The following is a 57,671-nucleotide window of genomic DNA, read 5'->3' on the forward strand; positions in this document are numbered from 1 at the left end:
CGTCGTTCTGGATGGTGCCCGTGGCCGTGGCCGTGGTGATGGTGGTTCCGGACGAGGGCGAGGCCAGCGTGAGGGTGAAGGTCTCGTCGGTCTCGGCCAGGGCGTCGCCGGCGACGCTGACCGTGATGGTCTTGCTCGCCTCGCCGGCGGCGAAGGACACGGTGCCGCTGGGCAGGGTGCCGCCGAAGTCCGCGGCATTGGCGGCGTTGCTGCCGCTGCCGGTGACGGACCACTGGGCGGTGCTGGTGCCGCTGAGGTCGCCCGTGCGGGTGACCGTGTAGGCAAAGGCGGTGCTGCCGCTGTTTCCTTCCGCCTGGGTCAGCGGGCCGGAGAGCGCCAGGCGGCTGGCGGTGAGCTCGGCCGGCGTGAAGGTCGTGCCGGCAAAGGTGAAGAACTCGACGTCGATGAGCGTGTCCGTGCCTTCGGACGAGGTGACGACGATCGACCCGTCGGCGCCGCGGGAGACCGTGACGTCCTCGCGTGCGGCGGAGAAGACGGCGGTGTCGGTCCCGCCCTCGCCGGAGATCCAGTCGTCGCCGGCGCCGCCGATGATCCTGTCGTCGCCCGCGCCGGCCCAGACGGTGTCGTCCCCCTCCGCGCCATTGACGGTATCGTTGCCGGCGAGCGCGTAGATGGTGTTGTCCTGGTCGGTGGCGCTGATGGTGTCGTTGCCGGTGCTCGGCGCGACCGGGATGGCGCCGCCGAAGATGATATCGATCGGGCGGGTGTTGGTGTAGTTGCCGTAGACGTGGAGCGCCATGCCGCCGAGTGCGCTGAGCCCGTCGTAGGATACGCTGAAGGTCAGGACGTCGCCGCCCGCGAGCGGGCCGTAGCTCCGGTCGACGAGGCCCGTTCCGCTGAGGCTGGCGCTGCCGTTGCCGGTGAGGTCGGCATCTACCAGGCCCGAGATGGTGGCGGCGCCCTCGGCGCCGAGGTTGCCGATGGCGAAGGTGGCCTGGGAGGCCGTGCCGGTGACGAAGTCGATGTAGTAGGTCTGGACCCCGTTCACCATGCCGATCAGCTTCAGCTCCTGGCCGGACACGCTGACGGCGCCGAGGATGGCGCCCTGGCCGATCGTCGCCCCGGGGCCGTAGGTCGCGCTGCTCTCCGCGGCCGCCTTCCAGGCATCGATGGTCTTGTAGCTCGTGCCCTTGTAGAGCCAGGCCGAGCTGGCGTTCCCGGCCGCGGCGTAATACTCGTTGCCGGCGATGCTCGTCGTGCTCGAGCCCGGGCTGACGGCGAGGAAGGAGTCGGGGGTGCCGGTGAAGGCCACCGTGTTGCCGATGATCGTGGCGTTGCTGGCGTTGTAGGCGCTGTCGGACAGGTCGCCGATATTGATGATGTCGGGGTTGTAGCCGCCGTCCTGGTAGCTTGTGTTGTAGAGGAACTGAACGCCGGTTCCGCCCTTCTGATAGAGGCTCTTGCCGGAGGTGTGCGTATCGGTGTTGTCGAAGACGAGGGTCTCGCCCGACATGCCCTTCAGGACATAGGCGAGATCCGTGTAGTCCATGCTGTTGTCGTAGACCTGGGCGCCGTTCTGCCAGCCGACGAGAATGCCGTGCAGCTTCGACCCTTCCGAACCGGTATCGCCGATGCCGGTATTCCCGTAGATCTGGTAGTTGTTGACGTGGTTCCGCGCGATGGCGCCCGGGTCTGAGTCGGCGCCGACGAGGATGAGCTTGCTCGCGTCTCCGTCGATGAAGTTGCGGAGCGTGTTGTACCGGATCACCCCGTTCGAGGCGTCGTAGGGGGTGTCCGGATCGACGGTGACGAGGATCGTCGTGCCGATCTGGTCGCTCGTGGTGCCGGTCTGCGTGATGTCGTTGTGCTCGATCAGCGGATGCGCCACGTCGGTCAGGCGGATGCCGTAGTAGATCCCGCTGGCCCCCGCCGCGTTCAGGTTGGCCGTCACGCCCGAGATCACGACCGGGACGTCGTTGCCGTCGGCGTTGATGGTGGCGATGCCGCCGAAGCCGGAGCGCGCGACGCCCGGAAGGTTCACCGTTCCGCCGGTGATGGAGACAGAGCCCTCTATCAGGGCCTGCACGTTGATCATCGAGAGGGCGGTGGAGCCGGAGAACTGCACGTTCTCCAGGTCGAGGTGCGCGTGAGTGCCGGTGCTGACCCCCTGGATGCCGTAGCTGACGGGATTGACCAGCTTCGTGCCGTCCAGGTGGAGGGTATAGGCTGTTGCCTGGTCGTTGACCGTGATGAGGGCGGCGTTCGCGTTGATCCCGTCGATGATGATCTTGCCGAAGGTGACCGTGCCGCCGTTGTCCTCGGAGATCCCGATCACCCGGGACTGGCCCGACACGCCGCGGATGGTGGCGCCGTAGTCGGTGACGGGAAGCCAGGTGACGGAGTTCGAGATGACCAGCGTCTTGGCCGGGGAGTAGACGCCGTCGTTCAGGAGGACGGTGTCTCCGTTCGCCGCGACGGCGTTTGCCTTGTCGATCGTTGCCCAGGGACGCTCCCGCGAGCCATCGCCGGTCGTGTCGTTGCCTGCGGGAATGCCGTTCGCCGCGGTGGCTGAAACGTAGATGGTGCTCATTTCCGTATCCCTGGCGCCCGGTGTGGCTGCGGCGAGAAGCATCGCTCCGCGGCTTCCGCCTTCGGGGCGGAAGACGCTTGCGAAAGGGCCCGCAGGCTGTGTTCAGCCCGACCCGGCATCAGCCGTGGGTGCTCCCGACCAGCATCTTCGCCTCTCGCCAGCTCCCCTGATGATGAACAGGCATTCGCGCGACGGCCGGGATGTTCCAGCTGCTGGGCATGCCCGCTGCACGGCCGTTGCGATCGATCATTCCCGCATCGTCGCAGTTTGGGAGCCGGCCGGACATCGCAATCCGCTCCAGAAACGCCGCTCAAAAGGGATGAGATCGGGCGGTGCCTGTCGCGCCTCCGCCGCTTCCGGTCCGGGCTGGATCGGAAGCGGCGGGAGGCGGCGCCGGGTGCTAGAGCCCACCGATGGTGGCGGCGGAGGTCGACAGGGAGAGGACGCTGATGAAGGGGGCGACGACCTTCTGCGCCTCCCAGATGGGTGCGTTCGTGACGTAGAGGATATCGTTCGGTTGCACGGCGAAGCTATGCGCCAGCAGCATGGATTCGCCGCGTGACATATCGAGGTGGAACACGGCAGGCTGCGCCGCCGTCCCGCCGGTGGGGCGGAAGACGAAGACGCCGGCCGGATCCGCCGTGCGATCGTTCAACCCGCCGGCCGATCCCAGCGCGTCCAGCATGCTCATGCGGGAGAAGGTCATCGTCTGCAGCCCTGGCCGCAGCACGGAGCCCATGACCAGCAGGCGCTTCTCGTTGGGTTCCAGGATCACCTGATCGCCGGCCGAGAGGCGAAGGGAGGGCTGCGACAGGAGTTCGAGGTAGGGCAGGCGGCGGGGCGGTGCCTGCTGGTTGTAGATGACGGCATCCAGCGCCTGGGCGGGCTGCGTGGGGCCGCCGGCACGCGCCACCGCGTCGAGAACCGTGAGCGGGCCGTCCAGCAGCGTCACGCGCCCGGGTGTCCGCACCTCGCCCGACACCAGCACGGAGTGATGGGTGCTGCTGGCGAGCTGGACATGCACGCGCGGGTCGACGGCCGTGCCCGTCAGGGCTCCGGTGATGCGTGCCGCGGCCTGGGCGAGGGATAATCGGGCGACCTGGACGCGCCCGGCATAGGGAAGCGTGACCGCCCCGCCCTCGTCCACCCGGACCCCGGGGAAGTTGCTGCCGCCGGTGGAGGCGGGCGCGAAGAGGCCGCCGTCGCTGCGCTCGAAGATCACGATGTTGAGGACGTCCCCGGGCGCGATGCCGAACTGGTCCGGCCGCGTGCTCGCACCGGTGACGTCGATGCGGGAGCGTGCGGCGAGGGCGTAGGGGCGGATCGTGGATGCCGAGATCTCGATGACGTCGTAGATCCGCTCATTGGGCGGGGCTGAAAGAATGGCCGAATAGCTCGGTCCGTTCCGCGCGGTGAGTCCGCAGGCTGCCAGTGGCATGATGAGCACGAAGCAGAACAACAGCCTGACGAATCTTCTACCGCGCATAGCTTTCCACCGTTCCTTCCAGCATCCGATCGACCGAGAAATGGTCCGTGACGAAACGCTTCGCCGCCCGCGACATCGGGCCGGCGCGGCCGCCCGCCTCCATCACCTGGAGCACCCGTTCGGCGATCTCCTCGGACCGCACCGTCTCGGCGCTCTCCAGGAGGAAGCCTGTCTTGCCGTGAAGGATCGCTTCCGGCGTGCCGCCCGCTGGTGTTGCGACGGCGGGGACGCCGGCGAGCTGGGCCTCGAGCACGACGTTGGGCATTCCCTCGAAGCGCGAGAGGAGCACGAGGCAATCCATCTGGGAGAGCCAGTAGCCGACCTCGGTGGATCGCCCGGTGAACAGGACGCGGCCGCCGAGGCGCGCTGCCTTCTCCTCGGCCTGGCCGCGCAGCGGGCCGTCGCCGATGAGGATGAATCTTGCGTCGGGGCGCCTGGCGAGGAGGGTGGCCGCGAAATCGATGAATTCCAGGGGCCGCTTGTTCTCGTCGAAGCGCATGACGGCCCCGACGGTCAGGCCGGGACCGCAGGCCGCGTCGAAGGCGGCCATCAGCGCCCGTGCCGCGGAGCTTCCCTTCGGGGAGAGCGGCGCGATGCCGTTCGGCACCACCCGGATGCTGTCAGGGTCCATGCCGATGTACCCCGCGTAGCGGGCCGCCGCGAAGCGCGAGTTGGAGGTCCAGGTCACGCCGGGAATGGATGCGAGCAGCGGGTAGAGCGATGCGTATTCGGGGCTGTCCCGCCCCGGCCGGTCCGGTGGCGGCGCGGTTCGCACGGACAGCACGATGCGCGGGACGCCGGCGAGGAGGGCGGCCAGCGAGCAGGCAAGGATGGTTCCGTCCTGCCAGAGGTGGACAACGGACGGCGCCATCGCCTGGAGCCCGCGCGTCAGCCGTGCCGTTGCCTCGGCCACGCGGGGGGAGAGGAAGCGGAGAAGTTCCGTCAGCTCCCCGGAGAGATGGTGCTCGGGCATGACGGCGTAGGACCACAGCCCGACGCCGTGCCGCTCCAGGACGGGCAGGAAGAAGGCGCCGCCCGGCCGGGCTTCGGTGGAACGGCAGATCACGCGGACCTGGCCCAGGTTGTGCCCGCCGATCCGTCTCCGCTCCAGGTGTGCCCCGTGCAGGCCGACGGCGGAGGTGACCATCTGGCGTTCCGCGCCGCCCGCGCCGAGGGACGCGCCGACCATCACCACGTCGCCCACCGAGTCCTGGAAGGGAGGAGGTGCCGTCCGGCCCTGCGCGGCGCGCTGGATGAGGGAGGCGAGGACGGCGCTGCCGGCGTGGCCGTTCCCCTCGTGCCGCACGACGCCGTCCAGCACGGCCAGGTCGGATGCGATGCGCGCCGAGGCGGCCAGGAGGCGCGGCCTTGGTCCGAGCCGTTGCGCGCCCTGGTCGATGACGTCGCGGGCGGCCCAGGGGTGCCCGCGTCGTTCCTCGACCTGCGCCCGTATCAGCCAGCCCATCTCGTATGCCGGGTGCGAGCGGACGAGGCGGTCGAAGGCGGCATCCGCGAGGCGGGCTTCCCCGATTTCCTCCAGGGCGCGAGCGAGGAGGAGGGTGTCCGCGGGCAGCGTGGGCGGTTCCGGGAAGTGCCGTGCGAGTTCGACGGCGGCGGGCCCGGGGCCGTCGTTCCTCAGGATCCAGCGCAGCGTCACCAGCATCGCGTCGTGATTGCGCGGGAAGCGTTGCAGCAGCGCCCGCCATGAGCCGATCGTGTCCTGCCGCTCCCGCAGCCGCTCCAGCAGGCGGAGCGCCAGGACCTGCAGCCGCTCCGTCGTCGGGTAGCGCGCTATCAGCCGGAGGACGTCGTCCAGCACCGCCGATGCGTCGGGCCGGGACACCCAGGATTCCGCCATGCTGACGGTGCTCGATGGAGCAGGCTGCGTTCCGATGCCGCGGGCGACCGCGGCGCTCACCGGATCGGCCTCATCGGCCCCCGCATAGTCGAGATCAAGCAGGGAGCTATCGTTGCCGTCCATGGCGCGTCAGACGCCGTAATGGTCGCGGTACCAGTCGACGAAGGCGGCCACTCCCTTCCGGACGGGCGTGTTGGGGACGAAGCCCGTCAGTTCCGCCAGGGCCGAGGTGTCGGCCCATGTCCGGGGAACATCGCCTGCCTGCATCGGCAGGTAGTTCCGCACCGTGTCGCATCCGGTGGCTTCCTCGACCGCCTCGATGAGGTCGATCAGCTCCACGGGCTGGTTGTTGCCGATGTTGACGATGCGGAAGGGCGCGGACTTGCTCTGGCAGGCCGGCGTATCCGTCTCCACCCGTGGAGGCAGTTCGGTGAGGCGGACAACGGCTTCGACAAGGTCGTCCACATAGGTGAAGTCGCGCTGCATGCGGCCGTAGTTGAAGACGTCCAGCGGCTTTCCCGCGATCGCGGCGTCGGTGAATTTGAACAGGGCCATGTCGGGGCGTCCCCAGGGGCCATAGACCGTGAAGAAGCGGAAGACCGTCGTCGGGATGCCCCAGAGGTGCGAGTAGGAATGGGCCATTCCCTCCGTCGCCTCCTTCGTCGCGGCGTAGAGCGTCAGGGGATGGGCCGTGCGGTGGTGCTCGGCGAAGGGCAGCTCCGTGTTCGCGCCGTAGACGGAGGAGGTGGAGGCCATCAGCAGGTGGCCGACGCCGCGCTGCCTTGCCCCCTCCAGCACGTTGAAGGTGCCGACGAGGTTCGCGTTGATGTAGGCGCGCGGGTTCTCGAGGCTGTAGCGCACGCCGGCCTGGGCGGCGAGGTGGATCATGACGTCCGGGTTCGCGGCGTCGAGCATCTCGTTCAGGGCGGCCTCGTCCTCCAGCATCGCCTCGCAGGAGGTGAAGCGCGGGAACTCGTGCAGCAGCGCGTGGCGGCGCTGCTTGAGCGACACGTCGTAGTAGTCGGTCATGCCGTCGAAGCCGGCCACGAAGTGTCCGTCCTGCAGGAGACGCCGGGCGAGGTGGAACCCGATGAACCCCGCCGTTCCCGTCACGAAGAAGCGCACTGGGTTGAGGTGCATGGCTTTCACGTCCGATCGAGGATTGCGTGGTAGAGCAGGGTGGCCATCGCCCAGGCGATCAGGGCGCTGCCGGCCACCAGGAGGATCGAGAGGGTGGCGTTGGGGTAGCTCGCCTCGCTTGCGAGCACCGGCCGGACATAGGTCACGACGTAGCTCCGCTGGCGTGCCGCCTCCATCCGGGCGGCCTGGGCCAGCCCCAGGGCCTGGGTGAAGTACTGCTCGGCGATCCGGAGCGCCGCGGTGAGCGCCTCGTTCTGCGAGAGGATCTCGGCCCAGGAGCTGCTGCTCCGGTCGCCGGCGCTTCGGCTGGACTGGCTGCCCGCATCGGCCAGTTGCGCGCGCAGGGCGCGGGCGCGCGCCGCCGCGGCGGCGTACATCGGGCTGCCCGGGCCGGACCCCGCGCGGAGGGCTTCGGCCTGCGCGTCCGCCACCGCGAGATCCTGGCGCAGTTGCAGCTCGATCGCCGTGCCGGAGGCCGAGGCCTTGCTCGGGTCGAGCACGCCGGAGGTCGTGCGGAAGCTCTGCATCTCGGACAGCGCCGCGTTGAAGCGCCCGCGCGCGGTTTCGACCTGCTGCTCGGCAAGGCGCATCGAGTCCGCGATGACGCGTTGCGACATGTCGTTGGCGAGCCGCTCGCTGCTCGCCAGCACGGCCTCCGCGAGGGCGAGGGATTCCGTGGCCGTGAAGGCGCGCGTGCTGATGGTGAGGACGCCGCGCGACAGCTCGAACTGCGCCTTGACGTGTGACCGCCAGGCATCGAACAGGGCCTCGGTCGAGGAGTCGGGGCGGAGGCGGACGATCGGGTCTGCCTTGGTGCTCGTCAGGATGGAGCGGACATCGAGACCGGCCTTCTGGACGTCCTCCATGGCCGGGACGGAGTGGATGTAGTCCACGATCCCGTATGACTGCGTCACCGGCGCGGCCGAGGTCGAGGGGCCGAGGGCGGCGACCAGCGACGAGGGCCCGCCCCCATCGCCTCGCTGGGAGTCGCCGATGCGGAGCGCCACCACCGCCTTCGTGACGTATTGCGGCGTGACGATCCAATTGAAGTAGACGGAGGCCAGCAGCGTCGGCAGCACGACGACCAGCAGGAAGGACCAGAGCACGCCGTGGCTTCTTCGCTGCTCGACGGGGAAGTGCGGGAGGGTGAGGCCGGCCAGGACCGGCCTGTCCGGACGACCGGGTGGGGCGGCTGGCAGGCCCGGCTGCTTCGCTTCGGGCTCGCGGATATGGAGATCAGGCATCGGTCACCGCAATCCGGTTCTGGTAGGCGTCGGCGGCTTCATCGGCCGAATGGAAGGCGTGAAGCTGCCCGCAATCGAGGATCACGACGGTGTCGCAGAAGCGGCGCACGTTGGCGGCGCTCTGCGAGGCCATGATCAGTCCGGCGTGCCGCCGCCTTTCGGCCAGGGCGGCAAGGCATTTGCGCTTGAATCCGACGTCGCCCACGGAGCTGACCTCGTCGATGAGGTAGACGTCGAACTCGATGGCGATGGACATCGCGAAGGTCACGCGGGCGCGCATCGTGTTCGAGTAGGTCAGCAGGGGCCGGTCGAAATGGGAGCCAATCTCGGCGAAGTCCCGCACGAAGCGGGTGATCTCGACCGGATCCGCGCCGTAGAGCCGGGCGATGAACTGCACGTTCTCCCGTGCGGAGAGGGTCGGGTGGAAGCCGCCGCTGTATCCGAGCGGGAAGGATACCCGGCACGACCTTATGATCTGTCCCCGGTCGGGCAGTTCCATGCCGCCGATCATCCGGAGCAGGCTCGACTTCCCGCTGCCGTTCGCGCCGAGGATCCCGACGGCGGCGCTGCCGTCGAAGACGGCGGAGAGGGCGTCGCACACGACATGGCGGTTCGACCCGTGGCCGTAGGCCTTCGAGACGTTGCGGAGTTCTATCATGTGTAGGCCAGCCGCGGACGGGCCGCGCGGAGCATGCTGAGGCCCAGCAGCAGGGAAGCCAGCACCCAGCTGATGAGATAGGTCCGGTCGAGGACGGGGGTGCTGTAGTCGGAACGGAAGCCGGTGCGGAACCACTGCACCGCGTGGAGCACGGGGTTCCAGGACAGCCAGTACTGGAGGTTGCTCGGGATGCGGTCGACCGAGAAGAAGATCCCGGAGAAGATGTAGAGCGGGCGGGTCAGCACGCCGTAGATGTGAACCCAGGAACTCCAGAGCGACATGGCCGTGGCGTTGACGAGCCCGACGCCCAGCCCCAGCGCGAAGGTCAGGAGCGCGGCAAGCACCGCCGTTTCCGGCGAGACCGGGGGTTCCATCACCTCCATTGCCAGCAGGAGGACGACGAGGATGGAGATGACCACGACCCAGGTCAGCCCCGCCAGCACGGCGCGCGCCACGATCATGTCGAGTGGCGAGACGAAGGGCATGCGCAGGACCTTCTGGCTTCCGCGCACCGCGCCGCCGACCTGCAGCGCGACCTTGTGGAAGAGGAAGAAGGGCAGGACGCCCGTGATGAAGAAGAGCACGACGCTCGGGCCGACGGGCGCCCGGCGGTTGATGGCCCAGTACACGACGCACATGACGGCGACGTGCGACAGCGGCTCGATAAGGGCCCACAGGTAGCCGATGCGGCTTCGGCCGGACTGTGTCTTCGCCTCCCGCAGCAGGAGCGCGCCCGACATCTGTGCGCGGCGGGCAAGTGCCTCCATGAAGCCCGGTTGCCGTTGCCGCTGGGGGACGGAGACCGAACCGCCGTGTCGATCGCTGCTCTTCATGGGGCGAGGTTATGGCTCGTCCCCCCTGCAATCACGCAGTGTTTGATCCAGATTGGGATCGAACTTGGTCCCTAGCGCGCGGCGCAGATGCCGGGCCAGGGCGATGCCGCGCCTTGCGGGCCGGCGAAGCGCAGCAGGCACGCGGCGAGTTGGGTTGGGTCCTGGGTGGGATCGACGACGGGGATCGGGGTTCCCTCCGCCGCCAATTCGGCGAGAGCAAGGGCGGGGGCGTGCTGGACGACGCGCAGGCGCCCCACCAGGCTGGTGGCGGTCGCGGCGACGGCGCCATCGGCCTCCGTCGAGGCGTCCCCTGCCCTTCTCATCGCGGAGACGGGGCCGAGGCCGAGGCGGGCTTGGGCGGTTGGGTTGACGAGGATGTCGCCCTCGCTGGCGATCAGGCCTCCGCTCGCGGCCGCGGCGCCGTAGGCAGCGCCGCTGCGTCCGTCCGAGTATGTGGTGGGGGCGAGGACCGTGAGGTTGTTCACAGAGTGCACGAAGGCTCCGGCATCGGCCTTCGGGTGGCGCTGGCCGGTGAGGAGGAACACGTTGGCGACGAGGCTCACGCGGATCATGGGCCGCATTCTGCCGGCCAGGTGGTCGAGCGGCTGGGCGCACTCGGGTATCCATTGCCTGGCGGTGCATGTCAGCACGCCGAACAGCATGACCTTGTTGTGCGATTCGATGCGGTTGAAGGCGATGGAGACCCTGCCGGGGTCGGTGGTCACCTCGCTTCTCACGACGTCGATGCATCCGTCGCCGCAGCGGGAGAAGTGGTTGTTGAGCAGGGCGACCCGGTCGAAGCGGCCGCGCAGGCCTATGGCATCCGCGATCCTCGTATCGGGCTCCGAGTAGTCGGACTTGGTGAAGCGGATCCCGGCGACGAGGACGTTCTGGACGTTCTGCACGAGGAGGCTTGTCTGGTAGGCGGGGGCGTGCAGGACGACGCCCTCGCACCCGCCGTCGACGGTGGTGTTCGAGGGGAGGCGGATGCCCCGGCTGAGGTTTATCGTTCTCCCGGCGAGTTCCGGCGCGAAGGCGATCCAGCCGCCGCCTTCCTGGCGGGCCTTCTCGACCGCCCAGCGGATGGTGCCGGCCGTCGATGCGTCGCCCTCCGCGGTGTCGCGCACGAGGAGGAGGCGGTGGCCGAGCCCGCCCGTGGTGCCGCGGGCCTCGCCCGGGACCCGCGATGGAAGCGGGTTCTCGCGGACGATCCCGGCGGCGTCGGCCACCGGCTGCCGGCATGTGGCCGGGGCCGGCAGCGTGGCCGCGCGCGCCTCGGCGCGATCGAGGAAGTCCCGCGCTCCGGCCGGCTGCGCCCCCGCCTGCGGTGACAGGAGGAGGAGCAGCGCCAGCGCGGAGCGCGGGCGGATCATGGCAGGGCCAGCAGCGATTCCTGCGGCAGGCTGGGCGCGGTCACCTCGGAGGGGCAGCCGAGCCCGGTGTAGAGGAAGCCGCGCGCGCCGGCTTCTCCGGGCGTGTAGATGTTCCGAAGGTCCACGAGGATGGGCGACCTCATGCTCACCCGCAGCCGGTCGAGGTCGAGGGCCCGGAACATGTCCCACTCCGTTACCATCACGACGGCATCGGCGCCCTGGGCTGCCTCATAGGGGCCTTCGGCATACTCGACGTCCTGGAGGACGGCCTCCGCCTGCTCGCGTCCGGCGGGATCGTAGGCCTTTATCCGGGCGCCGGCATCCTGCAGGGCGGTGACGATGGCGATGGAGGGCGCGTCGCGCATGTCGTCCGTGTTCGGCTTGAAGGTCAGGCCGAGCAGGGCGATGGTCTTGCCGCGCACGCTGCCGCCGCAGGCCTGCACGATCTTGCGGCCCATCGCGCGCTTGCGCTGGTCGTTCACGCTGGCCACCGCCTCGGCGATGCGGCAGTTCGAGCCGTAGTCCTGGGCGGTCTTGATCAGCGCGCTCAGGTCCTTGGGGAAGCAGGAGCCGCCGAAGCCGGGGCCGGCGTGCAGGAACTTGTTGCCGATGCGGCGGTCGAGGCCGATGCCGCGCGCCACGTCCTGCACGTTGCCGCCGACGCGCTCGCAGAGGTCGGCGATCTCGTTGATGAAGGTGATCTTGGTCGCGAGGAAGGCGTTCGCGGCGTATTTGGTGAGTTCCGAGGTGCGCCGGCCCGTGAACAGGATCGGGGCCTGGTTGAGGCAGAGGGGGCGGTAGACCTCCATCATGACCTCGCGCGCGAACTCGTCCTCGGTGCCGATGACGATGCGGTCGGGGCGCTTGAAGTCCTCGATCGCGGCGCCTTCACGCAGGAATTCAGGGTTCGACACCACCGCGAAGGGCATGCCGGTGCGCTGGTCCTGGATGATGCGCTCCACCTGGTCGCCGGTGCCCACGGGAACCGTCGACTTCAGGACGATCACGGCGTAGCCGGTGAGCTCCGAGGCGACGTCCTGCGCGGCGCGGTAGACGTAGCTCAGGTCCGCGTGGCCGTCGCCCCGGCGGGACGGCGTGCCGACGGCGATGAACACCACCTCCGCGCCGGCGATGGCCCATGCCATGCTGGTGTCGAAGGCGAGGCGGCCTTCGGCCATGTTCCTGGCCACCAGCTCCTCCAGGCCCGGTTCGAAGATCGGGATGCGCGAGGCCTGTAAGGCCGCGATCTTGGCGGGGTCCATATCGACGCATCGGACGTTGTGCCCGAAATCCGCCAGGCATGCTCCCGTGACGAGGCCGACATAGCCGGCGCCCACGATTGCGATCTTCATGGTTTGAACCCCTGTGGTTGTTGGCTTACGCCATAGGCATCGAGGGTGTCGGACAACATTCTGGCGATGCCGAAACGCTGCTCGATGAAGGCTGGGGCGCCGACGCGCGCGCGGGCGCGCATCGGTTCGTCCCGCAGGACCCGCGCGACGGCGTCCGCGAGGGGCCCGGCATCGTCCGTGGGGACGAGCACGCCGGTGATCCCGTCCAGCACCGCCTCGGCGGAGCCGCCCGCATTCGTCGTCACGACGGGGACGCCGAGGGCCTGCGCCTCGAGAAGAACGTTGGGCAGGCCTTCGACCTCGCTCGCGAGGAGCATTACGTCCATCGCGCCGATCCAGGGCTCCACCGGGCTGCGCCGCCCGGCGAGTGTCATGCGGCCGCTCAGGCCACGCTCCGCGATGAGGGCCTCCAGCTCGGCCCGCAGCGCGCCGTCGCCCACGATGACGAAGTGGCTGCGCGGCACGCGGGCCGCGACGAGTTCCGCGACGGCGAGCCAGAGATGCGGGCGCTTGGCGGGCGCGAGGCGGAAGGTGCCGCCCATGAGGAGATCGTCGGGCCCGAGGCCGAGTTCCGCGCGGACGGCCTGCCGTGCCGCGGCCGGTGCGCGGGCGCGCACCGCCGGGAGTTCGAGGCCGTTGCGGATCACCTGGATCCGTCCCGGCGCCATGCCCAGCCAGCGCTCGTAGTCCTGGGCACCGGCGCCGGAGTTCGCCGTGAAATGCGCCCCGGGGCAGCGGGCCAGGGAGAGGTACATCGTGGAAAGGTAGCGCCGGTAGCGGCGCCGGTCGGTTTCGGTGGCGACGACGTTGCGCGTGGAGGCGACGATGCGCGGCACGCCGGCCAGGACCGCCGCCACCGATCCGGAGGTGATGACGCCGTCCTGCCAGAGATGGACGAGTTCCGGGCGGAAGCGGCGGAAGCAGTCGTAGAGCTTGATGACGTCGCGCGAGATGCCGGCGGGCAGCGCGGCGATGAGTTCCAGGGCCGCCCGCGCCGCGGGCTCGGCGGCGGCAATGTCGCGGAACAGCGCTGGCGCCGACACCTTCGCGAGGTCCTCGATCGTCAGCTCCGGAACCTCGGCGACCGGGCGCATCGTGGAGCGGCCCCTCTCGGGGTTCAGGTCCAGCCCGACGAGGACCCCGCGCCCGAGCCCGCGTGCGGCGAGGTGCCGCGCGACGCCTGCGGCGGAGAGCGCCACCTGCCTTTCCGCGCCGCCGGCGCTGAGGGACGAGGTCACCAGCATGTAGGTCGGGGTGGGGGAGATGAGGGGCCGCTCGGGCGGATGGAGCAGCGCGCGCTCGAACAGCGTGTCCGGGAACTCCGCGACGCCGGCACCGGGGGCCGGGAGGCGGAGAGCCGCGGCGCAGCGCACCGCCATGCGCAGGGTTTCGGGCGCGGCATTGCCCTCCTCCACGGCGGCGGAGAGGTAGCCCCAGGCGCGCTGGTAGTGGCCGCCCTTGAGGAGCGCGGCGGCGGCGGTCTCGCGCGCCCGGCCGCGCGTCTGCGGATGGGCCATCACCCCCGCGGCGAGGGCGGCGGCGCGGTCGTGCCAGCCGCAGGTCGATTCGAGCACGGCGAGGTCGACCAGCCCCTCGACCCCCCTGCCCCGGAAATAGACGCGCGCTTCCTCGAGGAGCTTTTCGAGCGCCGCGTTCCGCTCGAGGTTGGCGAGGGCCACCATCAGGCCGCGCCAGTGCTCGACCACCGTGCGGTCGAGCGTCAGGGCGTGGCGCCACGCCTCAGCGGCGCCCGCCCAGTCCTTGAAGCCGGCCATCAGGCGCGCCTGGCCGACGCGCGGCCCCGCCTTGTCCGGCTCCAGCGCGACGATCCTGGCGGCGATGCCGAGCAGCGCCGCCTTGTCCTCGCCGGCCGATTGCGCGACGCGGAGCCGCGTGCGCCAGAGTGCCGCGACGCCCGGGTGGACCGCGATGGCGCGTTCCAGCATGGCGATGGCGGCGGCCGGCTGGCCGAGGGCGTCGCGGGCTTCGGCGATCCGCACCGCGGCGGCGATGGAGCTGCTCCACATCGCCTCGGCACGGTCGAGGGTGGCGCGCGCGGCGGCCGTGTTGCCGGCGCGCTGGGCCTCGGTGGCGACGAGGGTCAGGGAGAAGGCGGTTTCCGGCCAGTCGGCGGCGTGTTGCTCGAGCACCGCGCGGCGCGAGACCGGGCCTTCCGCGAGGCTGAGGCGCGCTTCCAGCAGCAGCTCGGCGGCGGCGAGATCGCCCGGCGAGACCGCGAGATAGGCGGAGAGCATGCGCTCCGCTTCCGCGTGGTCTCCGCGCTCCGCGGCGTAGCGGCCGAGGCGCCAGAGGTGGCGTCCATCCCCGCCGGAGCCGGCCTGGCGGCCGATCTCGAGCCAGAGCATGCGCGCGCGGTGCTTGTTGCCGCTGGCTTCCAGGGCGGTGGCGAGCAGCGCCTTCGCTTCCGGTGCCTCGGGCGCGGCGTCCACGACGCCCTGCAGCAGGGCCACCGCCGCTTCGCTGTGGCCGGAGCGCAGGCAGGCGCGCCCGTCGCGCAGCCGGGTGGCCAGGTCGGGCGCGGTGGTGCTCATGCGGCCTCGCGCACGGCGGCGGGGGCGATCTCGTCCTGGGCGGGCTTGGCGGCCGCCTTCCAGGCGTTGCCGTCGAGGAAGGCCTGGCACCAGAGTTCCACGCCGAGCATGGCCCACAGGACCGCCGGGTCGAGGTCCGGGCGGGCCTTGTGGCGGCGGAGCAGCGCGGGCACCCGGCCCTGGCTGAAGAGGTGGCGGTTGCGGGATGCGGAGCCGAGCAGGGTCTCCTCGGTGAACTCGCGCAGGGCGGGTGCCATCGGGTTCCAGGCGGAGAGGTCCGCTTCGACGGGGCTCCGCCCCTGGACCAGCCAGCGCCGCGCTGCATCGGGCAGGCCGAGCAGGAGGCCGGAGAGGCGGCTGTCCAGGAAGGGGCAGACGAGGGTGGCGCCGGTCAGGCTGGCCGCGATGTCGAGGGCCGGAAGCTCGCGCGAGGGCACCCTCATGGTGAGGTCGAGGCGCGCGGCCTCGGCCATCAGGAAGGCCGGGTTGGCCTCGCAGAGGGACGTTCCGTAGAGGTCCGGGGCGGCGAGGACGAGCGTGTGCAGGAGTGCCGGGCCGAGCAGGCCCATCCGGTCGCCCTCGGGCATCCCGCCGCTGGCGGCGTGCCAGAGGTCCCGGGCGGAGAGCGGGGCTTCGTGGAAGCCCCCGTCGGCGGGCTTCGTGCCCGAACCCTCCCGCAGCTTCGCCAGGTCGCGGTGGAAGAGGCGGTAGCGGCGATGGGCGAGCAGCAGCTCGGCCGCGCCCGTGGGGGCGAGCAGCAGTCCGCCCTCCGCCCCCGCGGCGAGCGCCGGGAGGATGACGTCCGGCGCGATGGGTTCGCCCTGGTGCAGGACGAGGCGCTGGATGAGTTCCGGGTCCGGCGGAGGGAGTTCCGCGGTGCTCTCCCGCACGCCGGGCAGGCAGGCGAGCAGCAGGGGGGTTCCTTCGCCGCTGCGCGGCGTGACGGCGTCCTCGTCCAGGCCCTGCTCCTTCAGGGCGGCCATGATGAGGGGCGTGAGGCTTCGCGCCGGGCGCGCCGGCTCGGAACCGGTGGCGGGCATGCTCCACCAGCGCCGCTCCCGCACCGAGCCGTCCGCGCCGACCACCATCAGGTGACCTGGCGGGAGGCGGCGCACGCGCATCAGCGGGCTGCATCCCAGCGGCGAGTACCCGAAGGCGATGATGGCCGAGAGGGCCGCGAGGTTCGGCTCGGGCCGGAGCCCGGGCCAGGCGAGCAGGGCCTGCAATTCGGAGGCGAAGGCGACCGCGCCGTCCGCGCCGCCGATGGTGGCCACGAGGAGGGGGGACTGGCCGAAGCGGTCCCGCGCGAGGGTCAGGGTGCCGGTGCCGGCATCGAGAACCGCGAGGGCGAAGGCGCCTTCGAGGCGGGGCAGCAGCCCCTCGTCCCAGGTCTCCCAGCCCGCGAGGACCGCGTCCGCGTCGCGCGTGCCCTCCGGCTCGACGCCGGCTGCGCGCAGGTCGGCGAGAAGTTCCTCCCTGTTCGTCAGCCGGCCCTCGAAGGCGAGGCTGTGGCGCGCGCCGGTTCGCGTGTCTCCGGCCAGAAGAAGGGAATGGCCGCGCGCCCGCTCCTCGAGCAACCACTGGGCCTTGCCGGCATTGCGGTGCGCCAGCCGCCGCCTGACCTCGTTCGCGGCCGTCATGGGCGCGGCCGCGGGCGGTGCCGCGCCGGCGTAACCAGCGAGGAATCCCATCCCCCTTCCCCGCGTCAGGCGGCCAGCGCCTGGCGGTTGAGCATGTCGCTCAGCCGCTCAAGCCCCTTGGCGTTCGCCGGCTCCAGCTCGACCGCCTTGAGCGCCGCGGTCACGCCGAGGTCGTAGCGGCGTGCCTGGCGGCAGACGCTGGCGAGCTTGTGCCAGTTGCGGGGCTCGTCCGGTTCGAGCTGGGTGAGGCGTTCCAGCAGCTCGATCGCCTCGCGCGAGCGTTTGGCCGCGGCGTGCAGGCGCGACAGGGCACGGAGCGCGTCCGTGCGGTTCGGATCGATGTCGAGGATGCGGCGGGAGAAGCGTTCCTGCTCCGCGATGTCCCCCTCCGCCAGCGCGACCTTGTACAGCTTGCGGTAGCCGGACACCGCGCGCGCGAGCAGCCGGGTGGCCGGCAGGTTGCGGCCGTCGATGCTGAGGACGAGCTTCGCCTTGAGGACCGCGTTGTCCAGGTCGCCCGCCGTGAAGTCCTGGCGCATGGCGGAGACGAGCTTGCGGTTGAGCGAGGCGATCGTGCTCGCGACCTTGTGCCGCTCCGCTTCCGGGAGGCCGCCATAGAGCCGCAGCGCGTCGAGGATGGCGCCTGCCTTGATGGCGGCCCGCGCGGCACGGAGGATCAGCTCGGGCCGCCCGTCCTCGCTGTCGGCCAGCGCTTCCCACGCCGCCATGGCCTCGGCCCAGTCGCCCTGCCGCTCGCGCAGCTTGGCGTGTTCCCGGATGAGGCGGACCTCCGCGGGGTCGATCGCCAGGCCGTCCATGCAGGCGGCGATGGCGCCGGGGAAATCGCCGGCCAGGGTGCGCTCGCGCACGAGGCTGCGGATGGGCGCGACCAGCTTGCGCAGGCCCGAGACCGCCTTGCGGTTCTCGGGGTCGATGAGCCGGATGGCGTTCCAGGCGGCAGCGGCGCCCGATGTCTCGCCGCGCTCGGTGGCGGCCCGCGCGCGCTGGGTCAGGGACCGGATGAGGCCAGCCTGCATGATGGGATCGGAGGCGTTGCTGTGGCCCTGCCGGCGAACCGCGGCGATCACGGCGGCCGCGTGCTCGTGATGCGCGGTGGCCGTCAGCGCGGGAACCAGCGCCATCGCGGCCGAGGGATCGAACGGCACGAGCTGCTGCGCCACGGCGGCGAGGGCATCCATCCGCTTCAGGCGCTGGAGTGCCTCGGCCTTCAGGGTGAGCGCCAGCACGTCGGTGGGATCGCGCCCGAGGGCGGCATCGGCGGCCTTGACCGCCTCCTCCAGGTTGCGGCCCTTCAGTTCGCAGCGCGCGATCTCCGCCAGCGGGCCCGAGAGCTCCGGCCGGAGCATGGAGATCCGGCGCCAGACGGAGGCCGCGTCGTGGAAGCGCTTGGCCTTGAGGAGCGCCTTCGCGGCGACGGTGAGCGCCTTGTGGTCCCCCGGCACCAGCTCCACGAGTTCGAGGGCGTGGACGCAAGCTTCCTCCAGCCGGTTCAGCCGCTGGGCGATCTTCACGAGAAGCAGGCGGGGCTCGACGCAGCGATGGTCGAGGTGCAGGGCGCGCTGGAGGTCGGCGAGCGCGGCCGTGTTGTCGCCGCGATGGTAGGCGACGGCACCGAGGAGGCCGAAGAGCTCCGCCGCGCCCGGGTGATCCATCACGGCGCCGCGCAGCAGCACCTCCGCCTCGTCCATGTCGCCGCGGGCGATGCGGGCCTTCGCCTCGCGCGCCACCGAGCGCACCTCGTTGGTGGGCAGGGCGGGCGCCGGCGTGGTGGCCTCGCGCGGGGGCGGCACGGGAGACGCCGCAGGGGACGGGCCGGCGGACGGGCCGGCGGGTGGGGCGGCCGGGCGCGGCGCGGGCCGCTCCAGGCGGATGGAGTCCGCGTAGGCTACCTCGGGCTTCGCGGCGGGGGGCGCCACGGGTGCCGGTTCATTGCCGCCGGTACGCATCAGCGGCTGCATGGCGGCTTCGTAGAGCATCTTGCCGATCAGCGGCTTGAACTCGGTGGTGTAGTGGTTGATGTCGCGGCCCTCATTCGCCAGGGCGCGGGAACGGCCATAGGCGACCACCTGCGGCGCGGGGTCGAAGAGCGCGAGGCCGTGCTCGGCGGCGATCTCCCGGACCCAGTTGCAGAGGCGCGACCGGCTCTCGATCATGCGCCCGCCCCCATCGGCGACGTCGATGTGGCAGACGAACATGGTCGGTGCCGGCAGCCGCGCCGCGATGGTGAGGAGATCGGCCTCCAGCTCCTCACGCTTCGTGATGTGGACATGGCCTTCGAGCAGGAAGCTGCGCTCCACCGGATCGGCCAGGTGGAAGTCGGGGAGGAGGTTGAGCGCTTCGGCCCGGGCGGGGCGCTCCGCCTCGTATTTGTGCCGGAAGAAGGCTTCGAGCAGCTCGCGCCGGTCGTTGAAGACGCGGTCCAGGCAGTTGATCTGCAGCAGATGGCCCTGGAAGTGGATCTCCTTCGCCGAGGAGATCTCGACGATGTAGAGATCGGCGGGATCGCGGGCGACCGGCGTCTCGTAGGTGCCCGAGGCGAGGAAGCGGACCAGTTCCTGCGGGATCTCGCGGCCTTCCAGCACGTCGAGCTGCTGAAGGATCTCCTTCGAGGTGTGCACGAAGCCATAGACGTTGGTGGTGTCGCGCCGGATCGGCAGATGCGGCTCGGACGCCGCGATGGGATCCGCGATGCGGCAGGTTCCGATGGTCGTCACGCTCGTGCGCGTGGTGATGCCCTGGCGGTCCGAACTCTCCTTCATCGCTGGCCTGGACAGGTGGTCAATCAGCATCTCGCGCTCCCACATCCGAGCCGGCGGTATCGTCCGGCCGACCTCATGGGCGGAAGCTAACGAGGCGGTTCCATCGACCGCCATTGAAAGCGCAACCATTTTGCGGCGCATTCTGGAAACCAGCAGGCCACCCGCGGGTACGGGAGAAAACGAAACAACGGATTGGAGGGGGCGGCCGGGAGGGGCCGCTGATCGATGCCATTCAATATGGAATTCATTTTGACTTGCAGTGCCGCGGACGAAGACCGTTCCGGCCGTCGCCTTATGTGTGGCGACCCTGTCGCCGGGCGGGATTGATAAGGACGGCGAATCCGAAATAACAGAAAGGTGATTCCTGTGTTTCGCTTAATTTCGGAGCGAAACACCGACCCCGAGACGACAGGATGGAATCCCTTATCATTTGTTATCGTATTTTGTGGCAGCACGAGAGACGAGTGGGCAGCCAGCCACGAAAAATAGACCGAGATCAAAAGGGTTCCATCAAGAGCCATCTTGATCCGCGTCTGAAACATCGTGGCGTTCGGGATCAACACCTGGCGGCGCCTGTGAAGTGGTGCTCGCTGTTTCACCTGCTTGTTGAGGAGAACACATGGACGGATCAGCGGTGCAGGCGCGGCCGGACGAGGCGCTCTTTGGCAAGTTGCAGGAGTCGATCACGCATCTTGTGTCACTCTTGCAGGATATTTCACCGGCAAGCGCGAGCGAGGCCACTCCGGAGGCGGGAGTACTTCCGGGTTTCTGTGCCACACCGGGCGCGAACGACCTGAAGCGGCTTATCCAGCTCCGTGCCCGGCGGCGGCGGGATCCCACCGGCTCGTTCCTCGAATGGCCGGCCTGGGACATGCTGCTCGACCTTGCGGTCGTGAAGGCGGAAGGAGGGCACGTGTCCGTTTCCGCCATCTGCGTCTGCTCGGGCGCGCCGCAGAGCACCGCCCTACGGAAGCTGGCACAGCTGGAACGCGCGGGCCTGGTGCGGCGCTACCTGCACGAGAAGGACAGGCGGCGGGTCTGCCTTGCCCTGACCGACCGGGCGATGGAGCTGGTGCAGACCATGCTCGACGAGGATCTGCGGTTCTACGGCGCCCTTGCGGCGGTTGCCGCAAGGCAGGCGGTCCCGCCCGTGATGCCGGCCCAGTTCGGGGCCAGGAGCGGCGCGCGGGAGGCCTCCCCGGCGCCCAGCGCAACGTAAGCCAGCGCGACATGAGCACGGCCTGCCCCATCCTTTGCGGTGCATCGGATGGGGCAGTGCCGGCGTCGTTACAGCACGATGTCGGCGTGGGTGAGCAGGTGCGGCCCCGCCACGTTGACCTGGAAGTCCGCGGCGCCATCCCCATTCAGGTCGGCTGAAAGGATGGAGTTCCCGCCCTGCTCCGTCAGGAGCAGCTCGCCGGCGTGGCGGGAGAAGGAGCTCCCGCTCACCCAGGTGAAGGCCTCGTTGCCGGCCTTCAGCGAGTTCGCGTCGATCGCGGAGAGATCGATGTGGTCGCCGGCGGCGAAGTCCAGGATCACGTCGTGCGCGCCGAGAGTGCTGTCAGAGGCGGCGAGATAGACGAAGACGTCCTTGCCCTCTCCGCCCGTCAGGGAATCGGCTCCGGCGCCACCGGTGAGGCGGTCGTTCCCCACGCTGCCGAGGAGCGTGTCCGCGCCGTCTCCGCCGAAGAGCAGGTCGTCGGCGTCGCCGCCGGTCAGGCGGTCCGCGCCGGCATCGCCGTTCAGCGTGTCCTTGCCGCTGCCCCCTTCGAGGCTATCGTTGCCGATGCCGCCGGACAGGGTGTCGTTGCCCGCGTCACCGGAGAGGCGGTCATCGCCCACGCCGCCGACCAGGGTATCGCTGTTCGTTCCGCCCGCGAGGATGTCGTTGCCGTCCCCGCCGTCGAGGCGGTCCGCGCCGCCGCGTCCGTCGACCCGGTCGTCGCCCGTGGTGCCGACGAGCAGGTCGTCGCCGCCGGTAGCGGTGCCGGTGGGCGTACCGGTGGGCGTGCCGCCGTTATCCGGGGCCGGGACCAGAACGGGGTCGGTGGGGGCAGGCTTCACGGGCGCGGGCTGCGACGGCTGGGGTGCCGGCTGGGGATCGGTGACGACGAGCGCATGGCCGGTGCCGGCATGGGAGAGCACGTAGCCCTGGACCTTATCCGCCCCGACCGTGTTGTACGCGTAGGGCACGTCGTAATGGGCCGTGTCCGCGTCGTTGTTGGTTCCGTTGGCCTCGCCGGCGCCCGGCTTGGACCAGGTGACATTGTCGAAGAGGTTGCCGCGCAGATCCCAGAAGCCGGCCTCCGCGCTGTCGCGGCTGACGATCGGATCGTCGGAATTGGCGAAAACGTTGTTCTCGATCAGCCCGACCGCGCCCATGCGGAGATTGATACCGGAGGTTTCAACGTTGTTATAAAAGTTCTCGTAGATATGGACATAACCGTCGCGGACACTCGGAAGACGCGAGCCCACATTCTCGAACCGGTTGTGATCATACGTAACGAAACGGCCGCCCTCGTCGGCGTCTGAGTACCCGACCAGGGAAACCTTGTGATGGTCGTGGAAGTAGTTGTTCGAAACGGTGATATATTCGGCGCCGCGCTTGATATCCAGCAGCCCGTCGTAAAAGTCCTTCGAGACGTTCATCGAGCTGTAAAGCTCGTTGGAGTCGATCCAGATGTTCTTGGACGGCCCCTCGATGCTGATGGCGTCCTTTCCGCCGGTCACGACATCATGGATCTTGAGGTTCTGGACGATCAGGTTGGACGAGCCGCCCTTGATGTGCAGGCCGATGCCGTTCAGCTCGCCGGAATCCCCGACGATCGAGAGGTTGCTGCGGCCATCGACGGTGATCTCCTCGCCGCGGCTGTTCTGCGGGGTGATGGTGCCGGCGACGACGATCGTGACCGGCGCGGAGCCGGGCTTCACCGCGTCGATCGCGTCCTGCAGCTGCGAGCCGGTGCTCACCCGGACGGTGGTGCCGCCGCTGCCGCCCGAAGTTCCGCCGTTCATCGACGCGAAGCCGTGCGCTGTCTGGAATGCCATCCGTTCAAACCCTTTCTGCTGACCGAGAAGCCTCTCGCGGTGAGGGACCTTTTTCTCCCCGACTTCCTTCGCAGTATCGAAGCAGCCGAGTCTAGATAGATTGAACACGGAATCGTGATCGGATGATTTGCCAAAATATCCGTGGCCGCGCGGGTTACAAAAGCGCCTTCTCCGCGCGGATTTTTCCCTCTTGACTTGCCGGATCGGCGGACGAACGCCCGCAATACCAGGGGCTTCGCAGACTGTTCTATTGGGCTCGGGGCGGCGATTTGATCCGCAGGCCGTTATACTTTGGCACGGCCGGAACCGGACTTTGCCAGTTACGGAACCGCAAATTCCGGTGATCTCACGAAAACGTGATAGCTGATTTCGGGGTGTATGGGAAGTCGGCCCCGGGATGGGGTGCCGCCGCACCAGGCTGGGAAACGGGTCCGGCGTGACGTGGAACTCGATGCCAAACTGGACCGGCTTGGCTTCGCCCTCGGCTCCGCGCCGGTGCAACCTGTGCGCCGCAAAACAGGAGCCGCTCCCGATGCAGGCAGGGCATTCCGGGAGGATACCATCCCCCGAGGGGCGTGGCACCGCCGCCCCCGTGGTGTCCTGAACCTTGTCAGGGCGAGCCCTCGCGGTCATCGGCCTCGGCTATGTCGGCCTGCCGGTCGCTGTTGCCTTTGCCCGCGCGGGGATGCGCGTCATCGGCTTCGATACCGACCCGCGGCGCATCGGCGAGCTGTTGGAAGGATACGACCGCACCCAGGAGGTGCCGCCCGAGGAGCTTCGGGCGGCCCGCCTGGAATGCACCGGCGATCCGGCGGCCCTGGGCGGCGCCGATATCTTCATCGTCACGGTTCCGACGCCGATCACCGCCACGCGGCAGCCGGATCTGCGCGCCCTGCTCCGCGCCTCGGAGACGGTGGGGCGCGCGCTTCGTCCGGGCGCACTGGTTGTCTATGAGTCCACCGTCTATCCCGGCGCGACCGAGGAGGAGTGCCTTCCCGTGCTGGAGCGCTGCTCCGGCCTGCGCGGCGGCACCGACTTCGCCATCGCCTATAGTCCGGAGCGGATCAATCCGGGCGATCCCGAGCACCGGCTGGCGACCATGATGAAGGTGGTTTCGGCCCAGACGCCTTCCGCGCTCGACGAGGTTGCGGCGCTCTACGGAAGGATCACGCGGGCGGGCATCCACCGGGCGCCCTCGATCCGGGTGGCGGAGGCGGCCAAGGTGATCGAGAACGCCCAGCGCGACCTCAACATCGCCTTCGTCAACGAGGTCGCCTGCATCTTCGACCGGATCGGCATCGATACGCGGGACGTGCTGGCCGCCGCCTCGACGAAGTGGAACTTCCTCAACTTCGAGCCGGGGCTCGTCGGGGGGCACTGCATCGGGGTGGATCCCTACTACCTCGCGCATTGCGCGGAGCGGGCGGGGCATCATCCGGAGATCATCGTCACGGGGCGCCGCGTGAACGACGGCATGGCCGGTCTGGTGGCCAAGCGATGCGTGCGGATGCTCATGCGGCGCGAGACCGAGTCCCGCCGCGTGACCGTGCTTGGCCTGACCTTCAAGGAGAACGTGCCCGACCTGCGCAACTCGCGCGCGCTCGATCTCGCGCGCGAGGTGCAGGGCCACGGGCTTGAGCTGCAGCTCGTCGATCCGCTGGCGGACCCGGACGATGTCCTTGCGGCGACGGGAATCCAGCCGACCGACATGCGCGACATCCGCCCGGGGGGCGCGGTCGTGCTTGCCGTCGCGCACCGGGCCTTCGTCAACTCGGGCTGGGATCTCGTGCGCCGCTGCCTGGTGAACGAGGGCGGCGCGGTGCTGGACGTGAAGGGCTGCCTCGATCGTTCGCTCGTGCCGGCGGGCGTCGATCTCTGGCGCCTCTGAAGCGGCCGGTGCGAGCGTCGTCGCGCGGGCCCGAACCAATCTGCGCCCTACTCCGGATGCATCTCCGCCGCGGGAGACGGATCTCATCGCCTATACAGGCGGGGCGCGGCGGCGCGGGGACATGCCCGATGTCGCGGCGGGGTTGGAGTGAGGCTTCGCGATGCTCACCCAGGAAAGGCTCCTGCCCGCACGCGCGGGACGGGTTTGCGGTATCGGCGATGGCCTGCGCGGTGGCGCATGGTTCTTCCACTCTTCGCCCCTCCCGTTGATGAGGCGTTGCGCGGCCTTACCTCCCGAAGGGGATGGTGGGCGGCGGTTACGGCTCCCCTGCCCGAGGGCCAGCCGGTTGGCGGCTGACCACCCGTCGGCTTGAGACCGGGGCTCGAAGACTGGCTGGAGCCGTTCCTCGCCAGGTTGATCCATCCCGCGCGCCGCGAGATGTGCCGGCTCTACGTGACGGGGCTTATCGAGCGGGAGGGCGGCAAGAACGTGCATCGGATGGCCGCGCGGCTCGGCCAGCCGAGCCACGACGCCATGCACCACTTCATCTCCTCCGGAAGCTGGGACACCGGGGCCCTGGAAGCGGCCCTTGCGGCCGAGGCGGGGCGGCAGGCCGGTGGCCCGAACTCGCTGCTGGTGATCGGCGAGGTGGTGCTTCCGAAGAAGGGGACCCGGTCCGTCGGGGTTGCGCCGCAACCGGTCGGGGCTGCGGGAAGGATCCTCAACTGTCAGGTCCTCGTCTCCCTGACGCTCGTGCGGGGGGTGGTGCCCATGCCCGTCGGACTTCGGCTTTTCCTGCCGGAGAGCTGGACGGGCGACAGCGAGCGCATGGAGAGAGCCCGCGTGCCGGAAAACCTCCGTGTGCCTCGCAGCAAGGCGGAGATCGCGCTGGCGGAACTCGACCGCGTGTCCTCGGCCGGTGCGCGCTTCGGCTGTGTCCTCGTGGATGCGGATTACGGCGCGAGCGCGGAGTTCCGCGAGGGGATGAGGGCGCGCCGGCTCCGCTGGGCGGTGGCGGTACCGGGGGGGATCACGGCCCTTCCGGTCTCGGCCGCGCCCCGGTCGCGGCCGGTGATGGCGGGCGGCAGGGGGGAGGAGGGTCCGCGCCCGATCGAGAGCATGCTGGCGGAGGCCCCGTGGTGGCAGCTGACCTGGCAGCGCCGCGCCGAAGAATGGCTTCCCGTCGAGGTGGCTGCCTCCTTCGCCGCCTTGCGGGCGCGCTTGGTGGAGGAGAGGGCGGGGCCAGGGGAGGGTCCGGTGCGCGACCTGCCGGGCGGGCAGGTCTGGATCATCGGGGAGAGGCGCGATGGGGGAGAGGCGAGGCACTACGCGTCCAACCTTCCGGCCGGCAGCAGCCTGAGGACGCTCGCCGGCACCGTGAAGGGGCGCTGGGTTGCCGAACGGGCGCTTCGGCTGCTGGGGGAGGAGCTTGGGCTCGACGACTTCGAGGGGCGCTCCTGGGTCGGGCTGCACCGGCACGCGCTGATGTCGATGCTTGCTTACGCCTTCCTGCAGCAGGAGGGGCTGGCCGGCGCGAGGCTGCAGGGCGCGGAGGGTGAGCGACCAGAAGCCCGCCCCGGATGATTTCCGCGGCGGCGGCCGCACGGATGGGAGGGGCGGCTCAGGCGGTGTCGGCGGCGCGGTCCGTTGCGGCGCAGTCGAGCATCAGTTGCTGGTGCGCGTCCATCAGGCCCCTCGCCTGCTCGGGCGAGAGCTTGCGCGCCGGCCCCCTGCCCTTGGGGCAGGTCAGGTGCGGGTGGTCCACCGCGCCGAAGAGGCGGCAGAGGAGGGGCCGGTCGGCATGGATGGCGCAGCTGGCCGCCGCGGCATAGGGGCAGGTGAGACAGCCGGCGGCGGCGTGGCGTTTCTCGGCCACCCGCGACCATTCCCAGCCCGTCATCGCGATGGCGCCGCAGCAGGCGGTGCAGCCCGGTTCGCACTCGAAGCCCGGAACCTGGTCGTAGAGGGCGCGGTGGCGCGCGGCGAGTTCGCCCTCCGACGGGGGTGAGGAAGGGGGCCGGGCGGTGATTCGGCTTTCCAGCAGGCGGGCGACGGGGTGGGGCGCCTCGAAGGGGCCCCGCACGACCGCGCGCTGCTCGTTGCCGGACCTGCTCATGCCGCGCAGGCTGCTCCGGGAGGGGTGAGGCTGGCGAGCGCGATCCGGTTCAATCTGGTGCGGACCGGTCCTGTTGGCGCCCGGAGCCATGGGTAGGCCTGTGCCGCCCGATTCCTCCGGGTGCAAAAAAGAAGGGCGGGCCTCCTCTCGGTGGCCCGCCCTTCCCTGTCACGGATAGCCCCGATCAGGGCTTGTTCACGGCGTCCCGGATCGCGTCCTTCGCGCCGCCGGCGGCGTTCTGGACCTTGCCCTCGGTGCGCTTGGCGGCACCCTCGGCTTCCATCTTCTTGTCGCCGACCGCGGCGCCGACGTTCTCCTTGATGGCGCCGCCAGCCTGCTTCAGCGCGCCCTCGACCCGGTCCTTATCGATCGCCATGTGAGCTCTCCTCCGTCTGGTTTCGACGTGGGATCAACGGGATGCCGCCTGGGCCGGTTTCTGTAACCGGATGTGTGCGGTATCGCTGGACGGAATGGGAGCGCCCATGTGCGGTCGGTATTTTCTTCAGCGCGATCCGGCACGGCTGGCGCGCTACTACGACACGCCGGACGGGAGCCCGACGCCGAACGCGGCGGCGCGATGGAACATGGCGCCGACCCAGGACGGGGTGGTGCTGCGGCGAAATCCCGAGACGGGGGAGCGGCGGCTGGACCTTCTGCGCTGGGGGCTGGTGCCGCGCTGGGCGAAGGATGCGCGCGACGGGGCACGGCTGATCAATGCGCGGTCCGATGGGGTGGCGGAGAAGCCGTCCTTCCGGGAGGCCTTCCGGCGGCGGCGCTGCATCGTGCCGGCGGACGGGTTCTACGAGTGGCTGACGCCGAAGGAGGCGGAGGCGAAGACGCGGTCGAAGGACCCGAAGCAGCCCTTTGCCGTCGCGCTGACGAGCGGGGAGCCGATGAGCTTCGCGGGGCTGTGGGAGGGATGGCAGGATCCGGAGGGGAACTGGCTCCGGACCTATTCGATCATCACGACGGAGGCGAATCCGAAGCAGGCGCCGCTGCACCACCGGATGCCCGTGATCCTGCCCCGGGAGGACTGGGCGGCCTGGCTGGGGGAGGAGGAGGCGCCGGCGGAGCGGCTGCTGGGGATGCTCAGGCCTTGCCCGCCGGAATGGCTGGCCTGCTGGCCGGTGAGCAAGCGGGTGAACAAGGTGTCGGAGGACGACGAGGCGCTGATCCGGCGGGATGCGGGGGTGGCGGCGCCGCCGGGTCTGGATGATCCCTCGCCTTACGAGAGCGGGCTGGCCCTCGTTTGATGCGGATTCGCGGGTGACGCCGGGAAGAGGAGGAAGGATCCCTCCTCTTCCCGGATCTGCCGAAGGTCGTGCCGCGGATGGCCGGGGGCGGGCAGCCCTCTTCCGTGGCGTGCCCGGTCAGGCGATGCGCTGCACCTGGGTGAGGGCCTGGGTGGCGATGGCGCGGCCGATGCGCTCGCCCTCGTTGCAGGCGGGGCGGAAATGGGCGCCGCACCAGATGCGGCTGTTCGAGCACTCGGCGAGGGCGGCGGCGAAGCTGGGGAAGGCGCGGGTGGGGCGGCCCTGGCGCTCCAGGGCCTGGTGGGTGAAGGGGAACTCGCCCAGCAGGCCGGTGATGACGTAGGCGCCGGTGGCGACGTCGGCGCTGTGCCCCGAGGGGTATTCGGGGTGGTAGGGCGTCACGAGCAGGGGCTGCCAGAGCGGGTCGGCGCGGACGCCGGGGCTGCCGAGGTTGATGGCGGTGACGGGGCGCCAGAAGGCGAAGTGGGCCTTGTAGCCGTAGACGAAGACGTCCGTGTCGGCGTGCGCGGTGGCGAGGATGGAGACCATCCGCGCGATGTCCCAGACGCCGCCCGCCGGCGGGCGCTCGGCCAGTCGGCGGAGGAGGACGACCATGAGGTTGCGCGGCAGGAGTTGCGGCACCCAGAAGCGGGCGATGTCGGCCTGTTCCTCGGTGCGGTCGGTGGAGGTGGTGTTGCCGAGGCGACGGGTTTCCGCGAGGGCCTCGAGGTAGGCGGGGGAGTTGATGTCGGGCGGCGGCGGGCCGAGCAGGGAGTCCCGGCTGGGGAAGAGGAGCGGGCGGGAGAGGTCGTAGTAGCTGTTCCGCCCGGCCGGCGGGGCGGGGCGCCAGCGGCCCATCTCGGAGAAGACGGGGAAGGTTTCCTTCGCGGGCGGCGTGGGGCCGGCACCGGCGAGGGTGGCGGTGCCGATGGCGGTGCCGAGGGCGAGGCCGGCGGTGCGGGCGGTGTCGGAGGGCTCGGCGGCCAGGGTGGCGTCGAGCATGGCGCGGGCCTCGCCCTGGGCGGTGGGCGCGCTGCGCGCCGCGATGACCGTGTAGGCCGCGGCCGCGAGGGTGACGTCGGGAGAAGCGCCGGTGCCCTCCGGCTCGGAGCCGGCACGGGGAGTCCAGCGGGCGTAGCGCGGGCGGGCGGCGTTGAGGCCGTCATGCATGGCGCGGGCGGCGAGGGCGATGGAATCGGCGCGGGGCCAGGCGGCGTTGGGGTCGCCGCAGAGGCGGTCCGTGACGTCCAGCCAGCGGGCGACGGGGCTGGAGAGCGCGGGCTCGGCCATGACGGGCGCGGGGCGCAGGTCGTGGCCCGCGCGCATGGGGGCCTCGCAGGCGGAAAGCCCCAGGAGGGAAGCGGTGCCACCGAGGAGCGCGCGGCGTGACGGGGCGGAGGTCGGGGCGGTGGGTTTCATGGCCGGGTTCCTCTGCGCAACAGCGATTCGGGACAGGATACGTGCCCTGACCTCTCCGCGGCCAGGGGGGCGTTTGTCGGAATGGCGCGCGGCGCGGGGCGTGCTGTCTTCCCGCGCCCTGCTGGCGGCCGCCTCCGGTATGGGCCTGCCGGCCGCTCGCCCATCAGGTGGCGGCCTAGCTGCCCCGATAGGTGGAGTACGACCAGGGGGAGCAGAGGAGAGGGACGTGGTAGTGCCCCTGCCCTGCCTTGAGGCCGACGTTGATGGCGACGATGTCGAGATAGCCGGGGTCGCTGCCGCGGGCGGCGAAATAGGCGCCGACATCGAAGCGCAGCTCGTAGCGGCCGGGGCGGAATTCCTCGGGCGGCAGGAGGGGGGCATCGGTGCGGCCGTCCCCGTCGGTGATGCCGGCGCGGAGGAGGACGGGCTCGGGCTCCATGCGCCAGAACTCGTAGGCCATTCCCTCGGCGGGGATGCCGTTGGCGGTGTCGAGGACGTGGGTGGAGACGGCGGAGGGCTTCATTCGGCGGCGAGCCCGCTGACGTCGGCGACGAGGTTTTCCTGGGGGATTTCGCTCGTCAGCTCGGCCTCCGCGTAGGTGAGGAGGCTGTCGAGGTGGTGCTCGGCGTCCTCGAGCCAGAGGCGGCGGCAGATGCCGTCCACGAGGCGGGGGGTGCCGTATTTCATGCCGCTGATGGTGGCGCCCGAGAGGCCCAAGGAGGCGGTGGAGCCGTAGTTGATCATGTGGATGTTGGCGAGGAAGGGGGCGGCGCCGGGGGTCTTCTCGCGCATGGAGAAGTCGTCGCGCAGGTAGGGGCAGGCGCCGAGGGCGGGGAATTCCTGGCCCTCGGGCGGGGTGTAGACGTCGCGCCAGAGAAGGATGCTCTCGGCGAAGGGGGCGAGCTCAGGGCGGAGGGAGAGGTCGAAGGCGGTGCCGGTGCCGACGATGACGTGGTCGGCGCGGTGCTCGCCGCGGGGAGTGGTGACGACGACCTCGCCGCCTTCCTCGCGCACGGCGAGGACCGGGCTGGCCATGTGGAGGTCGTAGCGCGGATCGGAGGCGACGCGGTTCCAGGATTCCTGGGGCGGCGGCTGGTTGAGGGCGAAGATGTGCCGCATGAAGCGCCAGCGGGTGGCGTCGGGCATGGCGTAGAGCTGGCCGAGGAAGCCGGCCTGCTCCATCCAGCGGAAGGGGTTCACGCGGGGCATCTTCGCGCGGCGGACGAGCATGGTGGCCTTCGTGGCGCCGGCTTCGAGGGCGGTGGCGAGGTTGTCGAAGGCTGAGGCGCCGGCGCCGATGACGATGATGCGCTTGCCGCGGAGGGCTTCGAAGTCGACGTGGCCGGAGGTGTGGGAGACGCGGGAGGCGGGGAGCCTGTCGAAGGGGGCGGGGATGGACCAGCCGCCCATGCCGTCCATGCCGGTGGCGAGGACGAGCTTGCGGGCGCGGATGGTGATCTCGCCCCCCGCGGTGGCGAAGACGAGTTCGAGGGGTTCCGTCGCGCCGGTGCGGCCGATGCGGAGGAGCTTGTGCTCGTGGGTGACGGGGAGCTGGAGGGTGGCTTCCAGCCAGTCGAGGTAGCGCTGCCAGTCCACCCGGCCGATCTTGTTCAGCGCTTCCCAGGCCGCCGCGCCGTCGCGGGCGGTGAAGAAGGACTGGGGCGTGAGGGCGGGGATGCCGAGGTCGGGGCCGGTGACGTGCTTGGGCGTGCGGAGGGTCCGCATGCGCGCGAAGGTGGTCCAGACCCCTGCCCCGCCGGCGGGCGCGGCGTCGAAGATGCGGACGCGCTGGACCCGTTCCCGCAGGAGGCCGAAGGCGGTGACGAGGCCGGTCTGGCCGGCGCCGATGATGGCGACGTCGAGCACCCCCTCCCCTTTCTCCGGCACCCAGGCGTGGCGGGGGTAGGAGAGGAGTTCGAGCTGGCGGCGAGCCTCGGCCGCAAGGGCGTCGAGGCCGGGGTGCGGGCGAGTGGCGGCCCCAGGCGGGGTCATGTCGTCGGGCATGCGGGGTGACGTCCGGGGATCGGAGGGGGAAGTCGTTCGGGTTCTGCTTAGCACGTCCTGCCTAGCACGCGGCGTGCCGGGTTTCACGCGGGCGCGAAATGGGGGCGGGTTGATCTCGCCGGCCCCGGCACGGCAAATGGGCGCAGCCCGAACCAGCAGGACCATGCCATGAGCGCCAGCACCGCCCCCAACCTGATCGCGGCCGTGAGCGAGGCCCGGCAATGGGACCGGCTGATGGAGCTGGCGAAGTTGGGCGCCATCACGGGCATGGACGGCTCGCCGGGGGTGAACCGGCCCTGCCTTTCGCCGCTGGACCGCGAGGCGCGGCGGCTGATGATCGGCTGGGCCGAGGGGCTCGGCCTGGCGGTGACGGTCGATGAGATCGGCAACCTGTTCTTCCGCCACGAGGGAACGGACCCCGAGGCGGCGCCGGTGCTGACGGGCAGCCACATGGACAGCCAGCCGAATGGCGGGCGTTTCGACGGCATCTGGGGCGTGGTGGCGGGGCTGGAAGCCGTGCAGGCGATCCGCGAGGCCGGTGTTGCGACGAAGCGGCCGATCGAGGTGGTGGCCTGGACGAACGAGGAGGGCGGGCGTTTCGCGCCGGGCTGCATGGGCAGCATGGCCTGGTCGAAGTTCAAGCCGTCCAACGCCTGGGACGAGGTGCGCGACCTGGAGGGGGTGAGCTTCCGGCAGGCATTGGACGAGCACCGCAAGGCGGAGGCCGATCTTTCGATGCGGCCGCTGGGGGGCAAGCCCTTCGCCTATCTGGAGGCCCATATCGAGCAGGGGCCGCTGCTGGAGACGGAGGGCAAAGATATCGGCGTGGTGACCGGCATCCAGGGCAGCCGCTGGTTCATCGTGGAGATCACGGGCGAGACGGCGCATGCGGGGACCTCGCCGGTTTCGACGCGGCGCGATGCCGTGCAGGACATGATCCGGGCGGTGACCGCGCTGAATGCGCTGATGACGGACCCGACGGATGTGCTGCGCTTCACGGTAGGGCAGATCGAGGTGTTCCCGAACACATCGAACACCGTGGCGGACCGGGTGCGCTTCACGATCGATTTCCGCCATCCCGACAAGGAGCTGCTGATCACCAACGGGGACGCGATCGAGCCGACGATCCGCAGCGCCGTGAAGGCCTGCGACGTGGTGGTGACGGAGCGCTTCCACGCGCTGCCCGTGGAGTTCGACGCGGTGGTGGTGGATGCGGTGGAGGACGCGGCGACGGCGCAGGGACTTTCGAGCCAGCGGATGCCGAGCGGGGCTTTCCACGACGCGCAGTTCCTGGTGCCGATCTGCCCGGCGGGGATGCTGTTCGTGCCGAGCCGCAACGGGGTGAGCCATAATCCGGCGGAGTATTCCTCGCCCTCGCAGCTGGCGGCGGGGGCGCGGGTGCTGGCGGCGGCGCTGGTGGCCCTGGCGAACAAGGAGACGGCGTCGCCGGCCTTCTGAGGAGGCGGGCAGGGAACGGGGGATCCTGGATCGGGGGGACGATGAGGGGACGGTCTTTTGCCGGGGCGCTGGCGCTGGCGCGGGCACCGGCCGGCGTTGCGGCGCTCCTGTGCCTTCTGCTGGCCCTGCAAGGCTGCGCGGGGACGGAACCGCCGCGGGAGGCGGGCGGGGCGGGGCCGGCGCCCGCCTCCGCGCCCAGCGTCGTGGTGGACACGCTCGTGAGGGGCTGTCTGGCCAATCTTGGTTCGGGGACGAGGCTGGCGGACTGGGCGCGGAATAGCCGCTTCACCCCTGCCCGGGCGGAATTCGCGGCGGCGATCGGCGTCCCCGCGGGTTACTCGACCTGGGTCTTCCTGTGGCCGGGGATGGACGTGGCGATGGCGTTCGGCGGCGATGGCATTACCTGCCATGTCTATGCGCGGAAGGCGGACCCCGAGGCGACCCGGTCCCTCTTCATCGGGGTCGCCGAGGCTGCGCGGAGGCCCGGCATTCTCGTGGAGAGGGAAATCGATCGGGAGGCGGTGCAGAACGGCCGATCGGCGCAGCAGGTCGGCTTCCGGATCCGCGCCGAAGCAGGGCGGGCGGGAGTGCCGGATCGCTTCATGCTGCTGACCGTCAACAGGGCGGCGGACGCGCGACTGCAGGCGCTCGGGACGGCATCGCTCGTCGCGGGCCGGTAGCGCCGGGACCGGGAGCGCGGCGTCTCGCCGCCGCGCGTCCGGGATCGAGGGCCCCGCGCAGGGAGGCCGGCGATCCGCCGGAGGCCGCCGGGCGGCTTCCGGGAATCGCCGGCTTCAGGGCCGGGATGGCATCCGGCCTGTTACTTCGGCGCCAGCACCATGATCATCTGGCGGTTTTCCAGCCGGGGCATGGACTCCACCTTCGTCGCCTCGGCCATCTCGGTGCGGATGCGCTCGAGCACCTTCACGCCGAGATCCTGGTGCGCCATCTCGCGGCCGCGGAAGCGGAGGGTGACCTTCACCTTGTCCCCTTCCTCGATGAAGCCCTTCATCTGGCGCATCTTCACTTCGTAATCGTGGTCGTCGATGTTCGGACGAACCTTGATTTCCTTGATCTCGACGACCTTCTGGCGCTTGCGCGCCTCGTTAGCCTTCTTCTGCTGCTCGTACTTGAACTTGCCGAAATCGGTGATCTTGCAGACTGGCGGATCGGCGTTCGGGCTGATCTCGAGCAGGTCCATTCCGACGTCGTAGGCGCGGGCCAGGGCCTCGCGCGCCGTCATCACGCCCTGCATCTCACCGTCCTGGTCGATCAGGCGGACCTGGGGCGCGCGGATCTCCTCGTTTACCCGCGGTCCGTCGCGGGTCGGGAGGGTGTTGGGCAATGGGCCTCGGGCCAGGGTCGTCTCCTCTGATGGTGGAAGGGTGGATTTATGGTGCGCGGCGGGTGCGTCTGCAACCTTCGCGTGGTGGGGTCAAGCCGGATTCGGCGGGTTGGCCGAATCCGGGCCGGGGTCAGGCGGCAGCGGCCTCGGCGGCGGGGGCCTGGCGGAGGTCCGGAGCGGCGGACTCGGCCAGGAGGCGGGCAATGGCGTCGGGGAGGGAGAGGGTCTCCTGCTCCCGCCCCGGGAGGCGGCGGAGGACGATGACCCGCTCCTCGGCCTCTCGCCGGCCGACCACCGCGAGGACGGGGACGCGGGCCTCGATGTGCTCGGCGACCTTGCGGTTGATCTTCTCGTTGCGGGTGTCGGTCGCGACGTTCAGGCCGGCGGCGCGCATGGCGGCGGCGACTTCCTCGGCATAGGGGGCGGCGTCGTCCACGATGGTGGCGACGACGACCTGCACGGGAGCGAGCCAGAGCGGGAAGCGGCCGGCGTGCTCCTCGATGAGGATGCCGAGGAAGCGCTCGAAGGAGCCGAGGATGGCGCGGTGAAGCATGACGGGGCGGTGCTTGGCGCCGTCCTCACCCACGTATTCGGCGTCCAGGCGCTCGGGGAGGACGAAATCGACCTGAAGCGTGCCGCACTGCCAGTCGCGGCCGATGGCGTCGCGAAGGACGAATTCGAGCTTCGGGCCGTAGAAGGCGCCCTCCCCCGGGTTCAGCTCGTACTCGACGCCGGCGGTGGCGCAGGCCTCGCGCAGCGCGCCCTCCGCGCGGTCCCAGGTGGCGTCGTCGCCGGCGCGGGTGGCGGGGCGGTCGCTGAACTTCACGCGGAAGGAGTTGAAGCCGAAGTCGCGGTAGATGGAGGAGAGGAGGGCGACGAAGCGCACCGTCTCATCCGCGATCTGGTTCTCCGTGCAGAAGATGTGCGCGTCGTCCTGGGTGAAGGCGCGCACGCGCATGATGCCGTGCAGCGCGCCGCTGGGCTCGTAGCGGTGGCAGGCGCCGAACTCGGCCATGCGGAGGGGGAGCTGGCGGTAGCTGCGGATGCCCTGGTTGAAGATCTGCACGTGGCAGGGGCAGTTCATGGGCTTCAGCGCGAGGACGCGGTCCTTCTCGGACTCGTCCTCCACCGTCGCGATGAACATGCTCTCGCGGAACTTCTCCCAGTGGCCGGACTCGATCCAGAGCTTGCGGTCGAGGAGCTGGGGGGTCTTCACCTCATCGTAGCCGGCGGCGTCGAGGCGGCGGCGCATGTAGTCCTCGACCGTGCGGTAGAGGCGCCAGCCCTTAGGGTGCCAGAAGATGCTGCCCGTCGCCTCCTCCTGGAGATGGAAGAGGTCCATCTCCTTGCCGATGCGGCGGTGGTCGCGCTTCTCGGCCTCCTCCAGCATGGTGAGGTGGGCTTCGAGCTCCTTCGCGTCGCGCCAGGCGGTGCCGTAGATGCGCGAGAGGACGGGGTTGCGGTGGTCGCCGCGCCAGTAGGCGCCGGCCACCTTCTGGAGCTTGAAGGCGGTGCCGATGTCGCCCGTGCCGCGCATGTGCGGGCCGCGGCAGAGATCGAGCCAGTCGCCCTGGCGGTAGATGCTGATGACCTCGCTCTCGGGGAGGTCCTGGATCAGCTCGGCCTTGAAGCGCTCGCCCTTGTTCTCGAAGAAGGCGATGGCTTCCTCGCGCGGCCATTCCTCGCGCGTGAAGGGAGCGTTGCGGGCGATGATCTCCCGCATCTTCGCCTCAATCGCCGGGAAGTCCTCGGGGGTGAAGGGCTGGTTGCGGGCGAAGTCGTAGTAGAAGCCGTTCTCGATCGCCGGGCCGATGGTGACCTGGGTGCCGGGGAAGAGTTCCTGCACCGCCTCGGCCAGCACGTGGGCGGTGTCGTGGCGGATGAGGCCGAGCGCCTCGGGGTCCTTGCGCGTGATGAAGCGCAGGCGGGCGTCGTGCTCGATGGGGCGGGAGAGGTCGCGCAGCGCGCCGTCCACCTCCATGGCGAGGGCGGCCTTGGCGAGGCCCGGGCCGATGGACGCGGCCACGGTGGTGCCCGTGACGGGACCGTCGAAGGATCGAACGGAACCATCGGGCAGCGTGATCGCGGGCATGGGGGCTTGGCGGCCTTCCTGGGAGATAAGGGGCGGGAGAGGTGGCAGGCGGCCCGGCCGAGGTCAAGCGCCGGCGGGGCGGGGCTGGGGTGCGCGCGGTGGCGACACGCCGCTGGGCGAGCGCCTTGCGCCCCTGCCTCGCCGCCCGCCGGGGTCAGGGCGCCGGGGGGTCCAGGAAGGTGTAGAGCGACGCGATCTTTCCCCCGCGCACGAGGATAACGTCCAGGCCGGTGACGCGGGGCGGCTCGCTGGGCGGGCCGAAGCCCCAGGCGAGGCGGCCCGCGTCCTGCGCGCCTTGCGCCGGGCCGGTGGCCTGGAAGACCCAGCCGGGGGAGCGCGCCAGCAGTTCCTCCACGAAGCGGTCGAGTGCGTCGTGGCCGGTCCTGCTCCCGTCGGAGTCGGCGAAGACGGCGTCCTCGGTGAAGAGGGCCGCGATGCCGGCGCGGCGGCGGGCGGGATCGGCCTCCTCGAAGACCTCGTGCAGGTTGCGGGTGAGGAGGGATGCGATGGGGTCGGGCATTGCTGGTGCTCCTGGGCCGGAACGCGCGGCGCGTCCCGGCCCCGCCTATTGGAGGGGTCTGCCGGCGGGTCAGACCTGGGCGAGCCCGCCATCGGCGAAGAGTTCGGCACCGGCAACGAAGCTGCTGTCGTCGGAGGCGAGGAAGAGAACGGCCCGGGCGATCTCGTCCGGCTCCCCGACGCGGCCGAGCGGCACCTGGCTGGCGAGCCCGTCGAGCAGGTTCTTCTGCTGCGCGGCGTCCTGGCCGGCCAACTCCACGAGGCCGGTCGTGCGGACCGGGCCGGGGCTGATGACGTTCACGCGGATGCCGCGCGCCTTCAGGTCGAGTGTCCAGCTCCGGGCGAGGTTGCGCACCGCGGCCTTGGAGGCGCTGTAGAGGCTGAAGGCGGGCGTGCCCATGGTGCCGGCCGTCGAGCCGGTCAGGATGACGGAGGCGCCGTCCACCAGCAGCGGCAGCGCCTTCTGCACGGTGAAGACCACGGCCTTCACGTTGCGGCCGAAGGTATCCTCGTACTGCTCCTCCGTGATGGCGCCGAGCGGCAGCATCGTGCCGCCTCCGGCATTGGCGAAGAGAACGTCGATCCGCCCTGCCTCGGCCTTCACCCTCTCGTAGAGGCGGTTGAGGTCGGCGGGGCGGGTGGAATCCGCCTGGATGCCGGTGGCGGCGGGGCCGATTGCGGTGACGGCGGCGTCGAGCTCGGCCTGGCGGCGGCCGGTGACGAAGACACGGGCGCCCTCGGCGGCGAAGAGCCGGGCGGTGGCGAGGCCGATACCGCTGGTTCCACCAGTGACGACGGCGACCTTGCCTTCGAGCTTGCGGGCCATGTCTGCAACTCCGTGCTGGTTGATGGCCGGAAGATGTCGTCAGGGCCGTCCCGACAAAATAGAAAGGGCTGAAATCCATCCTTGCAGGAATGTCGATGTCGGGGCTGCCGGATTTCGAGGCGCTGGCCATGGTGGCGAAGGTGGCGGAGGAGAGGTCCCTCGCCGGGGCGGCCCGGGTGCTCGGCGTCTCCGTGCCGACGGTCTCGCGCGCCATCGCGCGCCTGGAGGAGCGGCTTGGCGGGCGGATGTTCAACCGGACGTCGCGCCGGCTCGCGCTCACGGATCTCGGGCGCGGGGTGGCCGAGCGGGCCGCGAGGGTGCTGTACGAGGCCGAGGAGGCGGAGAGCGCGGCCCGGGAGCTGGCGAGCCGGCCGCGTGGGACGGTGCGGCTGGCGGTGCCGATGTCATTCGGGCTGCGCTGGGTCGCGCCGCTGATGCCTGAGTTCTTCGGCCTCTACCCGGACATCTCGGTGGACCTGCATCTGAGCGATGCTGTCGTTGACCTGATCGGGGAGGGCTTCGACGCCGCGTTGCGGATCGCGGTGCTGGAGGAGTCCTCGCTCGTCGCGCGGCGACTCTGCCCAATGGCGCGGCACATCGTTGCCTCGCCGGCCTATATTGCCCGCTACGGCCGGCCGCAGCATCCAGGCGAGCTGGCCGCCCACCACCTGCTCGGCTACGCCTATCACGCGCGCGGCGAGGAATGGCGCTTCACCGGCCCGGCGGGCGAGGCGGTGGCCGTCAGGCCTTCGGGCCGCTTGCGCGTGACCAACGTGGACGCGCTTCTCCCGACCTTGTTGGCGGGGATCGGCATCGCGGAACTGCCGGAGTTCATCGCGGCCGGGCCCGTGACCGAAGGCCGGCTCGAGATCATCCTGCCGGAGTGGCAGATCGCGCCGGGCGGCCTTTACTTCGTCACGCCCACCGCGCGGAACCGGCCGGCGAAGGTCGAGGCGCTCGGCGGCTTCCTTGCCGCGCGGCTGTCCCGTGCGCGGTGGCTCGAGGCTGAAGGCGCCGGGGACAGGCAGCGCGGCTGAGGGTCAGTTCCGGAAGACCACCGTGCGCGAGCCGTTCAGCAGCACGCGGTCCTCGAGTTGCCAGAGCAGCGCGCGGGAGAGGACGCGGCGCTCGATGTCGCGGCCCTGGCGGACGAGATCGTCGGGCGTGTCGTTGTGGGAGATGCGCTCCACGTCCTGCTCGATGATCGGGCCCTCGTCGAGGTCGGCCGTCACGAAGTGGGCGGTGGCGCCGATGAGCTTCACGCCGCGGGAGTGGGCCTGGTGGTAGGGGCGCGCGCCCTTGAAGCCCGGCAGGAAGGAGTGGTGGATGTTGATGCAGCGGCCGACGAGCTTGGCGGCGAGGCCGTCCGAGAGAACCTGCATGTAGCGGGCGAGGACGACGAGGTCGGCGCCGGTGTCGCGGATGACGCGCCAGATCTCGGCTTCCTGCTCCATCTTGGTCGCCTTGGTAACGGGCAGGTGGTGGAAGGGGACGCCGCCGAAGTCGAGGTGCTGGTAGGTCTCGCGCGGGTGGTTGGAGATGATCGCGGCCATCTCCATCGGCAGCTCGCCGAGGCGCCAGCGATAGAGGATGTCGGCCAGGCAGTGGTCGAACTTCGAGACGAGGACGGCGACGCGCTTGCGTTCCTCGGGGTTGCGGAGCGTCCAGTTCATCGAGAAGCGCTCGGCGACCTCGGCGAGGCCCGCGCGGAGGGCGGGGACGTCGAGGTTGCCCTCGGGGTGGTCGAGGGTGATGCGGGCGAAGAATCGGCGGCTCTCGACGTCGTCGTATTGCTGGGCGCTGCGGATGTTGCCGCCGTGCTCGAAGATGCAGGTGGCGACGGCGGCGACGATGCCCGGGCGGTTCGGGCAGGAAAGGGTGAGGACGTGCTCGGGGCGCGTGGCGGGGGTGGCGGCGTGGGACATGGGGCGGGCTCGCGGGGATGGGGCGCGCCGGAGGCACGGCGCCGCCCCGCCCCTTGCCACCAAGGGGCGCCGGGGGCCAGCCCCCTGCCCTGCCCTGCCCGCCTAGCTGGCGGTGACGTAGTCGCGGAGGGCGGCGGCCTCGGTCACCGCTTCCTCGATCCGGGCCTTCACGAGGTCACCGATGGAGACGATGCCGCAGAGCTTGCCGTTCTCCATCACCGGCAGGTGGCGGACGCGCCGGTCGGTGATCATCTCGAGGGCGCGGGTGATGGGAGTATCCGGGGAGACGGTGAAGAGCTTCCGTGTCATCACGTCTCCGGCGGTCTGGCCGTCGAGCACGCCGTCCTCTTCGGCGAGGGCGCGGACGATGTCGCGCTCGGAGACGATGCCGAGGACGGTCCCCGCCTCGTCGCGCACGAGGACGGCGCCGAGGCGGTGGCGGACGAGGGTGCGGGCGACGGCGCCGAGTTCCTCGGACGGTCCGACGCCGATCACGTCGCTGCCCTTGTTGCGCAGGATTTTCGCGATGGTCATGGCGGCCTCCCTTGGTGGCTTCCGGGAGGATCGTGGCAGGTCCGAGGGGGGCCACCGCAAGCGCCAAAGAGGGCGCTCGCGAGGCCGTGAAGAAATGGTAATCTTTGGTTCCGGCCTGTGGTTCAGCCGTGTCTCAGGGGGTGATCCGCCGTCACTTTAGCCGGTGATTCGCCCGGTTTCAGGCAGCGACGGCGGATTGCTTCTGGTCGGCGGCCTTGGCGTCCGCGCTCTTCTGCTCGGCGCCCGAGAGCTGGGTGCGGACGAGTTCGGCGAAGCGGCCGCCGAGGTTGACGAGTTCCTCGAAGGTGCCGCGCTCCACGATCTTGCCGTGCTCGAAGACGAGGATCTCGTCGGCGTCGCGGATGGTCGAGAGGCGGTGGGCGATGATGAAGGTGGTGCGGCCGGCCATGAGGGCCTTGAGCGCGCGCTGGACGCGTGCCTCGGTCGCGGCGTCGAGGGCGCTGGTGGCCTCGTCGAGGATGAGGATCGGGGGGTCCTTCAGCAGGGCGCGGGCGATGGAGAGGCGCTGCTTCTGGCCGCCGGAGAGGCTGATGCCGCGCTCGCCGACGCGGGTGTCGTAGCCCTGGGGCTGGCGGATGATGAAGTCGTGCGCCTCGGCCATGCGGCACGCGTGCTCGATCTGCTCCTCGGTCGCGTCGGGGCGGCCGATGAGGAGGTTCTCCTTGATGGTGCGGTTGAAGAGCATCGCGTCCTGGAAGACGACGCCGACGTTGCGGCGGAGGCTTTCGAGGGTGATGTCGCGGAGGTCGGTCCCGTCGATCGTCACGTGGCCGTTCACGGGGTCCCAGAGGCGCTGGAGGAGGGACATGGCGGTGGACTTGCCGGCGCCGGTCTGGCCGACGAGCGCGACGGTCTTGCCGGGCGGCGCCTCGAAGGAGACGTCGTTCAGGATGAGGCCGCCGCCGGGGTAGCCGAAGGCGACGTGGTCGAAGACGACCTGGCCCTGGACGCGCGGCAGGTCGAGGGCGTTGGGCTTCTCGGGCACGGTGCTGCGGGCGTCGAGCACGCCGAAGACCTCGCGCAGGCCGGGCACCTGGCGCAGCAGGGTGGAGACGAAGCCGACCGCGCCTTCGAGGCGGCCGATGAGCATGGTGGCGAAGCCCATGAAGGCGACGATCTCGCCGACGGTCGCCTGGCCGCGCATGTGCAGCCAGGTGCCGAGGATGAAGATGGTGATGACGCTGAGGGTGCTGGCCGAGCGGGTGAGGACGGAGACGACCGCCCACCAGTTCAGCACGGGGAACTGGTGGTCGAGCACCTGGCGGACGATGTCGCCGAAGAGGCGGGCCTCGGCGTTCAGGCGGGTGAAGGACTGGACGACGACGACGTTGGAGAGGGCGTCCTGGGCGTTGCCGGCGAGCTGGCTCTGGTAGTCCTCGACGCGCTCCTGGGCCTCCTGGGTGCGGCTGACGACGAAGGCGGCGACGGCGCAGAAGACGATCACGAGCACCAGCAGCACGATCGCGAGCCGCCAGTTCATGAAGAAGGTCAGCGGCAGGAGGATGATGGTGGTGATGAAGGTCGTCAGGTGCTCCCGGAAGAAGGAGAGCCAGATGGCGAAGAGGTGGTCGGTGCCGACGAGCATGATCTTCATCAGCCGGCCCGAGGCGGTGTCCCCGTGGAAGGAGAGCGGCATGGCGAGGACGTGCTGGAAGTAGCGGTGCATGACCGAGAGGCGGTTGCGGTGGGCCATGCGGTCGGCCAGCAGGCTGACGGCGACGTTGGCCGCGATTCCCGTGACGCCGACGGCGCCCCAGACCACGAGGAGGGAGATCGCCTGGCGCCAGACCACGTCCTGCGGCAGGCGGTCCGCGCTGGTGAGCACGTCCACCACGCGCCCGAAGAGGACGGGCTCGAGGAATTGCAGGCCGGCCAGGGCGAGCGAGGCCAGGGCGAGGCCGATGGCCACCCACTTGTCCGGGGCCAGCAGGCCCAGCACGCGGGCATAGGTCTGGAGAAATCCCATGCGGTTCAGCTTCCTTACGCTCGGTCCTCGCGCGCCTGGACACGGGCGGGCGGGGAGATGGCCGCCGCACCCGTTCGCCGGCCAGTTCCCCTCCCGCAACGCGGGAGGGCGGTGGCGGCTTCATGTCCCTGCGCGGGCAGAGCGGGGCGCGGAATGGATGGCGGCGCAAGCCCCCGGCCGAACACCCTTGGGGGAGGCTTGCAAGTGGAGCGGCGGTTGGGCACCTGTTCCCTCATCGCCGCGACGCGGAAAAGGGGGCACCAGACCCTGGCGCGCGGCTGTCCGAGGAGGTTGTCCATGAGGGTTTCACGCCGCGCCCTGCTCTCCGCGCCGCTGCTTGCCGCGCCGGGCCTCGCGGGGGTTCCAGCCCGTGCCCTGGCCCAGGGGGCGGGCGGGGAATGGCCGGTGCGGCCGGTGCGGGTGGTGGTGCCCTTCACGCCCGCGGGCACGACGGACGTGGCCGCGCGCATCCTGGCCGAACGGCTGCAGGCGCATTTCAACCAGCCCTTCACGGTGGAGAACCGGGCGGGGGCGGGCGGCAACGTGGGCGCGGACTTCGTCGCGAAGGCGGAGCCGGACGGCTACACGCTGCTGATGCAGGCGATCTCCTCCGGTGCCATCAACTACACGCTCTATGGCAGCCGCATGACCTACAGGCCCGAGGACCTGGCGGAGGTGGGGCTGGTCGTCCGGGTGCCCAACGTCATCTTCGTGACCAATTCCCTGCCCGTGCGGAGCCTGCGGGAGCTGGTGACCTATGCGAAGGCGAATCCGGGGCGGCTGAACATCGGCTCCTCCGGCGCCGGCACCTCGCTGCATGTGACGGGGGAGCTGCTGAAGATGGAGGCGGGCGTCCAGATGACGCATGTGCCCTTCCGCGGCGCCGGGCCGATGCTGGCCGAGGTGATCGCGGGGCGGGTGGAGGTGGCGGTGGACAACCTGCCCTCCGCCATCGGGCACCTGCGGGAGGGGCGGCTGCGGGCGCTGGCGGTGACGACGGCGACGCGGACCCCTGCCCTGCCGGACTGCCCGACGACCGCCGAGGAGGGGTTGCCGGGCGTTGAGGCGACGGCCTGGTTCGGCATCCAGGCCCCTGCCCGCACGCCGCGGCCGATCGTGGAGCGGCTGGGGGCGGCGATCGACGCCATCGTCAAGGAGCCGGCGACGAAGGCGCGCATGGCGGACCTGGGCGGGATGATGCCGGACCTGACGCCGGATGGCGGGACGACGCCGGCGGCCTTCACCGCCTTCGTGCGGGCCGAGACGGCGAAGTGGGGCGAGGTGGTGCGCAAGTCCGGCGCAACAGTGGAGTGAGCAGGATGGCGCGAGTGATCGATCTTCATGTTTCCCGGCGGGCGGCGCTGCTGGCCCTGCCAGTCCTGGCGGCGCCTGCCCTGGTGCGGGCGCAGCCGGTTTTCCCGAATCGGCCCATCCGGATCATCGTGCCCTTCCCTGCGGGGGGCGCGACGGACCTGACGGCGCGCGTGGTGGCGGAGCGGATGCCGGCGCTGCTGGGCCAGCCGGGGGAGCCTTCCCGCTTCCCGGTGGTGGTGGACAACCGGCCGGGGGCGGGCGGGAACCTCGGCAGCGACGTGGTGGCGAAGGCGGAGCCGGACGGGCACACCATCCTGTGCTGCACCATCGGCACGGCGAGCATCAACCAGTTCCTCTACACGAAGCTGCCCTACGACCCGACCCGCGACCTGGCGAGCCTCGCCCTGGTGAACGAGGTGGCGAACGGGATCGTGGTGGCCGCCGATTCGCCCTTCCGCACGCTGGCCGACCTGCTGGCAGCGGCGAAGGCGCGGCCGGGGGAACTGAACTACGGGACGCCGGGGAACGGGACCTCCGGGCATCTCTGCGGGGAGTACCTGAAGACGAAGGCGGGGGTGAACCTGACGCATATCCCCTATCGCGGCACCTCGGGCGTGATCCCGGACGTGCTGGGCGGGCGGGTGGAGGTCGCGATCGACAACCTTCCGGGCTACCTGCCGCACCTCAAGGAGGGGCGGATGCGGGCACTGGCGGTGACCTCGGCCGAGCGCTGGTTCTCGCTGCCGGAGGTGCCGACGGTGTCGCAGGCGGGAGTGCCGGACTTCGAGGCAGTGGCCTGGTTTGGCTTCCAGGCGCCGGCGCGCATCCCTGCGCCGGTGCAGGAGCGGCTGGCGGACGCGATCCTCGGGGCGGTGGCCGAGCCCGCGACGGCGGAGCGGCTGCGCGAGATCGGCAGCGCGCCGAAGCCGTTGGGGCCGGTGGCCTTCGACCGCTACATCGCGGCGGAGAACGCGAAGTGGCGGGATGTGGTGCGGGCGGCAGGGGCCAAGCTGGATTAAGGCGGGGTCCCGGGAGGGGTGGCGTTGGTGATTACGGGGGGATGAATTCCCCCCACGGCCCCGCTCCTGTTTTTCTGTGTCTTTTGGGCGGTGCGCCTCGGGTCAGTGCCCCGGGGCGACTGCGCGTTCAGGAAGGCTTCGCGTAGCCAGGAGGGGGCCAGGGGCCTCAGGCTCCTGGCGGGTGCGGGACGAACGCGGCGCGTTCGCCCGGGGGTCCGGAGAGGGCAGCGCCCTTTCTGGCTCAGAACTCAGCCTCGACCTCGAGTTCGCTGATGGCGGGGTCGGGCTCATCGATAGCGGCGGCCATCCATTCGGCCATGGGGGCCCATTCCATGATGCGGGTGGCGTAGCTGGCGCAGGGGCCAGCGAGGGGCACGTCGTAGGTGAGGAAGCGGGTGACGACGGGGGCGTACATGGCGTCTGCGACAGAGGGGCGGCTGCCGAAGAGCCAGGGGCCGCGCCAGGTCTCGAAGCATTCCCGCCAGATGTAGAGGATGCGGTCGATATCGGCCTGCGGGCCGGCCCAGACGCGGAAGCCCGGGCGGTGGGCGCGGAGGTTCATGGGGAGAGAGGCGCGCAGGGCCTGGAAGCCGGAGTGCATCTCGCCGGAGATGGATCGGCAGCGGGCGCGGGCCGCGCGGTCGGCCGGGAACATGCGGGCTTCGGGGAAGGCCTCGTTCAGGTATTCGGCGATGGCCGTGGTGTCCCAGATCCGCAGCCCCTCGTGCAGGAGGCAGGGGATGCGGATGGAGGATGCGCGGAGGAGGAGCTCGGCGCGGGCCGCGGGGTCGTTCACGTCGACGGGTTCGACGGTGAAGTCGAGGCCGGCGAGGCGGCAGAGAAGGAAGCCGCGCAGCGACCAGGAGGAGTAGTTGCGGCTACTGATGAGGAGCTTGGCCTGTTCCATCTCTCGTCCCTCGGCGGCGGCTGGCGATGCGCCGGGCGGCCTGGTGGGGAAGGTTAAGACGGAACACCGCCACCTGTCGTGCTCGTGAGGTGGTTTCCAGGGGACCGGGCGCGGGTGCCAGGGTCCGGGAAGGACGCGGGCATAGATGGACAGAATGCAATGAAACAGAGCCGGTTCGTTTTCACAAGGCGTTGACCTCGACGGGCGAAGATCCTCACATTATCACCTGTGATCAAACCTCCGACCTGGGTGGGCCGTTCCCCCGACATGCGACCTACCGACCAGACATGTCCTCGATGATCTACCAGCTCTGGCAGGCGCAGCAGGACTTCCAACTCCCGTTCCGGATGTTCGCGGAGAGCGCCGGGCGGGTCCTCAAGGAATTGGAGCCGGTGGCGGCGGCGATGCCGCTGGCGGCCCCCTTCATCCGGCGGACGAGCGCGGCGCTCGACCTCGTGGCGAATGCGAGGACGACGCACACGCGGCCGGGCTACGACTTCACCACCGTGTGCGTGGGCAATCGCGAGGTGGAGGTGACCGAGGAGCCGGTGCTGGAGACGCCCTTCGGCACGCTGCTGCGCTTCGCGAAGGACACCTCCGTCCAGCAGCCGAGGGTGCTGGTGGTGGCGCCGATGTCCGGGCACTTCTCCACCCTGCTGCGCGGGACGGTCGAGGTTCTGCTGCCGGACCATGACGTCTACATCACGGACTGGGCGAATGCGCGGGACGTGCCGCTCTCGGCCGGGGAATTCGGCTTCGACGACTTCACGGCGCATGTCATCCGGTTTCTGGAGGTGCTGGGACCCGGGAGCCATGTGGTGGCGGTCTGCCAGCCGGTGCCGGCGACGCTGGCCGCGGTCTCCATCATGTCCGAGGACCGGAACCGGGCAACACCGGCCACGATGACGTTGATGGCCGGGCCCGTGGACACGCGGATCAGCCCGACGAAGGTGAACGAGCTGGCGCAGTCCAAGCCGATCGAGTGGTTCGAGCGGAACCTCATCGACAAGGTGCCGATGCGCTATGCGGGCGCCGGACGGGAGGTTTATCCGGGGGCGGTGCAGTTGCAGGCCTTCATGTCGATGAACCTGCAGCGGCATGTGCGGGCTCACCGGAACCAGTTCGCGAACATCGTGGCGGGGAACACCGAGGCGCAGGCAGCGCACCGGCGCTTCTACGACGAGTATTTCGCCGTGATGGACCTGCCGGCGGAGTATTTCATCCAGACGGTGAAGCGGATCTTCCAGGACCACGACCTGCCGCGGGGCGAACTGACCTATCGCGGGCGGGCGGTGCGGCCGGAGGTGATCCGCAAGACGGCGCTGCTGGCGGTGGAGGGCGAGCGGGACGACATCTGCGCCATCGGGCAGACAATGGCGGCGCTGGACCTCTGCCCGAACATCCCACTGGCCAAGCGGCAGTACCACCTGCAGACGGGGGTGGGGCATTACGGGGTGTTCGCGGGCAAGCGCTGGGCGAACGAGGTTTACCCGAAGGTTCGCGCGATGATTGAGGCGAATAGCTGAGCTTGCGTGAGGCCTCCGGGGAGGGCTTCCATCCTGGCGGACGGCAACCGGTGGGTTGCCGTTTGCGGTGTGGAGGCTCGGGGGACGCAGCAGCGCGGGAACGGGCGCTGACCGAGAGCTCGCCGGTTCATTGACGGCGAGCGAGATACCAATCCGGCGACTGGCCTATGACGAGATCCCAGCCAGATGGAACCGGACGGTCATCGAGGACGAGCAACCAGCGGGTCTGCTGTGAAACAAGATCGATCGGTATTGGTGCGCCGGCTGGCAGGTGGTGGTCGCCCGTACCGATCGTGTTGACCGTGAAGCGTGCATTCCAACGCTGCCACAGCCCGCCGACGATGCTCAAACTGGCCGCCTCCGTTCCGAGCAGCGAGCGGGTGATCTTGCCGGCGCGGTCGACCGGCAGATCTGTCATCCGGGTATTCAGATCCCGATGGATGCCCGTCGTCGCCAGAGCGACCGCCAACGGCAAGACCGCAGCGAGATACAGCCTGGATCCAAGCTGAGGACGGAAGGCGAGAACGAGACAGCAAGCGGCGGACAGGCCGCCTATGGCAGGCAGCCAGTACGGGCCGGCGACGACGAGCCCGCGCAGCTCCGGTGCGTCCACCGGAAGGAACGGTAGCCGGCCGATGCTGGGCAGAGCGGCCGCCGCCGCGCATACCGCGACAGCGATCCCAATGAAAACCGTGAACAGGCTCATCCTGCGATCTTCGGGCGTTGCCAATCCTGCAGCCGCGATGAAAAAGAGCGGGAAGAAAAGATTATAATATCGCATGTGGACCCGGAACGCATCGATGACCGGCATTCCATCCACGATCCGAACGGAAAAGACGATGCAGATCGCCAGCATCAAACCGCAGACCGCGAGAGCGTATAACGCGAGCAGACGCCGGGACGGATCGACGCCTTTCCGCAGGAGACAGAGGACAGCGACGATTGCTGGTCCAGCCCAAGCTGCAATGGCGACGCTATGGATCTTCAGCAGTACCCAAGCCAGGCGCAACGCGGAGGAATAATTCTCTTCGGACCAATCATTGCTGGTCCACTGAGAATATTTCCCGGTAAAAGACAGCCCTGCCGCGCCGGCAACGAGGTAGCCGATCGCCAGCCGAGCGAGCGTAAAACTCGCTGCCGCGAAAAGGCCAACGACGAAGGCCCGGTATAATGCTTCCCGCGTCCGGGCAAACAAGGCACAGGCTGCCTGCACCAGCAGGATCGCGATCAGCACGAACATCCCGTGCGGCTTGATGAGGTTCATCAAGCAGCAGAGCAATCCAACAACGATTCCATAGGGCACGGCTGCCCATGTCTGGCGGGTCAGAACGAACCAGCTCAGAAGCCAGAATGCCGTGAAATACGTGACCTCGGGCATGAAATAAGCCACGTAGGAGTTGATTGGTCCGAGGACCGCGAGCGCCGAGATCAACAGCGCCCATCTGCCCGAAACATAGTAGTTCGCGGTTGCGTAAATCAGCGGGATGGCAAGCGAGAAAATCAACGCATTCAGCAATCTTCCCGCCGCGTAGAAATCCGCCCCCGCATGCCGCACGATGCTGAAAAGCTTTAGATAGGCCCAGACTGGATAAGCGGCGGCACTTAATGGCTGATGTTGAGCGTCAATGCTGTAGATGAACTCGTCGCTCAGGACATGGACATTCTGGCCGAAATAGGAAAACGAAAGAAAGATAAAGGTCCCCAACACCAGCAGTCCAACGCCAGCGGACTCGACACGACGGGAGAAAATCAACTTCGAGCTTCCTGCTGCCTGGCGCCGGGCCGGGGCCCTTGCCAAAGGAGGCGCAGCGATACCCGCAAACACTGAAGATTGTCACTTCCCTTCCCTCGTGCCTGGACGCGAGGGCAGCAGGGCGGCTTCAGGCCTGGCAACTCAGGGCCGGATCGCGAGGAGTACGATGCCGGCCCTGTCGGGTTGAGGCGACCGCACCGGCCTGCGGCACGGCCGGTCGTGCCAGCCTCAACCCTGGAAGGTGTCGCACTGGCGGATGTCGCCGCTCTCGAGGCCGCGGCGGAACCAGCGGGCGCGCTGCTGGGAGCTGCCGTGGGTGAAGCTTTCCGGGGCGATGCGGCCGCCGGTCACGCGGTCGTCGCCGACGGCGGCGGCGGCGTTGATGCCCTGCTCGATGTCGCCTTCCTCGAGGATCCTGTCGCGGCGGTTGGCCTGGTTGGCCCAGACGCCGGCGAAGCAGTCGGCCTGGAGTTCCACGCGGACCTGAAGCTGGTTGCGCTCCACGCCGTCCGCGCGGGCCTGGGCCTGCTGCACGCGGGGGAGGATGCCCAGCAGGTTCTGGACGTGGTGGCCGACCTCGTGGGCCACGATATAGGCGGCGGCGAAGTCGCCGGTGGCGCCGAGCTGGCGCTGAAGCTTCGCCATGAAGTCGAGGTCGATGTAAACGCGGCGGTCCTCGGGGCAGTAGAAGGGTCCGGTCTGGGCCTGGGCGGCGCCGCAGCCGGAATGGGTGGCGCCGGAGAAGAGGACGAGGACGGGCTCCTCGTAGCGACGGCCGAGCTGCTGGAACTGCTGGCCCCAGACGCGCTCGGTTTCGCCGAGGACCTGCCCGACGAAGCGGCGGCCGGAGTCCTCACTGCCGCGTTCGGCCGGTTGGCGCTCGTTCCCGGCCTGGCGGCCCGGTGCGAACTGGCGGTCCTGGCCGGGGTCGTAGCGGCGTTCCTGGGGGGCGGGCGCGGGGCCCGGGTCGCCGCCGCCGAGGATGGTGGAGGGGTCCACGCCGAGGAGGAGGGCGACGACGAGGAGGACCACGCCGCCGATGCCGCCGACGGCGATGCCGCCGCCACGGCGGCCGCCTCCGCCGAAGCCGCCGAACCCGCCGCCGCCGAATCCACCGCCCTGGCCGCGGCGATCCTCGACATTGTCGCTCTCAGGACCGTCGAGGCGCATGCGCTGGGCTTCCCTTCCTTGTTGCTCCGGGCGAACGCCCCTCGGAAGGCGGGGTTGCGGGGAGGGCCTCAGCCGCCCTCGGCGAGGATGGCGGCGAGGCCCTCCCGCCAGGTGGGGTAGCGCCAGGCGATGCCGAGGGAGGCCTTGGTGTGGGCATTGGAGATACGGCGGTTCTCGGACCAGAAGGAGAGCGCCATGGGGGACATGGTGGCGCGCGCCGTCTCGAAGGGGATGGCGGGGGGCGGCTCGATGCCGAGGAGGCGGGCGGCGCCCTCGGTGACGGCGGCGCTCTCCGCGGGCTCGTCGTCGGCGAGGTGGAGGACGCGGGTGCCGGAGGGTGGCGGGTTGGTCGCGGCCACCAGGACGGCGCGGGCAATGTCGTCGCGGTGGATGCGGCCGAAGGCGTGACCGGGCCTGAGGGTACGGCGGGCGGTGCCGGCACGGAGGTCGTCCAGCACGGAGCGGCCGGGGCCGTAGATGCCGGCGCAGCGGAAGAGGTCCACGGCGGCGCGGGGGGCGAAGGCCTCCCATTGCAGCTCGGCCTGGCGGCGGCGGCGGGAGCGGGGCTGGGCGGGGGCGGGCTCGGTCGTTTCATCCACCCACGCGCCGCCGCGGTCGCCATAGACGCCAGTGGTGGAGAGATAGCCGATCCAGCGGAGGGGGGCGGCTTCCAGCGCCTCGCGGTGGGTGGCGAGGACGGGGTCGCCGTTCTCGCCGGGGGGCGCGGTGATGACGAGGTGGGTGGCAGCGCGAAGGGCGGGGGCGGCGCTGTCGAAGGGGATCACTTCGACGCCCGCGGATGGCTCGGCGCGGGCAGGATCGCGGGCGGTGGCGGTGACAGTCCAGCCGGCGGCCGCGGCGTCGCGCGCGATGGCGGCGCCGCTGAAACCGAGGCCGAAGACGAGGAGGTGGCGCTGCATCCCCTATCCATGGCGGCTTCCGCGCGGGGCGGCTAGATTGCCGGCCATGCGGAACGGGATGGGCAAGGCGCTGGCGGGCACGGTCGCCCTGGCGCTGGTGCTGGCGGGGGGGCTCTGGTGGGCCCGGCCCCCGGAGGCGCCCCCTGCCCCGGTACCGGAGGCGGCGGAGGAGGTGTTGCCGCTGCCACCGGAGCCGCCGCGCATGGCGGACAGCCCCGATTACGAGGAATGCCTGGGCAAGCTGCGGGACGACGCGCAGGGCGCGCTGGCCTTCGCCGAGGCCTGGGAGGCGCAGGGCGGCGGCGATGGGGCGCGGCACTGCTCGGCGCTGGCGCTGCTGGGGTTGGGAGAGGCGGAGCGGGCGGCAGGGCGGCTGGAGGCGCTGGGCAAGGCCGGGCGGGCGGGGGCAGCGGCGCGGGCGGCCGTGTTCGGGCAGGCGGGGCAGGCCTGGATGATGGCGGGGCAGCCGGTGCGGGCGCATGGGGCCTTCACGCTCGCGCTGGCGTCGACGCCGAACGATCCGGAATTGCTGGTGGACCGGGCGATCGCGGCGGGGACGCTGCACCGCTTCGCGGACGCGCTGGCCGATGCCGACCGGGCGGTGGCGCTGGACGGGCAGCGGGTGGAAGCGCTGGTGTTCAGGGCGGCGGCGCTGCGGCTGCTCGAGCGGCCGCAGGAGGCGATGCGCGATATCGAGCGGGCGCTGGCGATCGAGCCGGGGAGCCCCGAAGCGCTGCTGGAGCGGGGGATCCTGCGGCAGCTGGGGGGCGACGAGGCCGGGGCGCGGGCGGATTGGGAGAGCGTGGTGGTGAACAGCCCGGACAGCGCGGCGGCGGATCTGGCGGAGCAGAACCTTGCCCTGAACGCGGCGGGGCCGGCGCGGCGCTAGGCGGCGATGATCTCCCGGCCGGGGTGCACGAGGGCCTGGTAGTCGCCGATGGAGCGGGGCTTGCCGACCAGGTAGCCCTGCACCTCGTCGCAGCGGGCGGCCTGGAGGACGCTCATCTGGGCCTCGGTCTCCACGCCCTCCGCCACGACGGGAAGACCCATGCCGCGGCTGAGGCCGAGGATGCCCTGGACGACGGCGGCGGCGCTGTTGTCGTCGGTCAGCGCGCTGACGAAGCTGCGGTCCATCTTCACGCGGTCGAAGGGGAAGTTGCGGAGCATGCTGAGCGAGGAGTAGCCGGTGCCGAAATCGTCCAGCGAGAGCTGGACGCCGATGGACTTCAACTCCCGCACCGTGGCCAAGGCGCGGTCGGTGTCGGTGATGAGGAGGCTCTCGGTCACCTCCAGCTCGAGCCGCCGGGGGTCGAGGCGCGTCTCCTCCAGGAGGGTGCGGAGCAGATCGGGGAAGTCGCCCTGCTGGATCTGCAGCGCGGAGACGTTGACGGCGACGCGGAGCGGCCTGGTCCAGCTCGCGGCCTCCCGGATGGCGGTTTGCAGGACCCAGGCGCCGATCGGCAGGATGGCGCCCGAGGCCTCGGCGAGAGGGATGAAGGTGGCGGGGCTCACCGAGCCGCGGGTGGGGCTGTGCCAGCGCAGCAGGGCCTCGAAGCCCGTGACCTCGCCGGTGTCGGCGGCGGCCTGGGGCTGCCAGGCGAGCGACATCTCGCCATTGGCGACGGCCTGACGCAGGTCGCGCTCCAGCGCGTGGCGGTGGCGGATCTCCTGGTCCATGGCCACGTGGAAGAAGGCGAAGCCACTCCGGCCGTTCTCCTTCGCGCGGTAGAGGGCGAGGTCGGCGGCGCGGAGAAGCTCCTCGGGTGCGGTGGCGTCGTCGGGGAAGAGGGCGATGCCGATCGAGGCGGAAACGGTGACCTCGGCGATGGTGAGATGGAAGGGCTCGACCAGGGCCGAGACAAGGCGCTGCGCGAGGGCCTGAGCGGGCTCGGGCGCGTCGGTCATGGTCTGGAGGATGACGAACTCGTCGCCTCCGATGCGCGCGCAGAGGTCGGACCCGCGCAGCGACGCGGTAAGGCGCTCGGCCACCTGCTGGAGGAGCTGGTCCCCGGCCGCGTGGCCGTAGAGGTCGTTCACGGGTTTGAAGCGGTCGAGGTCGAGGCAGAGCACGGCGAAGCGCGCGGCGCCGCGCCCGGTGCGGGCGATCTCCTCCTCGATCCGGCTGCGGAGGAGGGCACGGTTGGCGAGGCCGGTCAGCGTATCGTGGTGGGCGAGCCGCTCGAGCCGGCTCTGGGAGTCGAGCCGCTCGCGCAGGTCGCGGAGGGCGACGACGACGCGCGTCCCGGAGGCGGTCTCGATGGTGCGGCGGCGCAGCTCCACGGGCAGGCCACCGACGAGGCGCGCGGGGCCGGTGTCCGTCGCGCCCTCCTCGAGCAGGGTGGCAAAGGGGCGGCCGATCAGGGCCTCGCGCCCCGTGCCGGTGAGGGCGGCGAGCTGGCTGCTGGCCTCCATGACCCTGCCCTCCGCGTCGAGCAGGGCCAAGGCATCGAAGGCGGCATCGGCGAGGCCGCGGAGCCGGCCAGCCTCGGCGGCCTGGGCGGCAAGGCCGATCCGGGCCTCGATCGCGAGGACGAGGAGGATGGCCGAGATGGTCACGGCGGTGAGGGTGACGATGAGAATCAACAGGCCGTCCCGCGGGAGGGCCGAGCGGGGCACGGGCACCGCGGGGTCCGGCCAGGCCGTGACCCCGCCCATGGCCGTGAAGTGCAGCGAAAGGACGGTAGCCGTGAGCAGGGCGGCGGCGGCGAGCGCCCGCGGCAGGACGGCGTTCAGCCGCAGGACGTGCAGCGCAGCGGCGCCGAGGAGCGTGGCGACGGCGAGAGAGGCGAGGAGGTGGCCGGGGGCGACGACGAGGTGGCCCGGCACGCGCACGGCGAGCATGCCGAGGTCGTGCATTCCCGCCAGCCCCGCGCCGAGCAGCGCGCCGCCGGCGGCGCGGTGGAGGGGCCTGGCCTGGCCGGCGAACCAGATGGCGAAACCCGCGAGGGCGCCCACCAGGGCAAGCGCCGCCGAGAGAAGGGTGAGCGATAGGTCGTAGCCCATCGGAATACCGGGGTCATAGGCCAGGAGGGCGACGAAATGGGTGGACCAGGCGCCGATGGCGATGAGCAGGGCGGAGAGGACGGGACGGAGGCGCCCCGTGCCGCGAACAGAGAGGGTGCAGGCGAGGGCCGCCACCACGCAGAGGAGGGCCGCGCCAAGGACGATGCCGTGGTCGTGCTGCCCGGTGAGGCAGGCCAGGATCTGGATCATGCGAAACCCGAGTAGTTTCGTCCGGACGATTATTCCGGGTCTCTAATACAATGAAGAATGCTCGGTTCCGGCGCCAGGGGGGTCGTTCTAGAAGTCGAGGTCCGCGTAGTGGTTCGGGGGAGTGAGGCCGCTCACGCGGTCGGCGAGGATGGGGCGGAAGGCGGGGCGGGACTTCACGCGGGCGTACCAATCCTTCACCGCGTCGTTCATCGACCAGTCCACGTCGCCGATATAGTCGAGGCAGGAGAGGTGGGCGGCGGCGGCGAGGTCGGCGAGCGAGATCTGGCCTCCGGCGAGCCAGGCGCGGCTCTCGGCCAGCCAGCCGATGTACTCGATATGGGGCTTGAGGTTGGCGTAGCCCGCGCGCAGCGCGCCGGCGTCGGGGTTGCCGAGGCCGAGCATGCGCTTGAGCTGCTTCTCGAAATAGAGGTTGCGGGTGACCTCGCGGTCGAACTTGCCGTCGAACCAGGCGACGAGGCGGCGGATCTCGGCGCGTTCCGCGTGGGTGCGGCCGAGCAGGGGCATGTCGGGGTAGGCTTCGTCGAGGTACTCGCAGATGGCGTTGCTGTCCGCGAGGACGAGGCCGTTTTCCTCTTCCAGCACGGGGACGGTGCCGGCGGGGTTCATCATCAGGAACTCGTCGCGACGCTCCCAGATGCGCTCGGCGCGCAGCTCGAAGGGGATGCGCTTCTCCTGCAGGGCGAGGCGGACCTTGCGGCAGGCGGGGGAGAGCGGGAGGTGATAGAGGATGCGCACAGGGCGGGTGTTTGCCACCGCGGGTAGCGGCCGGCAAGATGGGAGCGCAACTTAAAGACGGCCGCCAAAGCTTTGTAGTGACGGGTTTTATGGGTCAGGCGAAGCCAAGGATCGCTGGGGCCGGCGAACGCGCGCCGGCCCCGTTCGTTTTTATTCCGCAGCCATGAGCTGGTCGCTCATCGGCTGGGGCAGGAGCTTGGCGTAGTCCTTCGGGACGATGTGCCAGAAGCGGTCACGCTCGCTCGCCCAATCGTTGAGGAGGCGGGCGGCGAGGCGGGAGCCGGTCTCCTGCGCGTGGCGGGCGATGAGGTCGCGGAGCACGCCTTCCCAATGGGCGGAGCCGAGGCGGGCCCAGAGGAGGGTGTCGCGGTTCAGGCGGCGCTCGAAGGTGCCGTCCGCGTCCCAGACGAAGGCCTGGCCGCCGGTGAAGCCGGCGCCGAAGTTGTCGCCGACCGCACCGAGGATGACGACCTTGCCGCCCGTCATGTACTCGCAGCCATTGGCGCCGATGCCCTCGACCACGCAGTCTGCGCCGGAGTTGCGGACGGCGAAGCGCTCGCCCCCCTGCCCTGCCGCGAAGAGCTCGCCCGCGGTCGCACCGTAGAGGACGGTGTTGCCGACGATGGTGTTCTCCTCCCAGACGAAGTTAGCGCTGGGGCCGGGGCGGACGGTGATGGTGGCGCCGGAGAGACCCTTGCCGACGTAGTCGTTGGCGTCACCGAGGACTTCCAGCTTCAGGCCGCGGACGCCGAAGGCGCCGAGGGACTGGCCGGCGGAGCCGCGGAGGCGGACCGTGAGGTGGCCGGGCTGCAGGCCCTTCATCCCGAACTGGCGCACGATCATCGAGCTGGTCTTGGTGCCGATGGCGCGGTGCGTGTTCTGGATGTTGTACTGGAGCTGCATCTTCTCGCCGCGGGAGAAGAGGGCGGCGGCGTCGCGGATCATGTCGGCGTCCAGCGTCTCCGGCACCTCGTTGCGGCCCTCCAGCGTGCAGTAGGAGGGGTGGCCGCCGGCATCGGCCTGGACGAGCAGCGGGTTGAGGTCGAGGTCGTCGAGGTCCTCGGCGCCGCGGGAGACCTGCTTCAGAAGATCGGTGCGGCCGATGACGTCCTCGAGCTTGCGGAAGCCGAGGGAGGCGAGGATCTCGCGCACCTCCTCCGCGACGAAGGAGAAGAGGGAGATGACCTTTTCCGGGCTGCCCTCGAACTTCGCCCGCAGGGCCTCGTCCTGCGTGCAGACGCCGACGGGGCAGGTGTTGGAGTGGCACTGGCGGACCATGATGCAGCCCATGGCCACGAGCGACGCCGTGCCGATGCCGAATTCCTCGGCGCCGAGCATGGCGGCGACCACGACGTCGCGGCCCGTCTTGATGCCACCATCGGTGCGGAGCTTCACGCGGTGGCGGAGGCGGTTGAGAAGCAGGACCTGGTGGGTCTCGGAGAGGCCCATTTCCCAGGGAAGGCCTGCGTACTTGATCGAGGTGACCGGGGAGGCGCCGGTGCCGCCGGAATGGCCGGAGACGAGGATGGCGTCGGCCTTCGCCTTCGCCACGCCGGCCGCGATGGTGCCGATTCCGCTGCGCGACACGAGCTTCACGCAGACGGTGGCCTCGGGGTTGATCTGCTTGAGGTCGTAGATGAGCTGGGCGAGGTCCTCGATCGAGTAGATGTCGTGGTGGGGCGGCGGCGAGATCAGCGTCACGCCGGGGGTGGAGTGGCGGAGCTTGCCGATGAGCTCCGTCACCTTGAAGCCGGGAAGCTGGCCGCCCTCGCCGGGCTTGGCGCCCTGCGCGACCTTGATCTCGATCTCGCGGCAGTTGTTCAGGTACTCCGCCGTGACGCCGAAGCGGCCGGAGGCGATCTGCTTGATGGCGGAGTTCGCGTTGTCGCCGTTCGCGCGGGGCTTCGCGCGCGCGGGGTCCTCGCCGCCCTCCCCGCTGTCGGAGCGGGCGCCGATGCGGTTCATGGCGATGGAGAGGGTTTCGTGCGCCTCGGGCCCGAGGGCGCCGAGGGAGATTCCGGGCGCGAGGAGGCGCTTGCGGATCTCGGTGATGCTCTCGACCTCCTCCAGCGGGAGGGCGCGCGCGGCGGGGGTGCGGAAGTCCAGCAGGTCGCGCAGGGCGACGGGCGGGAGCTGGCGCACGGCGTGGCTGTAGCGCTTGTAGGTCTCGTAGCTGTCCGCGTTCACCGCCTTCTGGAGAAGGTGGATGAGGCTGCCCTCGAAGGCATGGGCCTCGCCGCGGCGGCGGAGCTTGTAGAGGCCGCCGACGGGGAGGACGGGCGTGGAGGCGTCCCAGGCGGCCGTGTGCATGTCGAGCACGCGGCGGGCGATGCCCGAGAGGCCGATGCCGGAGATGCGGGACTGGGTGCCCGGGAAGAACTCCGCGACGAGCGCGCGGGAGAGGCCGATGGCCTCGAAGTTCATGCCGCCGCGGTAGGAGGAGAGCACGCCGATGCCGATCTTGGACATCGTCTTCAGCAGGCCCTTGTCGATGGCCTTGCGGTACTTGGCGACGCATTCCTCGAGGCTGAGGCCGGGGAAGAGGCCGCGGCGGTGGCGGTCGGCGATGCTTTCCTGCGCGAGGTAGGCGTTCACCGTGGTGGCGCCGGCGCCGATGAGGACGGCGAAGTAGTGCACGTCCATGCATTCCGCGCTGCGGATGTTGAGGCTGGTGAAGGTGCGGAGGCTGTGGCGCACGAGGTGGGTGTGGACCGCGCCGACCGCGAGGATCATCGGGATGGCGGCGCGCTCGGCGCTCTGCGCCTCGTCGGAGAGGATGACGTGGGCGCGGCCGGAGCGGACGCCCTCCTCGGCGTCGCGGCGGATGCGCTCGATGGCGCGGCGCAGGCCGGGCTCGCCCTCGGCCACGGGGAAGGTCGCGTCAACCTCCCAGGCGTTGTGGCCCATGTAGCCGCGCATGGCCGCGAACTCGGCGTTGGAGAGCACGGGGCTGTCCAGCATGAGCATGTCGCACTGGGTCGGGTCCTCGTCGAGGATGTTCCCGAGATTGCCCAGGCGGGTCTTGATCGTCATCACGCGGGTTTCGCGCAGGCTGTCGATCGGCGGGTTCGTCACCTGCGCGAAGGCCTGGCGGAAGTAGTGGTGCAACCCGCGATACTGGCGGGAGAGGACGGCGATGGGGGTGTCGTCGCCCATGCTGCCGATGGCCTCGGCGCCTTCCTCCACCATGGGGTGCAGGATGGCTTCGAGGT

Annotated in this window: 43 protein-coding genes (1 of these 43 running past the window's edge); 11 read left to right on the plus strand and 32 right to left on the minus strand. The window is 70.3% G+C overall.

The window, feature by feature from the left end:
- From BO39_RS13040 to BO39_RS13095, 12 genes are all read right to left on the minus strand, one after another.
- Window positions 1-2,551 (minus strand): Calx-beta domain-containing protein (locus BO39_RS13040; RefSeq protein ID WP_043833943.1); only part of this gene is annotated, 2,551 nt, incomplete at its 3' end.
- Window positions 2,552-2,951: 400 nt separating this feature from the next.
- Window positions 2,952-4,037, minus strand: a complete 1,086-nt coding sequence (locus tag BO39_RS13045; RefSeq protein WP_043833944.1) for a polysaccharide biosynthesis/export family protein — start codon at window positions 4,035-4,037, stop codon at window positions 2,952-2,954.
- Window positions 4,027-6,018, minus strand: coding sequence for a glycosyltransferase (locus BO39_RS13050; RefSeq protein ID WP_052402043.1), 1,992 nt, complete (start codon window positions 6,016-6,018; stop codon window positions 4,027-4,029). Before BO39_RS13050 ends, BO39_RS13045 begins: the two co-directional genes overlap by 11 nt.
- A gap of 6 nt (window positions 6,019-6,024) precedes the next feature.
- The gene (locus BO39_RS13055) at window positions 6,025-7,020 is read right to left on the minus strand and encodes an NAD-dependent epimerase/dehydratase family protein (protein WP_084698105.1); all 996 of its coding nucleotides are present in this window, start codon (window positions 7,018-7,020) and stop codon (window positions 6,025-6,027) included.
- Between the two features lie 20 nt (window positions 7,021-7,040).
- Entirely contained in the window at window positions 7,041-8,279 is a 1,239-nt protein-coding gene (locus tag BO39_RS13060; RefSeq protein WP_043833948.1) for a KpsE/RkpR family capsule polysaccharide export protein, read from the minus strand.
- Window positions 8,272-8,937, minus strand: a complete 666-nt coding sequence (locus tag BO39_RS13065) for an ABC transporter ATP-binding protein (RefSeq protein WP_043833950.1) — start codon at window positions 8,935-8,937, stop codon at window positions 8,272-8,274. The genes BO39_RS13060 and BO39_RS13065 overlap by 8 nt, the downstream gene beginning before the upstream one ends.
- On the minus strand, window positions 8,934-9,704 hold the full coding sequence (locus BO39_RS13070; RefSeq protein ID WP_043833953.1) for an ABC transporter permease: 771 nt from the start codon (window positions 9,702-9,704) through the stop codon (window positions 8,934-8,936). The genes BO39_RS13065 and BO39_RS13070 overlap by 4 nt, the downstream gene beginning before the upstream one ends.
- Window positions 9,705-9,841: 137 nt before the next feature.
- Window positions 9,842-11,143, minus strand: coding sequence for a polysaccharide lyase domain-containing protein (locus BO39_RS13075; protein ID WP_052402045.1), 1,302 nt, complete (start codon window positions 11,141-11,143; stop codon window positions 9,842-9,844).
- Window positions 11,140-12,495, minus strand: a complete 1,356-nt coding sequence (locus BO39_RS13080) for a UDP-glucose dehydrogenase family protein (RefSeq protein ID WP_052402046.1) — start codon at window positions 12,493-12,495, stop codon at window positions 11,140-11,142. Before BO39_RS13080 ends, BO39_RS13075 begins: the two co-directional genes overlap by 4 nt.
- Entirely contained in the window at window positions 12,492-15,047 is a 2,556-nt protein-coding gene (locus BO39_RS13085) for a glycosyltransferase (RefSeq protein WP_052402047.1), read from the minus strand. Before BO39_RS13085 ends, BO39_RS13080 begins: the two co-directional genes overlap by 4 nt.
- Entirely contained in the window at window positions 15,044-16,738 is a 1,695-nt protein-coding gene (locus BO39_RS13090) for an asparagine synthetase B family protein (protein ID WP_043833955.1), read from the minus strand. Before BO39_RS13090 ends, BO39_RS13085 begins: the two co-directional genes overlap by 4 nt.
- Before the next feature lie 14 nt (window positions 16,739-16,752).
- Window positions 16,753-19,497, minus strand: coding sequence for a tetratricopeptide repeat protein (locus BO39_RS13095; RefSeq protein WP_156963674.1), 2,745 nt, complete (start codon window positions 19,495-19,497; stop codon window positions 16,753-16,755).
- 589 nt (window positions 19,498-20,086) lie between these two features.
- Here BO39_RS13095 and BO39_RS29910 point away from each other — a divergent pair.
- Window positions 20,087-20,686 carry a MarR family transcriptional regulator gene (locus BO39_RS29910; RefSeq protein WP_052402048.1) on the plus strand — a complete coding sequence of 200 codons (600 nt, stop codon included), beginning with the start codon at window positions 20,087-20,089 and terminating at the stop codon, window positions 20,684-20,686.
- 68 nt (window positions 20,687-20,754) lie between these two features.
- Here the strand turns inward: BO39_RS29910 and BO39_RS34965 are convergent, their stop codons facing one another.
- Window positions 20,755-22,515: a pectate lyase family protein gene (locus tag BO39_RS34965; protein ID WP_169742758.1), complete on the minus strand. Its 1,761-nt coding sequence runs from the start codon at window positions 22,513-22,515 to the stop codon at window positions 20,755-20,757.
- A 607-nt stretch (window positions 22,516-23,122) separates the two neighbouring features.
- On the opposite strand from BO39_RS34965, the gene BO39_RS13110 reads away from it, so the two are divergent.
- Both BO39_RS13110 and BO39_RS13115 read left to right on the plus strand, forming a co-directional pair.
- Entirely contained in the window at window positions 23,123-24,403 is a 1,281-nt protein-coding gene (locus BO39_RS13110; protein WP_043833959.1) for a nucleotide sugar dehydrogenase, read from the plus strand.
- Window positions 24,404-24,772: 369 nt separating this feature from the next.
- Window positions 24,773-25,987 (plus strand): IS701 family transposase, encoded by a 1,215-nt coding sequence (locus BO39_RS13115; RefSeq protein ID WP_043833961.1) that lies wholly within the window; start codon window positions 24,773-24,775, stop codon window positions 25,985-25,987.
- A 37-nt stretch (window positions 25,988-26,024) separates the two neighbouring features.
- Here the strand turns inward: BO39_RS13115 and BO39_RS29920 are convergent, their stop codons facing one another.
- Both BO39_RS29920 and BO39_RS13125 read right to left on the minus strand, forming a co-directional pair.
- Window positions 26,025-26,519 carry a hypothetical protein gene (locus tag BO39_RS29920; protein ID WP_052402051.1) on the minus strand — a complete coding sequence of 165 codons (495 nt, stop codon included), beginning with the start codon at window positions 26,517-26,519 and terminating at the stop codon, window positions 26,025-26,027.
- A 184-nt stretch (window positions 26,520-26,703) separates the two neighbouring features.
- Window positions 26,704-26,895, minus strand: coding sequence for a CsbD family protein (locus BO39_RS13125; protein ID WP_232480242.1), 192 nt, complete (start codon window positions 26,893-26,895; stop codon window positions 26,704-26,706).
- A 106-nt stretch (window positions 26,896-27,001) separates the two neighbouring features.
- Between BO39_RS13125 and BO39_RS13130 the strand changes: the two genes are divergently transcribed.
- A complete protein-coding gene (locus tag BO39_RS13130) occupies window positions 27,002-27,772 on the plus strand; it encodes an SOS response-associated peptidase (protein ID WP_043833963.1) in 771 nt (256 codons plus the stop codon).
- A 117-nt stretch (window positions 27,773-27,889) separates the two neighbouring features.
- On the opposite strand, the gene BO39_RS34970 is transcribed toward BO39_RS13130, so the two are convergent.
- The 3 genes from BO39_RS34970 to BO39_RS13145 all read right to left on the minus strand — a co-directional run bounded on the left by BO39_RS34970 (window position 27,890) and on the right by BO39_RS13145 (window position 31,195).
- Window positions 27,890-29,191: a vanadium-dependent haloperoxidase gene (locus tag BO39_RS34970; protein WP_043833965.1), complete on the minus strand. Its 1,302-nt coding sequence runs from the start codon at window positions 29,189-29,191 to the stop codon at window positions 27,890-27,892.
- Window positions 29,192-29,366: 175 nt separating this feature from the next.
- A complete protein-coding gene (gene uraH, locus BO39_RS13140; RefSeq protein ID WP_043833966.1) occupies window positions 29,367-29,714 on the minus strand; it encodes a hydroxyisourate hydrolase in 348 nt (115 codons plus the stop codon).
- Window positions 29,711-31,195, minus strand: a complete 1,485-nt coding sequence (locus BO39_RS13145; protein ID WP_245615139.1) for an NAD(P)-binding domain-containing protein — start codon at window positions 31,193-31,195, stop codon at window positions 29,711-29,713. Before BO39_RS13145 ends, uraH begins: the two co-directional genes overlap by 4 nt.
- Window positions 31,196-31,363: 168 nt before the next feature.
- On the opposite strand from BO39_RS13145, the gene BO39_RS13150 reads away from it, so the two are divergent.
- The gene (locus BO39_RS13150) at window positions 31,364-32,653 is read left to right on the plus strand and encodes a M20 family metallo-hydrolase (RefSeq protein WP_043833967.1); all 1,290 of its coding nucleotides are present in this window, start codon (window positions 31,364-31,366) and stop codon (window positions 32,651-32,653) included.
- A gap of 41 nt (window positions 32,654-32,694) precedes the next feature.
- Window positions 32,695-33,333 carry an NMCC_0638 family (lipo)protein gene (locus BO39_RS13155; protein WP_043833968.1) on the plus strand — a complete coding sequence of 213 codons (639 nt, stop codon included), beginning with the start codon at window positions 32,695-32,697 and terminating at the stop codon, window positions 33,331-33,333.
- 140 nt (window positions 33,334-33,473) lie between these two features.
- Here BO39_RS13155 and infC read toward each other — a convergent pair whose 3' ends face one another.
- From infC to BO39_RS13175, 4 genes are all read right to left on the minus strand, one after another.
- Window positions 33,474-33,998 carry a translation initiation factor IF-3 gene (gene infC, locus BO39_RS13160; RefSeq protein ID WP_043833969.1) on the minus strand — a complete coding sequence of 175 codons (525 nt, stop codon included), beginning with the start codon at window positions 33,996-33,998 and terminating at the stop codon, window positions 33,474-33,476.
- Window positions 33,999-34,128: 130 nt separating this feature from the next.
- Window positions 34,129-36,090 (minus strand): threonine--tRNA ligase, encoded by a 1,962-nt coding sequence (gene thrS / locus BO39_RS13165; protein WP_043833970.1) that lies wholly within the window; start codon window positions 36,088-36,090, stop codon window positions 34,129-34,131.
- Between the two features lie 154 nt (window positions 36,091-36,244).
- Window positions 36,245-36,610, minus strand: coding sequence for a nuclear transport factor 2 family protein (locus tag BO39_RS13170; protein ID WP_043833975.1), 366 nt, complete (start codon window positions 36,608-36,610; stop codon window positions 36,245-36,247).
- Between the two features lie 69 nt (window positions 36,611-36,679).
- Window positions 36,680-37,435, minus strand: coding sequence for an SDR family oxidoreductase (locus BO39_RS13175; protein ID WP_043833976.1), 756 nt, complete (start codon window positions 37,433-37,435; stop codon window positions 36,680-36,682).
- Between the two features lie 95 nt (window positions 37,436-37,530).
- Here BO39_RS13175 and BO39_RS13180 point away from each other — a divergent pair, with 95 nt between their 5' ends.
- A complete protein-coding gene (locus tag BO39_RS13180) occupies window positions 37,531-38,472 on the plus strand; it encodes a LysR family transcriptional regulator (RefSeq protein ID WP_043833978.1) in 942 nt (313 codons plus the stop codon).
- 3 nt (window positions 38,473-38,475) lie between these two features.
- Here BO39_RS13180 and purU read toward each other — a convergent pair whose 3' ends face one another.
- The 3 genes from purU to BO39_RS13195 all read right to left on the minus strand — a co-directional run bounded on the left by purU (window position 38,476) and on the right by BO39_RS13195 (window position 41,881).
- Window positions 38,476-39,360: a formyltetrahydrofolate deformylase gene (gene purU, locus BO39_RS13185; RefSeq protein ID WP_043833980.1), complete on the minus strand. Its 885-nt coding sequence runs from the start codon at window positions 39,358-39,360 to the stop codon at window positions 38,476-38,478.
- Window positions 39,361-39,462: 102 nt separating this feature from the next.
- Complete coding sequence (locus tag BO39_RS13190) at window positions 39,463-39,894, minus strand: CBS domain-containing protein (protein ID WP_043833982.1); 432 nt, start codon at window positions 39,892-39,894, stop codon at window positions 39,463-39,465.
- Between the two features lie 178 nt (window positions 39,895-40,072).
- Entirely contained in the window at window positions 40,073-41,881 is a 1,809-nt protein-coding gene (locus BO39_RS13195; protein WP_043833984.1) for a glucan ABC transporter ATP-binding protein/ permease, read from the minus strand.
- 297 nt (window positions 41,882-42,178) lie between these two features.
- Here BO39_RS13195 and BO39_RS13200 point away from each other — a divergent pair, with 297 nt between their 5' ends.
- Both BO39_RS13200 and BO39_RS13205 read left to right on the plus strand, forming a co-directional pair.
- Window positions 42,179-43,195: a Bug family tripartite tricarboxylate transporter substrate binding protein gene (locus BO39_RS13200; RefSeq protein WP_043833985.1), complete on the plus strand. Its 1,017-nt coding sequence runs from the start codon at window positions 42,179-42,181 to the stop codon at window positions 43,193-43,195.
- A gap of 14 nt (window positions 43,196-43,209) precedes the next feature.
- Window positions 43,210-44,214 (plus strand): Bug family tripartite tricarboxylate transporter substrate binding protein, encoded by a 1,005-nt coding sequence (locus BO39_RS13205; RefSeq protein WP_052402052.1) that lies wholly within the window; start codon window positions 43,210-43,212, stop codon window positions 44,212-44,214.
- Window positions 44,215-44,455: 241 nt separating this feature from the next.
- On the opposite strand, the gene BO39_RS13210 is transcribed toward BO39_RS13205, so the two are convergent.
- On the minus strand, window positions 44,456-45,121 hold the full coding sequence (locus tag BO39_RS13210) for a glutathione S-transferase (protein WP_043833989.1): 666 nt from the start codon (window positions 45,119-45,121) through the stop codon (window positions 44,456-44,458).
- A gap of 287 nt (window positions 45,122-45,408) precedes the next feature.
- On the opposite strand from BO39_RS13210, the gene BO39_RS13215 reads away from it, so the two are divergent.
- A complete protein-coding gene (locus BO39_RS13215; RefSeq protein ID WP_342666323.1) occupies window positions 45,409-46,647 on the plus strand; it encodes a polyhydroxyalkanoate depolymerase in 1,239 nt (412 codons plus the stop codon).
- Window positions 46,648-46,774: 127 nt separating this feature from the next.
- Here the strand turns inward: BO39_RS13215 and BO39_RS13220 are convergent, their stop codons facing one another.
- From BO39_RS13220 to BO39_RS13230, 3 genes are all read right to left on the minus strand, one after another.
- Entirely contained in the window at window positions 46,775-48,400 is a 1,626-nt protein-coding gene (locus BO39_RS13220) for a hypothetical protein (RefSeq protein WP_043833991.1), read from the minus strand.
- Window positions 48,401-48,628: 228 nt separating this feature from the next.
- The gene (gene ypfJ, locus BO39_RS13225) at window positions 48,629-49,570 is read right to left on the minus strand and encodes a KPN_02809 family neutral zinc metallopeptidase (protein ID WP_043833992.1); all 942 of its coding nucleotides are present in this window, start codon (window positions 49,568-49,570) and stop codon (window positions 48,629-48,631) included.
- Window positions 49,571-49,638: 68 nt separating this feature from the next.
- Window positions 49,639-50,490 (minus strand): Rossmann-fold NAD(P)-binding domain-containing protein, encoded by an 852-nt coding sequence (locus BO39_RS13230; RefSeq protein WP_043833994.1) that lies wholly within the window; start codon window positions 50,488-50,490, stop codon window positions 49,639-49,641.
- A gap of 46 nt (window positions 50,491-50,536) precedes the next feature.
- On the opposite strand from BO39_RS13230, the gene BO39_RS13235 reads away from it, so the two are divergent.
- Window positions 50,537-51,379, plus strand: a complete 843-nt coding sequence (locus BO39_RS13235; protein ID WP_043833996.1) for a tetratricopeptide repeat protein — start codon at window positions 50,537-50,539, stop codon at window positions 51,377-51,379.
- Here the strand turns inward: BO39_RS13235 and BO39_RS13240 are convergent.
- From BO39_RS13240 to gltB, 3 genes are all read right to left on the minus strand, one after another.
- On the minus strand, window positions 51,376-53,703 hold the full coding sequence (locus BO39_RS13240) for a putative bifunctional diguanylate cyclase/phosphodiesterase (protein WP_043833997.1): 2,328 nt from the start codon (window positions 53,701-53,703) through the stop codon (window positions 51,376-51,378). The two genes, BO39_RS13235 and BO39_RS13240, sit on opposite strands and share 4 nt — an antisense overlap.
- A gap of 87 nt (window positions 53,704-53,790) precedes the next feature.
- Window positions 53,791-54,459 carry an FtsZ-binding protein FzlA gene (gene fzlA / locus BO39_RS13245; RefSeq protein ID WP_043833999.1) on the minus strand — a complete coding sequence of 223 codons (669 nt, stop codon included), beginning with the start codon at window positions 54,457-54,459 and terminating at the stop codon, window positions 53,791-53,793.
- A 150-nt stretch (window positions 54,460-54,609) separates the two neighbouring features.
- Window positions 54,610-57,671, minus strand: partial view of a glutamate synthase large subunit gene (gene gltB / locus BO39_RS13250; RefSeq protein WP_043834001.1) — the 3' portion only. 1,456 nt of this gene lie beyond the right edge of the window; the window shows 3,062 of its 4,518 coding nt (coding positions 1,457-4,518); the start codon falls outside the window, past its right edge; its stop codon occupies window positions 54,610-54,612.

It is taken from the genome of Roseomonas aerilata DSM 19363, from assembly GCF_000711725.1.
In the GTDB taxonomy this organism is placed as follows: domain Bacteria; phylum Pseudomonadota; class Alphaproteobacteria; order Acetobacterales; family Acetobacteraceae; genus Roseomonas; species Roseomonas aerilata.

Bases quoted from the DNA above. Each gene is read 5' to 3' on its own strand.
- BO39_RS13045 (WP_043833944.1), bottom strand. From the start codon at position 4,037: ATGCGCGGTAGAAGATTCGTCAGGCTGTTGTTCTGCTTCGTGCTCATC.
- BO39_RS13050 (WP_052402043.1), bottom strand. From the start codon at position 6,018: ATGGACGGCAACGATAGCTCCCTGCTTGATCTCGACTATGCGGGGGCC.
- BO39_RS13060 (WP_043833948.1), bottom strand. From the start codon at position 8,279: ATGCCTGATCTCCATATCCGCGAGCCCGAAGCGAAGCAGCCGGGCCTG.
- BO39_RS13065 (WP_043833950.1), bottom strand. From the start codon at position 8,937: ATGATAGAACTCCGCAACGTCTCGAAGGCCTACGGCCACGGGTCGAAC.
- BO39_RS13070 (WP_043833953.1), bottom strand. From the start codon at position 9,704: ATGGAGGCACTTGCCCGCCGCGCACAGATGTCGGGCGCGCTCCTGCTG.
- BO39_RS13075 (WP_052402045.1), bottom strand. From the start codon at position 11,143: ATGATCCGCCCGCGCTCCGCGCTGGCGCTGCTCCTCCTCCTGTCACCG.
- BO39_RS13080 (WP_052402046.1), bottom strand. From the start codon at position 12,495: ATGAAGATCGCAATCGTGGGCGCCGGCTATGTCGGCCTCGTCACGGGA.
- BO39_RS13085 (WP_052402047.1), bottom strand. From the start codon at position 15,047: ATGAGCACCACCGCGCCCGACCTGGCCACCCGGCTGCGCGACGGGCGC.
- BO39_RS13090 (WP_043833955.1), bottom strand. From the start codon at position 16,738: ATGGGATTCCTCGCTGGTTACGCCGGCGCGGCACCGCCCGCGGCCGCG.
- BO39_RS13095 (WP_156963674.1), bottom strand. From the start codon at position 19,497: ATGCTGATTGACCACCTGTCCAGGCCAGCGATGAAGGAGAGTTCGGAC.
- BO39_RS29910 (WP_052402048.1), top strand. From the start codon at position 20,087: ATGGACGGATCAGCGGTGCAGGCGCGGCCGGACGAGGCGCTCTTTGGC.
- BO39_RS34965 (WP_169742758.1), bottom strand. From the start codon at position 22,515: ATGGCATTCCAGACAGCGCACGGCTTCGCGTCGATGAACGGCGGAACT.
- BO39_RS29920 (WP_052402051.1), bottom strand. From the start codon at position 26,519: ATGAGCAGGTCCGGCAACGAGCAGCGCGCGGTCGTGCGGGGCCCCTTC.
- BO39_RS13125 (WP_232480242.1), bottom strand. From the start codon at position 26,895: ATGGCGATCGATAAGGACCGGGTCGAGGGCGCGCTGAAGCAGGCTGGC.
- BO39_RS13130 (WP_043833963.1), top strand. From the start codon at position 27,002: ATGTGCGGTCGGTATTTTCTTCAGCGCGATCCGGCACGGCTGGCGCGC.
- BO39_RS34970 (WP_043833965.1), bottom strand. From the start codon at position 29,191: ATGAAACCCACCGCCCCGACCTCCGCCCCGTCACGCCGCGCGCTCCTC.
- uraH (WP_043833966.1), bottom strand. From the start codon at position 29,714: ATGAAGCCCTCCGCCGTCTCCACCCACGTCCTCGACACCGCCAACGGC.
- BO39_RS13145 (WP_245615139.1), bottom strand. From the start codon at position 31,195: ATGCCCGACGACATGACCCCGCCTGGGGCCGCCACTCGCCCGCACCCC.
- BO39_RS13150 (WP_043833967.1), top strand. From the start codon at position 31,364: ATGAGCGCCAGCACCGCCCCCAACCTGATCGCGGCCGTGAGCGAGGCC.
- BO39_RS13155 (WP_043833968.1), top strand. From the start codon at position 32,695: ATGAGGGGACGGTCTTTTGCCGGGGCGCTGGCGCTGGCGCGGGCACCG.
- thrS (WP_043833970.1), bottom strand. From the start codon at position 36,090: ATGCCCGCGATCACGCTGCCCGATGGTTCCGTTCGATCCTTCGACGGT.
- BO39_RS13170 (WP_043833975.1), bottom strand. From the start codon at position 36,610: ATGCCCGACCCCATCGCATCCCTCCTCACCCGCAACCTGCACGAGGTC.
- BO39_RS13175 (WP_043833976.1), bottom strand. From the start codon at position 37,435: ATGGCCCGCAAGCTCGAAGGCAAGGTCGCCGTCGTCACTGGTGGAACC.
- BO39_RS13180 (WP_043833978.1), top strand. From the start codon at position 37,531: ATGTCGGGGCTGCCGGATTTCGAGGCGCTGGCCATGGTGGCGAAGGTG.
- purU (WP_043833980.1), bottom strand. From the start codon at position 39,360: ATGTCCCACGCCGCCACCCCCGCCACGCGCCCCGAGCACGTCCTCACC.
- BO39_RS13190 (WP_043833982.1), bottom strand. From the start codon at position 39,894: ATGACCATCGCGAAAATCCTGCGCAACAAGGGCAGCGACGTGATCGGC.
- BO39_RS13195 (WP_043833984.1), bottom strand. From the start codon at position 41,881: ATGGGATTTCTCCAGACCTATGCCCGCGTGCTGGGCCTGCTGGCCCCG.
- BO39_RS13200 (WP_043833985.1), top strand. From the start codon at position 42,179: ATGAGGGTTTCACGCCGCGCCCTGCTCTCCGCGCCGCTGCTTGCCGCG.
- BO39_RS13210 (WP_043833989.1), bottom strand. From the start codon at position 45,121: ATGGAACAGGCCAAGCTCCTCATCAGTAGCCGCAACTACTCCTCCTGG.
- BO39_RS13215 (WP_342666323.1), top strand. From the start codon at position 45,409: ATGTCCTCGATGATCTACCAGCTCTGGCAGGCGCAGCAGGACTTCCAA.
- ypfJ (WP_043833992.1), bottom strand. From the start codon at position 49,570: ATGCGCCTCGACGGTCCTGAGAGCGACAATGTCGAGGATCGCCGCGGC.
- BO39_RS13230 (WP_043833994.1), bottom strand. From the start codon at position 50,490: ATGCAGCGCCACCTCCTCGTCTTCGGCCTCGGTTTCAGCGGCGCCGCC.
- BO39_RS13235 (WP_043833996.1), top strand. From the start codon at position 50,537: ATGCGGAACGGGATGGGCAAGGCGCTGGCGGGCACGGTCGCCCTGGCG.
- BO39_RS13240 (WP_043833997.1), bottom strand. From the start codon at position 53,703: ATGATCCAGATCCTGGCCTGCCTCACCGGGCAGCACGACCACGGCATC.